This is a genomic window from Nitrospira sp. CR1.1, from assembly GCA_014055465.1.
Taxonomy (GTDB): Bacteria; Nitrospirota; Nitrospiria; order Nitrospirales; family Nitrospiraceae; genus Nitrospira_A.
Genome location: WIAF01000002.1, coordinates 114017 through 171104, shown reverse-complemented (window position 1 = coordinate 171104; position 57088 = coordinate 114017). Strand labels below are relative to the sequence as shown.

Here is a 57088-nt window from a genome sequence, read left to right as displayed (position 1 = left end):
GGGCCCGATCCGGATGCAGTCGAACAGCTTGACCGGGAACTGGCGGCGTTGCACCATCGCCAGATCGACGTATTGACGTATCTCGATCCGCAGTATCCTGCGCTTCTCCGGACGATTCCGGACCCTCCTCCGCTGCTGTATCTCCAGGGAACATTACTGGAGAGCGATCGGCAGGCTGTGGCGATAGTCGGGACGAGGAAGGTGAGTGCCGCCGGCCGAGTGCTGGCCGAGGAATTAGCCTGTGAATTGGCCGGCATGGGGTTTACGATTGTCAGCGGTTTGGCACGCGGAGTGGATGCCGCCGCGCACCGCGGCGCTCTTGCCGGCAAGGGACGGACGCTCGCAGTCATGGGGTGCGGGTTGGATCGTACGTATCCCGCCGATCATGGGCAGCTCCGCGCGGCGATCGAGCGGCAAGGAGCGGTACTCTCAGAGCTTCCGCTCGGCTCCGCGCCGCATAGCTATCATTTTCCCCGGCGTAACCGCATCATCAGCGGGCTATCGCTAGGCGTCGTGGTGACAGAAGCCGCTGTGGAAAGCGGGTCCCTCATTACCGCGCGATTGGCCGGCGAGCAGGGCCGGGAAGTATTTGCAGTGCCTGGTTTTGTGAAGGCGGAGAACAGTCGCGGGCCCCATAGCTTGCTCAAAGACGGTGCGAGACTCGTCGAGTCGGCGCAGGATATTCTGGATGAATTGTTGCCCCAACTGGATGCTGCCTTTCGCGAACGGCTCGGTGCTCGCGCCGAGATCGAGCGACCGATGGCGCAACTCGGCGCCGAGGAGGCGGTGGTGTATGATGCCTTGTCGGTGTTGCCGCAGTCGATCGATGATGTCATTCGACGCAGCGGGCTTCCGGCTGCGCAAGTCACCGCATTGTTGCTTTCCTTGGAACTGAAACATTGTGTTCGTCAGTTGCCCGGCAATGAGTATGTGCGTCTCTCGACAGGCACTCATTGAGAGATTCAAGCTGACAGAGTCTCGATATTTGTTATAGTGGGTGTGGTAGTCTGGACCAAGACACTGAGGAACGTGGAGCCACATGGCGAAATCTTTGATCATTGTTGAGTCCCCAACGAAGGCGCGAACGATCACTAAGTATCTCGGTCGCGGCTATTCCGTTATGGCCTCCGTCGGACATGTGAAAGATTTGCCGACCAGCAAGCTGGGCGTCGATCTCGAACACGATTTTGAGCCTCAGTACGTCACGATCAAGGGCAAATCCAAAGTTCTTGCAGACATCAAGAAGAAAGCCCAGCAAGTTGATACGGTGTATTTAGCGCCGGACCCCGATCGTGAAGGCGAGGCGATTGCCTGGCATATCGCACAGGAACTGCACGGCAAGGGAAAGAAAAAGGACGGCAAGGTCTACCGCGTGCTCTTTAATGAAATTACGGAATCGGCCATCAAGCGCGCGTTGAAGGCTCCGGGCGAAATCGATATGAAGCTGGTCCAGGCTCAGCAGGCGCGCCGGGTGCTTGATCGGATCGTGGGGTATCAGGGCAGTCAGTTGCTGTGGAAAAAGGTGCGGCGTGGTCTCAGTATGGGGCGAGTCCAATCCGTCGCGGTGCGACTTATTTGCGACCGGGAACAGGAACGCGAAAAGTTCAGAGCGGAAGAATATTGGTCCATTGTCGCACTCCTGCGCGGAGACAACCCGCCGGCCTTCGAGGCGAAATTGCATTCCATCAACGGACAGGATGCCGACATCGGCACGAGTGCGCAGGCCGAAGAAATTCTCAACGCCGTGCAGGGAAAATCGTTCGTCGTTCAATCGATCGAGCGGAAAGAAAAAAAACGAAACCCCGTTGCGCCCTTTATCACCAGCCGACTTCAGCAGGAAGCCGCCAGGAAATTACATTTCACGCCCAAAAAGACCATGACCCTGGCGCAGCAGTTGTATGAAGGCGTGGAAATCGGGGCGGAAGGTCAGACGGGCCTCATTACGTATATGCGAACCGATTCGCCGAGAATCTCGCAGGAGGCGACCGAGGATGCAAGGCTGGTGATCCGGGAGCGATTTGGGGAGGAGTATTTGCCGGCGACCCCGAATGTGTACAAGACGCAAAAGGCGGCGCAAGAAGCTCACGAAGCCATTCGGCCGACGGTGGCGGCTCGTGATCCTGAATCCATTAGGCAATTTTTGGAACAGGATCAATATAACTTGTATAAGCTGATCTGGAATCGATTCATTGCCTCGCAGATGGTTCCGGCTATCCTGGATGTGACGCGTGTCGATTCGAGTCCGGTAGGAGTATCGGTGCCTTATGTGTTTCGCACGACCGGCACCGTCGTCAAATTCCCCGGCCATACGGCCGTCTATCTGGAGGGGATCGACAAAGAATCGCCGTCACAGAAGCCGAAAAGTGAACAGGAACCCGAGGACGAGTCGGATCGGCAGCTTCCTGTGCTTCGGGAGGGCGAGTCTCTGCAGTTGGTGGCGCAGGAGGAGCAGACCCTGCCGGGCCTTATCTCGAAGCAGCATTTCACCCAACCGCCGCCCCGCTACAACGAGGCGTTGCTGATCCGTGAACTGGAAGAAAAGGGCATCGGTCGTCCTTCCACCTATGCGGCCATCATTTCGACGATTCAGGATCGGAAATATGTCGAGAAGATCGAGGGCCGTTTTCTGCCTACCGAAACGGGCCGGACGGTCAACGACTTTTTGTTGAAGGGGTTTCCGGACCTGCTGGATACGGAATTCACCTCTCACATGGAAGAGCAACTCGACGAAGTTGAAGAGGGGACGAAGCCGTGGGTCTCAGCGGTCAGAGAGTTTTATGCCCCTTTTGTCAAAGAAATGGAACTGGCGCAAAGCATTCCGGGGCCGAAAGACATCGTTGAGCCGCCGACCAACCTGCCTTGTGAGAAGTGTGGTCGCATGTTGGAGATCAAGTGGGGGCGAAACGGGAAGTTTCTGGCCTGTCCCGGGTACAAGGAAGATCCTCCCTGCAAGAATACACAGAACTTCGAAAAACTCCCCGACGGGACGATCAAGATTGTTCCGAAGCTGGAGGAGACGACGGACGAAAAGTGTGAGAAGTGTTCAAGCCCCATGGTGGTCAAATCCGGCCGCTTCGGAAAGTTCCTGGCCTGTTCCGCCTATCCAGAATGCAAAACGACCAAGGCAATTGCCTTGGGGGTGAAATGTCCGCAACCTGGCTGCGGGGGAGACCTGGTTCAGAAGCGTACGAAAAAAGGCCGGAATTTTTATTCGTGCAGCCGGTACCCTGAGTGTGAATATGCGCTCTGGGATCGCCCGATCAATAAGCCGTGCCCCAAGTGTCAGGCACCGTTTCTCATTGAGAAGGTCAGTAAGCAGGCCGGCCGCTCCATACAGTGCCGCAACGAAGAAGAGTGCGGCTATCGCGAAGCCGGATAACCGCAGCGCAGCTCCCGCCCGTCAGAATTCCCCACTCGTTGTCGTCGCATTTCGGTTGCCGATTCGCTCCGATCCAGTCGGAGTTCACCGCTCTGCTCGCGTCATTCTGCATATTCTGATGAGGACAATGAGAAGCGTTCTCGGCGATGTTGATAACCGCCCTCATAAATACGTATCTCAATGGTTGACAAGGCTTTCGAGAATCTCTAAGTAAGGAGTACAATTTCCAAGTAAACAGCGAGCGTTCAGCGTTCGAACCAATGATTGGTCCACAGGCCATGAGATACGCTAGGGCCAGAGGAGGGGGATATGAAAGCAAAACAAGGCGTCATAGAATTGCTAAATAAGGTGTTGACGGCGGACCTTACCGCCATCAATCAGTATTTTGTCCATGCCAAGATGTGTGCGAATTGGGGCTATGACCGGCTCCATCACACAGTCAGGGAGCGCAGTATCGATGAGATGAAAGACGCGGACGAACTGATCAGCCATATACTCTATTTGGAAGGTGTGCCCAATGTTCAGCGGATGAACACGGTGCATATCGGTGAAACCGTTCCCGAGCAGTTGAAACTTGATCTGAAGGCCGAGCAGGAAATGCTTGCCCTACTGAGCGAAGGGGTCGTGCATTGCGCGAAGGTCGCGGATTTTACGACGCGACACATGCTCGAGGATATGGCGAAGGACGTGGATGAGCATATCGATTGGATCGAGACTCAGATGGAAACAATCAAGCAGGTGGGGCTCGAGAATTACCTGGCTGAGCAAATCAAGAAAGATAGTTAGGCCCGCGCCGGGACGGCGCAGGGAGGGGAATGGGCATGAAAGCGAAAGAGGGCGTCCTCGATATTTTGAATAAGGTGTTGGTCAGCGAACTGACCGCGGTGCATCAGTATCTACTGCACGCGGCGCTCTGCAAACATTGGGGGTATGGTCGACTCCACGAGCATTTTAGTCATCTGGCTCACGAGGAAGTCAGCCATTCCTCTGGTTTGATCGATCATATCCTGTACCTCGGCGGTGCTCCAACGATGGATCACTTGGATGCCGTGGCGTCGGGGAAGAAAGTGTCGGAACTCTTAGAGGCAGATGTGGCGTTTGAGCGTGAGGACGCAGATGCGCTTCGTCAAGGCATCGCACACTGCGCGAAAGTCGGTGATTTTACCACCCGGCATCGACTGGAGGATATGATCATCGACACGGAAGAACATATCGATTGGTTTGAAATTCAGCTTCGCACCATCAAGCAAGTTGGAGAAGAGCGGTATCTGGCGGAGCAATTCACCTCCGACAAGTCTTAGCCAATAGTAATAAGATGAGGGCGGGTCTGCGAGTTCAGAGAGAACTGGCCGACCCGCCTTTCTTGTTCCCCATCCGCATTTTTCAGTCGGACACACACAGCGTTCATCAGTCTGTTCTCTTTCTCCCTGATTAATCAGGGAGATAAGGCTCAATTCCTTCCAGCGATAGCAGCGCTCTCCTCTCGGGCGGGACCGTAAGGACCCCGCTGAATGCCTTGATACGTTCACCTATGCTGCCGAGCCCTCATCGAGCGAATGTTCATGGGAGACTGTCCCGTAGCACGCTTGAAGAAATGGCTGAACGCGAATTGATCGCTGAATCCAAGTGCTGATGCAATTTCTGCCAGCGTGTGTCCGGTAGTCGTCAGGAGTGCACTGGCGCGTTCAACGCGCTGCCGCCGAAGGTACCTGGAAAACGGTTCACCCATGACGCGGTAAAACAGATCCGAACAATACTTTTCCGAGTAGCCCAGGAAGTTCGCCAAGACTTTCAGCGTCATGCCACGGTGGAGGTTCTCGTTGATAAAGGCTGTGATACGCGCGGGCAATATGCGAGGTGTAGGCGAGGCCTGCTTCTCCGGCGGAATGGCATGTGACAGGTTAAACAGATCGCATATGAGGTCGCCGAGATCCTGTTCCGTTCTGACCTGCTCTAATCGGTCGGCCCACTGCGGAGACTCTCCTCGAAGCTCGGAGGAGAAGGTGCGCAGACGATCAAACGACATAACCGAGGCAGATGATCTTCCTGACATAATGTCCTCCGTTGCGAGTTCACAGAACCCACAGTATGGTCGTGGTCCTGACAAGACAATCCGTTAGATGCCTGAGCCGGTCATATGCGTGTAGATGGAATTTTCTACCTCTGGTTCGGCGCGCATGGCGGCGGTGACTGGATTGGGAATATGGAGTGAGGGACAGTGATCGTGATTGCGTAGCAGGTCGCAGAACGTAGCGCAGAAAGTTGGATCAAATTGGGATCCGGCCGAGGCGCGAAGAGTTCGCAGAGCGCTGTCCCATGAATTGGTGCGGCTGGCGATGCTATCAAATACATCGGCGATGGCGAGAATTCTTGCCGAGCCGGGGATGTACTCACCGCGAAGTCCATAAGGATAACCGGCCCCGTCCCAGCGCTCATGATGATGGGCGATCAGCCGTGCCGGCTCCTGGAGGAATAAGTAGGAGCTTAGGAGGGTGGCCCCTTCCCTAGGATGGCTTTGGATCAGGGCATAGTCGTTCAGCGTATGAGGGGCTGCCCTGCCGAGCAGGTGCTCAGGCATCATCAGGAGTCCGATGTCATGCAGCAATGCCGCATAGTGCAAGTCGAGGCGCTGTTCTCTGGTGAGTCCGAGGCGTTGAGCCAGCAATAGGGCATAGTGCGCGGTGCGTTCGCCATGCCCGAAGTGTCCGGGGATGGTGCTTTCGATCTGTCGCGCCAGACGCCGAAGTTGAAGTACCCGGACGGCCTCGAGTGACTCATGGGGAAGCTGCAGGGCATTGAGGGCGAAGAGCTGGCGCCCGAGGTCCTGGATGAACTGAGTCGCGCTAGGTTTCGGTCGTGTCGAACGATGCATAGGAGTCCTCCAAAATGTCAGAGCCCAAGATCATGGGGAATGATCTTGGGCTCTGGGCTGAATACCTCTGGCCGCACATGAGGTGAGCATCAGGTGTGCAACGCTAGGTCATCCGTGCTCTCCGCGTTTGCCCGCCATCAACGGTTGTTTCAAAATCCACATTTCGTGGAGAGGGATGACCAGCATGACCAAAAATCCTGCCGTCATGAACGTATCGCCTGTCAGCATGGTTAATACAAAGACGGGGGAAACATAACTAATCAGCCAGGGCGAAAGGAGATCGAGAATGACTCCTCCGAAAGAAATCCAGGTCGTAACAATTTTTAGCCGGTTGCTGGCGTTCGTCAAATAGAGGACATGGACCAGAATCATGAACACGACGGGCATAGTGAAGAGGTGAAAGTGGGTAATTTCAGCGAGTTCACGAAACGACATCGGCTCGCCGAAGGTCGCATTGGAGCCGCGGTAATGATCTGCAATTCCTTGGGGGGACAATCCAGTCATATTGTGCGCCCAGAAGAATGAGAACGTGAAGCCGGCAAGCATCAATAAGAGAAAGAATGTGTAGACGAGCCTAATGTGGCGATCTGAGTCGCGGAGGCGAAAGCGGGTGTTGAAATTGCGCATGTCGGCTGAAAATCAGTTTCCGAAAATCGACTTGAAGAAGCCCTTCTCGGTCTTTTGAGCGGTCACAGTGTCGCTGCCGCGTCCTTGCGGTTTTAAGTAAAATTCGTCGACGAGGACAAGGACGCGTTTGATTCCTGCCGTCATAGACCGGACGGACATCGTGGCGCCGCTGATATTGATGATATCTCTGTTGATCCGGACAGGGTCGAGAACCGATTTCCCCTCATATTGAACGTTAAATCGTTTGGTCCGCACCTCGCTGCCTCGCGCTTCTCGAAAGACAAGTAATTCAACATTGGAAACAAGGCCGTGAGCATCCACGCCGACCATGTAGGTCATGGGCTTGTGTTTGCCGATGGTGTTCTGGACGAGGGCATACCCGTCAATGTGTGTGCCGGTTTCACCGATATACACTTCGAAGGATTCCTCGGGAAATTTCCATCCGATGCGAGTTTCGATAAGGGTTTTCTTGTCCTGGGGGAGAGTCACCAGCTCCTTCTTCACGCGTTCCGATTTTGGAAACATGAGTTTGACCGCTTCTTCCTCGGTGAGAAAGACTTCGGCCAGGGACATTTCCTGCTCTGTCAAATAGCGTTTAAGCTCACTGTCCCATACACGCTCGGCCTGGGCGTTCATTGGGGCGAGAGCGAAGGAACCAGTGAGGATGAGCAGCAGCAATAAAAGCATCATAGCGGCGAACACCCCTGTTCTTGTAATTTTTCGTTTAGTCGAGTGGTGACCTCCGTTGTCGCCTCTTCGGATGGTTCAACAGGCCACCATTTAGTGGCTTGAGAGGTGACCCCTCCGCGAGAATGCCAGCGCTGGCGTGTTTCCAGCACACTGACGGAGACAGCGCCATTCGATGTCTTTACGACGAGACTCATACGCGCGCGCTCCCTATTCCCGAATCCCGTGCGTCCGAAGATGCCATAACTCCGTTCTTTTCCATCCATCTCTAGCCACCCGGTTTCGATGACGCCTTTGGTTTTGTCCTGGGATGTGATCGAATAGCTTTTCATAGTGTCCATCGCTGCATCCCAGACGACGTCCTGTGAGCAGGAATAAGTCTGCTCGTGACTGCCGCTCAGCGAAGCGCAACCCATGGTGAGGAAGGCTGTTGTCGCGATAAATACGTGTGCCCTTTGCACTGAAATCCTGCCCCTTGTAAATCCGGCGGCCCTCCCTATAGAGAGAGCGCCGCCGGGTGGTGAATTTAGAAATACGTTGCTGCGGAAATCACGAATGCGCTGTCATGAATGCGCTGACCAGTATTGGGATTAAACGATTTCGGCATGTACTGGTAACTGGCCTTGAACACGGCGTCTTCGATAGGCCGATAATTGAGACCGAACGAAAATTGCTCTAATTCACCTGAGTTCTCTCCACGATTATCCATGTTGAGATTGACCCGGTCATAACGGAACACGGCGGTGAACGTTGAGCCCTCACCAAATCGTTTAGGCGATAAGGCAGTTAGGAACGCGGGCATGAAATGATAATTAGCCTGGACATAGAACCCCTGCATACGCTGCGGAGGGGCGGCAAATGAGTTCAAGGTATTGAGCCCGCTGAGCAGCGAGCCAGGCGTGGCGAAGGTTGCCCCCTGAACTGCGCGGGAATTGCCGCGTGCGTAGGCCCAGGCCGCTTCTCCCAAGAGCTCGAAGGGGCCACGTTGAAAGGTCCAGTCGATAGCGGTAATGCTCAGAGGGTTGTAGCTGACCGGAGAAGCATTCCCGAAGTAGCTGGAGCCAGCCACTTCAACGCCCAACATCGGGCTAAAGGCTACGCGTCCCGAGACGGCTTTTCCGTTATTGATGTCCAATCCGTCATCGGAGGGGCATTTCCGCTGGCGGGAGCGGCGGGTACCGTCTTCCTCACGAATGCGGGGGCTTCCGTCTCCGTTGTATCCGCAGGGGCCGGTGGTGACGTAGAACTCATAATCGAGTTTGCTGGTTCGGCCTGGGTACAAAGTGCCGTAGAAGCCAGCACCGGTCTCGGCCATCGTGGAGGGAATCACGAGGCGACTGACGAGCGGTCGGTCGGTGAGGTCGTTGAGCGGCGAATCGTGCAGCAAGTTGAACTTGCCGATCGGAACCAAGAGAATTCCCGCACGAAGATTGAACGGCTCTTTGACCAAATAGTCGATGTGGGCAAACTCCAGACCGATTTCTGCCCCCTGCGTCGCATCCTCACGTATCCCATGCTCGATTTCGATTTCCGCCGCGAACTTCACATGTTCGGTGATGTCAGCATAGATGAATGGAACAAACCGTTGTTGATCAAATCCGTTGGTGGTGCCACTCCCCATGCCCGATTCAAGAACGGCATTTCGGTGTGAACGGTACTGTATGTCCATGTACCCGCCGACGATCGCTTTCGGTGAGGCGACAAAGGGCTTGGCATAGACCAATCGGCCAGACCCCGTCGACCCGAACGACAATGCCGCTTGGGTTTTGGTTCGCCGTTCTTTTCCGACTTCTGGAAGGGAGCCTATGCCTGGTTCATCACCGGGGTCGCCCACTGTTTCCCTGTGGGAACCGGCGCCTTCTCGGCGTTCATGATCCTGCAATCGTTTTTCAACCGCTTCGTCAACTAGCTTCTTGATCTCCTCCGGGGTCAAGTTTTCTGCCAACGCCGGCATCACCGGTAGACTGGCCAGGACTAGAGCCCCGAGGATTGCCCGGATTTTCATGGGTATCCTCCATCCGCGAGTAAAGTTATGGTATGACTCGGGACTCGATGGTCTCTGGTCTGTGATGAAAGCATGTGGATGCGACTGAAGCCCTGGATGTTTTCCGGTAACGAGGCCTCCTTTCGTGAATCGAATCATGCTGGCACCGTGCCCCACCCTTCAATCGAGGTGAAAGGGATGACGACAATGCGTTTGCAGCGCTTGCACTTAAGCTCTAGCCCCTGTCCTCCAACTTTGGCGATCAGCTGGCCGCATTCGCAGCGTGTTTCGCTGTCCTGGCATAAGGAGTGTGTTGCGTTCTTAGTTGGTGTCATAGCCTAGCGTTGCGCCTACTGAATTGAGAACGATTATTAATATCTCGATCAGTAGAAAAATGTCAAGTCGAATTAGACGGCTTCGCTGTGGCGATCAGAGTGTCAGCAGGAAGTGGCTAGAATGCCACGGATCGAGGATTGGGTAAGAGTGTGAGCGCCTGGCCTGGCTAAAACTGGGCCCCGCAGGGGCTAGCATTATTTGCAATTTTATTTTATGCCGGACAATATGCCGCGTTGCAGGTTCCCCTTGAGAAAGGATCATGCCGATGAAGTTGTCCGTTATTTCTGACGCCCTGAGAGCATTTGGATTCATTTTCGTAACGGACGCTGTCCTACGGCGCAGATATGCAGTCGCGACGAATGCGGGCATCTGTTTTCTATTATCGCTAGGGCTGGGATGTGCTGCTGGAAACTCTGGAGCCACTCCTATTCTCGTAAAGCGCACACAGATGCATATGGGCACGTGGGTGAGCATTACGGCAGTCGCTTCGGATCGGCAGACGGCTCAGGATGCCACATCCGCGGGATTCCAGGAAATTCATCGCGTGGAAGAATTATTGAGCACCTGGATTGAGGGCAGCGAGCTGTCACGGGTAAATGGAGCTGCAGGAAAGGGAGCCGTCTCGGTCAGTCCCGATACGATGAAAGTTCTTCAAGCCTCAGTTGGGATGGCTCGGCTTACGAAAGGGGGCTTCAATATTCTTGTCGGTCCCGCGGTCGAGGCCTGGAGCGTTTTGGATCGCCAGCAGATTCCGTCGGAGGATGATCTGGAGAAAATCCGTCCACTCACGAATCTGAATGCGTTGCAATTGAACCAGGCACAGGGAACGGTCTATCTCGCCAAGCCAGGAATGCGAGTGGATGTCGGAGGCATCGGTAAGGGCTTTGCGGCCGATCTGGCGGTTGAGGCGATGCAAAAGGCTGGCGCAACCGCAGGAGTCGTGGCGTTATCCGGGGATATTCGAACGTTTGGCCAATTGCCCGACGGTACGACATTTCCATTCGGTATCCGGCATCCACGGCACGAAGGAGCGGTGCTGGCAGTTATTGATCTTCAGAACGAGGCGATTTCAACGGCGGGCGATTATGAACGTTATTTCGAGCGGGATGGAGTCCGGTATCATCATGTCCTTGACCCAGTGACGTTGCAGCCGGCACGTGACTGTCAAAGTGTCACGGTAGTAGCCAAAGACGGCCTGACGGCGGATGGACTGGATACAGGCATTTTTGTGATGGGGCGAGAACGGGGGCTCGCGCTAGTGGAAACGCTGCCGGGTGTCGGCGCAGTGATCGTCGATCGTGACGGAAAGGTCTGGGTGTCCTCCTCCCTCAAAGGGCGAGTCCGAATCAAAGACGGTGTCGACTAGTGTTGTCATAGCTTCAGCGTGAGTCCCAGTCGGAGGCGCGAGCGTGAAGCATGCTGAGCGAAGGGCCGGCATCAACCAGGCTATGGTCCTAGCTGGTAGCGGATAGGGATATGGAGGGTGACTGGTGATTGTTCGAGAGGCTGCGTCAGCGCGATTGGTGAAATCTTTCGAACCGTTTCAAGTGCGGCTTGATCGAGAGTGTCATGCCCGGAACTTTTTGCGACCGCGGCGGACACGATTTGGCCATCTTCCTGAATCACAATCCGGACGACCACTCTCCCTTCCACGTGCTTGAGCCGTGCATCCATGGGGTACTCTTTCTGCGCTTCAATGCGTGGCAAGAGAATGCCTGCAAGCCAGCCATAATCGACCTTTTTTGGTGCCGGAACGTCGCTCGCTGATGGGGCGAGCGCGGCGGTTGAGGTAGGGGCTGGGGTCTGTTCAGTGGATTGCTGTGCAGCTGGAAGAGGCGACGTTAGTTGAGCTGGGGTTTCATGATCTTTGGCTGGGGAAGTGACTGATGCTTGCTGTTGATGAACTTCCGCCAGGGAAGGGACCGGCGGCGTGGGGGAAGGCTCCGTTGCCGGCTGCGGTCGAGCGGCTTCCACTGCCTCAGGAAGAGGGGGTGCGAGAGAGTGTTGAGGTGTTGGCTCGATAGCCTGTGGCGGCGGTGGAGGAACGGGGATGGATGTCTGCGGTTCATGGACACCAGTGTTAGAGACCGGGGCCGATTTCGTGGAATGTTGTACATCAGAGGACGCCGGGCGCGGAGAGGGTATTGGCGTGCTACGCGCTGTCATGCGCGCAGGAGTTGAGCCAACTTGCGGTTTGTCGAGCGTGGGAGTTGACGCAGACGGCATTACTGATGGGGTGACGATAGTTACGTCCCACTGGAACGACGAGGAGGGCGGGGCTAGCCCGACTTTGGCGGCGAGCAGTGCGGCTAAGAAGACGGCTGCACTATGCAGGCAGAGCGAAATGATCCACCCGCTCGCACGCAAGCGGACGAAGGCGTCCGGCGTGCCGGCATGGGAAGCGGTCACAGGCGCACGACCTCCAGGCTGACAGATTGGAATCCCAGGCCACGAATCTCATCCACAACCGAGACAAAGCGCTCAAGCAACGTGACTTTGTCCGCCCGCACGACAACCAGGGATTCTCGGGGGTGGGCCAGCAGCATGCTTTTGAGGCCATCCGCCGGGACGGGACGATCATTGAGAAACAGGTCTCCATTCGCGGTCAAGGTCACCACCACGGGAACATCTTTATGATCCCCGGCCTCCTTAGCCTTCGCGAGGTTGACGGGGATTTGCCCTGTGCTGATGAAGGTTGCGGTAGTCAGGACGATGACGAGCAGCACCAACATCACATCAACCAGCGGAATGACGTTGATCTGATTAACCTCGCGTTCCATGGTGCACCTTATACGTTGTCAGTAGTTCAGCGACGCGTCGGCGAAGAATATTGTTCATGACGACGCAGGGAATTGCCACGAGGAGACCCACGGCCGTCGCCTTCAGGGCCAGGCTCAGGCCGATCATGATGGTGTTCACGGCCATCGTTCCAGAGGTGCCCATCGTATGAAAGGTCATCATAATCCCGAGGACCGTGCCCAGCAATCCGATGTATGGCGCATTTGCCGCGACGGTGCCGATGATGACGAGCCGCTTGGTCAGTGCCATTTCAAAGGTTTGAACGTCTGTAAACTGCGCCAGGTCTACGCGTCGGTAGTACAGCCATCGCTCGACCGCGACAGCTACCGACCACACGCTCAGAGCGATCAACAGGCCAATGATCCCGTACTCAACCGCATTCTTCAGCACGTCCATTCGTCGATCCTCCACCTCTCACTGTTGTTGCTCCCTGGGGACGTCCGTATGACATCGACCCTGATCCTTCGTGCGTCTCGTTCGGTCTGGCGTCAGGATATTGGTCCCGATGTTACGACCCCACCTGCGGCGAGTCAGGTGGCTTCGGGAACAAGACCGTGTGGGTCGCCACTACGCGCAGGGCAATGGCAGTCCCAACCTGATAGATGCTCAGCGATGATTCGCTACTATGCACGATTTGGCCTGACGGCAGTTGGATTGTGTAGACATTTTCCGACCCCTTGAATTGTCGTGCAAGGATCCGCGCATCGGCCCCCTTGGTCGGGACGATGTGAATGTCGTCTGGGCGAATCATCACGACGACGGGCGTGGCCGTCGCGAGGTTCTGAGTATTTGGAAAGTCTCCGATTTCGGTCGTCACCAGGTGGTGTGTGACGACTCCGGGGATAAAGTCCGCCTGTCCGACAAAGTCGGCCACGAAGGGGGTCGTAGGGAGGTGGTAGATAGCTTCGGGTGTATCGAATTGTTCCAGGCGCCCTTTATTTAAGACTGCCACACGGTCAGCCATGGAGAATGCCTCATCATGATCATGGGTGACAAGAATGGCTGTGGTTTTGGTTTGTCTCAACAGAGTGTGAAGATCCTGGCGCATACGACTGGCCATATCGGGGTCGAGATTGCTGAAGGGTTCGTCGAGGAGCAGGAGCACCGGGCGAAGGGCAAGCGCGCGGGCGAGGGCGACGCGTTGCTGTTGACCGCCGGAGAGTTCGTGCGGATAGCGGTGCTCTAATCCACGCAGTCCGGTTAAGGTGAGGAGGTCGTCGACGATCGTACGCTGCTGGGCTCGTGAAAAGTGGCGCAGGCCAAAGGCAATGTTCTTCTCGACCCGTAAATGGGGGAACAGCGCGTACTCCTGGAAGACCATGCCGATGTGCCGCTGTTCGGTCGGAATCATGGTGTCCCGCGAGGAGACCAGTTGGCCGGATAGCGCAATACTGCCCGCGATAACCCGCTCAAATCCTGCAATTGCGCGAAGGATGGTCGTCTTGCCGCAACCAGAAGGTCCCAGAAGGCAGAGGATTTCTCCTTGGTGGACGGTAAACGTGATGCCCTCGACGGCCGGTCTGCTGGGCTCATACGCGCAAGACACGTCCCGCAATTCAAGAACGGCCGAGCGTTCGGCTGTCGTGTCCAGCGCGTTCGGAATCATCCCTCCGGACTTGGTGTGTTGTTCACGGGTGACGGATTCGTTCACGGGGCTCACTTAGCGTCCTCTTGCGCCTGTCCGCGCCAGTCTTTGGAAACCAGCAACATCAGCGCTGGAAGGCTCAAAAGGACGATGAGCAGCGCGGCAGGCGCCGCCAGTTGATAATACTCTTCGCTGGCTTCCAACCATACGCGAATGGCCAGTGTATCAAATCCTACCGGCCGCAGCAGCAATGTGGCCGGAAGTTCCTTCATGGTTTGAAGGAACATTAGCACCCATGCGGCAATAAACCCGTTGCGGACGAGCGGCAGCGTCACGCGCCGAAGGCTTTGGTGCGTCGTATATCCGAGGGTCCGCGCGACTTCCTCGACATTGGGAGTGACTTGCTGCAGAGCCGGCTCCATGGATTGAAGGCCAACCGGGAGAAAATGGAGAATATAGGCGATGATCAACACGACCACTGTCCCATAGAATGCCGGCGCGAAGTGGGTGAAAAGGACGAGAACTGCCAGTGCGGCTACCGGTCCCGGCAGGGCATAGCCGGCATACGCGGCTTGGAGGCAGGCAATGTTCAGTCGTGAGGGGCGGCGGCTGGCGAGGTAGGCCAGCGGGAGTCCGATGATCACGGCGCCGGAGGCTGCCAGTGCTGCGAGAAAACTGCTATTCCAGATGAATCCCAGGAACCGTGCATCCAACGCGCCTTGCGAAATGGCCTCTGCACTCCATTGGACCAACATTGCCGCCGGAACACCAAACGCGGCTCCGAAGACGAGGACGACGTAGCCGGTGATCAGTGCTGTTCCGAGGGGGCCTGCATGCTGGCGGGTTGACCGTCGGTACCGGCCTGATGTCTGATAGAAGCGACTGCGTTGGCGAAACCACCGTTCGGTCACAAGGAAGATGATGGCCATCACGACGAGCAGTAGGCTAAGAATACTGGCGGCACTGTGGTCGTATCGGCTGGTCATCTGTTGGTAGACCGCATAGGTCAGTGTCTGATACCGGAGCAAGGAGACTGCGCCGAAATCCGAAATCACGTACAAAATGACCAGTGCCAGACCTGCCGCAATGGCAGGGCGGATGAGGGGGAGCGTGACCCGGCGGAGTGTCGCCCAGGGAGAGATGCCGCAGGCGCGCGCCACTTCTTCAAACGAGATATTGAGATTCTGAAGGGCTCCGCGTACGAGCAGATAGACGAAGGGAAAGGTATCGAGGGCCATGATCATGGTAACGCCGACAAAGCTTTGGGGCGATGGCAGTCGAGCATCGGGCCCGAAGAACAGTTGCCACCACTGTTCAGCCGGGCCGCCCATTCCCAGTAAGTGGGCATAGACGTAGGCCAGCACGTAGGTTGGCATGGCAAGAGGCAGTGCGAGCGCCCATTCCCACATGCGCCGGCCTGGAAAATCGTACCGGACGGTAATCCAGGCCAGTGATACACCCAGCACCAAAGTGGCCAGCGCGACACCGACGGCCAGCGAGAGCGTGTTTCCCAGCAGTTCCGGAATGCGCGTGGACCAGAGCCGAGTCCATACGGCTGGCGTAGCGGTCACCGCCACATAGACGATGTACCCGGTAGGGAGAACCAGAAATGCGGCGGTGAGCAGGCTTATCCACTGGAGTGAAGACGGCCCCGAGGCTCTGGTTGCGGTAAGCATGCTCGGCCACACCGATCAGCGAAGGCCGACCTGCTCAATCAACGTCAGCGTGGGCTCCCGCAATTCAGCGAGCCTGGCCAGAGGAACGAGTGCCGCGCGGAAGCTGTGCCGGTCGACGAGCGCCGGGTCGGCTTTCACGTCCGGATGCAGCGGATATTCCTTGTCCAGGTCTGCAAATAGTTTTTGTCCGGCCTGGGCAACCAGAAACTCGATCAACAGTTTGGCGCTGTCGACATGTTTCGAGGCACGGGTGACTCCAATGCCGGTCACGTTCATGATGGCTCCCATGCCGCCTTCCTGCTGATCGGGCATAATGGCAGCGATAGGCGCCGTCGGTTGCGCTGCCAGATGACGATAAATATAGTAATGGTTGACGATCCCCGCCGCGACCTGGCCTTTGGCGACTGCCTCCACAATTTGCGAGCTTTTCTGGTAGACCTGCGACCCGGCATTGGTCTTCAGCCCTTGGAGGAATTGTTTGGTGCGTTCGTCGCCGACGGTGGTCTTAATGACCGAAACGCCGGCCTGAAGGTACTCGCTCCCTGAATTTGGGATGGCGATTTTGTCTTTCCATTGGGGCTGGCCCAGGTCGAGCAGCGACTTGATTTGCTCGGGTTTCACCATGGTTGTATTGTAGACAACGATCCAGAATCGGCCGGAAAGCCCGATCCAGCTGTTGTCCGACGCGCGGAATTGGGAGGGAATGGCCCGCTCGACCTCACGCATATTCATGGGACGGAGTAGTTTGAGCTCTCGCGCATGCTCGAGGCTGCCGGCATCGTTGGTCAGAAAGACATCCGCAGGGGTATGGTCCCCCTCGGCCTGCAACCGGTTGACCAGCTCGGTGGTCCCAGATGACAGGAGTTCGATCTGAATACCGCTCTTGGATTGGAATTCGTCAAGAACCGGCTTGATCAACCGCTCCGCGCGACCTGAATAGACGACGAGTTTGTCGGCCGCTTCCGCGATCCGTGCGGGCCACTGCGACAGGACCAACGCTGAGACGGTCAGCATCAGGGCGAACAGGATGCGAGAGAATACAGCCATGCAGCGTGCCTCCACGTATGAGGACATCCCGTGGGCGTCCGAGTTGAAATTGATAAGCCGTCTCAAGATGATACCGGATGTGACGGGAATCCGTCAATGGCGGCAGCGCGCGCAGAGGCCGTACAATTCCAATCGATGGGTCTGGATGACAAACCCATTCTTCGTTGCGACTTCCTCTTGCAGCCGTTCGATCTCGCAATTCTCGAACTCCACAATGGTACCGCACCCCGTGCAGATGAGATGATCGTGATGACCTTTGTGGGAGATGTTGTCGTACTGCGTCTGGGTGCCGAAGTGTCTGGCTTGGGCAATGCCGGCTTCGCAAAACAAGTTCAGCGTGCGGTAGATGGTGGCGAGGCCGAGATGAGGATCCTTCTTCGCGAGTTGATGGTACATGGTTTCGGCCGTGACGTGTTCCTGCCGGAGGAATGCCGTCAGGATCAACTCGCGTTGGCGGGTCAGCTTTAACTGATGCTTGGCCAGATGCTGGCGAAGCACGTCCATCTCTTTGAGGATTTTACTCATGGCGTGTGACCCGGCGTGAAAAAAGAGGCTCATTAAAGACGAAACTGCCTCGATGGGTCAAGAGGGTTCGCAGGGGAGACGTTCGTCGATTGACGAATCGGAAGTAGCCTGTTTATAGTCCTCCCCGTTGCTGCCGATGCTGAGGAGATTTGATCGTTGCGAAAGTCTCATGAAATGACGGTTGACCGGGCCCTGCTCCTGTATGTGCTCTCGCTAGCTGAGCCGTACGGACTGTTGAGCGACGTGAAGTTGCAACAGCTCTGTTTTCTCTGCGAGCTTCAGATGTTCGGTAAGGGGCTGAAGGGGTTTCATTTTGAATTTGTCCGGTTTGCGTACGGAGCCTTCAGCCGGGACCTGGACAATGACCTGACCTCTCTCCGGCGCAAGGAACGGGTTGAAAACTTCAGCCCGTCAGATCAGGTTCGTGATGAGGCTCTTCCGCTCCTGATGAAAGGGATTGACGGAAATGAGACAAATGAAAAGGTTCGTGACCTCATGCAAGCCGTCATCGCCACCTATGGACCGCAGGATGTCACGGCCATCATGCAATCCGTCGAATCTGTGGAATTGAGTACCCCACAGCAGCCCGACTTCAAGATTCCCATCCGCGATATCGTGTTTCACACCACGCTCCTGGTGCCTTCGCGAATCGAAACTTCAGCCGAGTTTCTCCTGCCCGCCAATCATCTGGCGAAGCTGAATTCAGCAATGGGTTACTGACATAGACGTTCCTCGCCTGATCAGTGGGACTTCTCGGGTGAGAGGTGTACAGGTTCCGCTCTGAAGTTGCCAGACTCCCCTTCACCTCCCCATGGTGAGGGATTCGGGAGACGGTCCGTTTTAGTGGCGTCGGGGAAGCGCCAGCGCCGACTGGATCGTGTGTAACATAGACCCTGTTTCGACCGGCTCCAGCAGACAATACTCGATTTGCAGCTCGCGGACCACACGCTGAAACTTCTCTCCTTCCAGGGCGGGTTCGTGCAGGGCCGCTGTAGCGATTATGCGGGCGGTAGGAAAGGCGTTTCGTAGATCGGCCAGATGTTCCGGCCCCTGATCATCGTCGGCAACGAGGCGGGCAATCACCAGATCCAGCTGGGATGCGGGAGGTTGAGCGGGGGCATTCTGGAAAGTGGCACTATACTGAACGAAGTGTTCCATTCCGGGCAGCGCCAGCTTGATGAGCCGTTTGAGATTCGAGTCCGCGTTGATAATCAGGATATTGGCCATAGTCCCCCCACGCGAAGTGATAATGGACAGCGATTGATCATCGTGCGACTGTCCAACAGGACTTCAGGGATGTCTGCCCGTTTTGGTGGAGGTGGTGTCGTGAAGGCGTGCCTCCTCTCGATAGCGCACTGGGTGTCAAACCAACTGCTGATCCAGGGCATACCGAATCAATTCTGCGGTCGTTTTCATTCCAAGCTTGATAAGCAGACGGGCACGATAGGTGCTCACGGTTTTAATGCTCAGGTGGAGGTGCTCGGCGATTTCAGTCAGGCGCCGGCCTTGGGCAATCCACTGGAGGACCTCGATCTCCCGGTCTGATAACACGGCAGGGAGGTCGTCGGCGCGCGATCCATTGCGGGTCATTATCGCGTCTGAGACCTGTTCCGACTGGGGCGGCGGGAAATAATTGCCGCCTTGCAGAATTCGAGACACTGCTGCGCGAAGTTCTTGCGGGCCGGCCTCCTTGGTCAAATATCCGAGGGCGCCTGCTCGAATGGCACGAGCGGCATAATGTTGTTCTGCGTAAATGCTGACGACCAAAACAGGTAAGCCCGGTTGAAGGGATTTCAAAATGCGCAGAACTTCCAATCCAGGCATGTCAGGCAAATTCAAGTCCAGGATCACAAGATCCCAAGCCGCAGTTCGCAGGTGGTCAATAGCACTGTGAGCCGAGGCTGTTTCAGTGATGTGAGGCGTTAATCCGTCTTCAATGAGAAAGTCCTGTAAGAATTCTTTCAGACCGCGCCGGAGGAGGGCATGGTCGTCAGCAAGCAGGATGTTGAGCGCGGTTTTGACGGCGGGCAGCGTGTCATATGCCTTCACGGTAGCGCGTTCCCTCATGGTGTAGTGGCGAGGCTGGGTGGGTCGCTGTGTGGTGACGGAGGCAGATTGTGGCCCGCCTGCGTTCCGCGGTCTGGCATGGATTTGCCTGTGTCCACGTGGCATGGGGGAACATCACCGTGCAGGTGCTCCTTCATGACGGCTAGTCGTGGACGTGTTCCTGCGGCCCTCGACAGCCCTGACTAGGGTCAGAGCAAATCCCCTTCTAGCCAAGTCGTAAGGCTGACGCCTTTCCTTCGAGTCCAACGTGCTCACCCGAGTCATTTCCATTGCCAGGAACAGGGCAAAAAATATGAAAATGTTCCTATTATTTTAGGCAGTTAAGGAATACCACGTCGGCGAAATAGTGCGCCAGGGCTGAAGGGCCCTGTTATGGCCCTAGATAAATCTCGTGACGTGATAATACGTGTAAATGCCGGAGTTTCTGTGGTTGCTGGGTGTTCGGTGTGAGGGGTGTCGTGAGACGACGCTTACACAAGGTCGAGCCGGTAGAGAGTCCCGTATTTGGCCTCGAGATAGCGCAAGAACGGTTCCGGGCTCACGCCGTTGCCGGTGACCCGTCGAGCCAGATGGTCCGGGGTAAACATGCGGCCCCACCGGTGAATTTTTTGTTCCAGCCAGTGCCGAAGGGGAATCAATTGCCCGGTTGCGATATGCTCTTCTAATTGCGGAACCTCCTGCGTCGCCTGTTCGAAGAATTGCACAGCATACAGATTGCCCAAGGTATACGTGGGAAAGTACCCGAAGGCGCCCATCGACCAATGGACGTCCTGCAGAACGCCGTCCGCATCCTGTTCCGGGGTGATGCCCAGGTAAGCCTGCATTCTGTCATTCCACAGGCCGGGTAATTCTTCCGGGCGCGCCCGACCCTCGATGAGGGCCTGTTCAATTTCCACGCGCAGCATGATGTGCAGGTTGTAGGTCAGCTCATCGGCTTCTACGCGGATGAGCGAGGGGGCGACGCGGTTGATCGCGGCATAAAATTGATCGAGGGGTACGCTCGACAATTGCTGCGGAAACGTGTGCTGCAGGATCGGATAAAAGCATTGCCAGAATGCCCGCGACCGGCCCACACAGTTCTCCCACAGCCGCGATTGGCTTTCATGAAAGCCGAGCGATACAGACTCGCCGAGGGGCGATCCATAATATCGCGGGTCCAGTCCCTGATCGTATAAGCCGTGCCCGCCTTCATGAATGCAGCTGAAGAGACACGAGGGCAAATCCTTCTCGAAGACTCGCGTCGTCACCCGGACATCCGTCGGGTGAAACGAGGTGGTAAATGGATGAGCGGAGAGATCGAGTCGGCCGCGCTCGAAGTCGTATCCCATCGCAACAAGGACGAGACGTCCGAACTCCAGCTGCTTCGCCTGATCAAAGGTGTGGTGAAGGCAGCTATCGTCGATGATGACCTCGCTAGCCTGAACGCGTTGCAAGAGGGGAACCAGCCGCGCACGAAGTTGTGCGAAAAGCGGCGTGAGTTGACCTGCCGTGGCTCCGGGCTCATGGGCATCCAGTAGCGCGTCATAGGGTGAATCCCGGTATCCCAAGTACTGGGCTTCTTCACATTTGAGGCTGAGGACCGTTTTCAGCGAAGGAAGGAACTTCGAGAACCGGCTTTCTGCGCGTGCCGTCACCCAGGCTTGTTGAGCCAATGAGCATTCGCGGCTGAGGCGGATGACAAAATCAGAAGGAAGTTTTTTCGCGCGACTGAAGTCGCGCCACGTTTCTCGCAAGAGCGACCGCGACGGTTCATCCCAGGGGTCTGTCGCTTCCCCGGACGTGGGGTCGATCCATTCCTTCAGCAAGGATTCAATCTGCGGCGACACAAGTTTCTCATGGGCCAGACCTTCCAGTGTTGCGATTTGGTCAGCGCGGGCCGCTCCGCCGCCTGCGGGCATGTAGGTTTCCTGATCCCACGAAAGGACGGAGGCCGCGCTCTGAATGCGCCGGATTTCCAGGAGTCGACTGGTTAACGGTTCCAAAGTCTGCAATGTCTTCACCTTTGCGCTCATTCTCTAGAAGGTCCGTGGTATGATTCGCGGCTGCTGCGAATTGTCGCACAACTGTCTCCCGGAGTGAAACCGATGGCTGATCTCGTGTTGCCGGATATCGATGCCTATGCTGCGGCCAGTTCTTTGCCGGAAACGCCGGTTCGCCGGGCTCTCCGCGAGGAAACCGAACGCACGATGACATCTGCGCGGATGTTGGTGGGTCCGCTGGAAGGGGCATTCCTGCATGTGATGACCCGTCTGGTGCGGGCCGAGCGAGTCCTGGAAATCGGCATGTTCACAGGCTATAGCGCCCTCTGCTTTGCTGAAGCATTGCCTGCGCAGGGCCGGGTGGTCACGTGCGAGGTGGATGAAGAGTCTGCCGCGGTGGCGCGCCGATTTTTTGCGCAGTCGCCGCACGGCCATCAAATTGAGATCCGTATGGGGCCGGCCTTGGAAACGATGGCGGCATTGACCGGACCGTTTGATCTGATTTTTATCGATGCCGACAAGCTGAACTATGTGAATTATTACCGGCGCGCAATGGAGTTGCTGTCGCCGCGCGGAGTCATTCTGGTCGACAACGTCTTGTGGGGCGGGGATGTCCTCACCGATCCGCCGTCGGATGAACGGACGGCGGCCATTCAGGACCTCAATCGGATCGTGGCGGCTGATGCGCGTGTGACGGCCGTGTTAGCAACCATTCGGGATGGCATCTGGGTGATCACCCCCAACGCGTTGCGCTAGCGGTCGCTGGTTCTCGACCGCGCCGTCTGTGTACGGCCTAGGAAGACTGACCGAATGGAAAAACCCTCCCTCCCTGCCGCCTATGCGGCGCTCACGATTTCGGCCTTGGTCTGGGGCGGGTCGATCGTCGGGCAAAAGCTGGCGCTGGGGGCGTTTTCGGCCGTTGAGACCTCACTGATACGCGGCATCGGTGCGCTGGGTATTTTGGTTCCCTTGTGGTGGTGGACCGAAGGCGGCCGCACGACCTTGACGCCGCGCGATCTCAAGTCGCTCTCCTTGTTGGGGCTGGGGGTGCTCGGCAACCATTTGCTCACGTTGTTTGGTCTCCGCTACGTCGGCGCCTCAACCGCCGGTGTCCTGATCGGCGCTAGCCCGGTGGTTACCGCGCTCTTGTCCTCCCTCCTGGTACGCGATATTTCCTTCAAGAAGGTCGCGGGCGGGTGTGCGGTCTCGTTTGCGGGAGTAGCGCTCGTCTCGGGGGCGGGAGGAGATGCTCCCATTGGGGATCATCCCTGGCTAGGCGGGACGCTTGTATTATTGGGGCTGGTGAGCTGGGCGTTGTACTCAATCGGCGGCCGTCAGGTGATGGAGCGACTGTCACCGCTGACCGTCAATTGGACCACGCTCTTGCTCTCGCTGCTGCTGCAAATTCCTCTCCTCTGGACCGATCAGAAAATGCTGCTCACCGGGGCGAGCGCCGTGCCGGTTTCCGGCTGGCTGGCAGTAGGGTATCTCATTGTATTCGCCACGGCGCTCGGCCAACAGGCCTGGTTGTATGGCGTACAAGGAGTGGGGCCCTCGCGGGCGGGGGTGTTCGTTAATCTCATTCCTGTGTCGGCACTGTTGCTCTCCGCCCTGATCTTGGGTGAAGCGATTGGGGTACGGGAAATTGCAGGCATTCTCCTCATTCTCACGGGCGTGTGGTTAGTCGGCCGACAAACCGAGTCTTAGCCCGCCGCATGCATGAGCACTGCTGCTGCACTTGCCGATCCACTGCGGCGATGGGCCTTCGGCCGGCGGGCTCGCCCTGTGGGCCTCTCACCGGCCTGCACGAAGAGACCGCGGGTCCTGCCGGCTCCGCGCACCGGTCTTGCGACGTGACTCGGCGACTGCACGACGACGCGTCATGAATACGGCGGGGTAACGGCGTCGTGACGGATCTATGACCTGCTCGTCGGGTTCCTCCCTCCGTTCCCCGTACATATGTGATGCGTTCTTTCCGGCTGTCGCTTGAATTTTGGCTCTGTAGTATGATGGCCGGCAGGCTGGCGTCTTCGCAAGCGCGTGGACCTGAGCCACTGAGTAGACCAATCTGTTTTCTCAGGCTGTGTTGGGGAGCGGCACGCGCGGAAAGCACCATGGTTGAACATCAAGACAGCGGTTTGAGCAGAGTGCTCGTCATCTCGACCAGGCCGGACGGCATCATCACCAGCTTCAATAACGCAGCCGAGCGATTACTTGGCGTAGGCGCCGATACGGTCGTCGGTAAAGTTACCCCAGCCGTCTTTCATGATCCGGCTGAGCTACGCCGCCGCCGGGAGACCCTTGCGGCCGAGTCGGGAAGCCTTATCCCGGATTCGTTCGGCGTCATAGTTGCGCGAGCCGGTATTGGCCGGGTGGCCGAGGACGAGTGGACGTATCTTGATCGCAGCGGCTATCGATTTCCGGTCTTTCTCTCCGTGAGTGCCATTCCTGACGAGGTCGGAAGGATTCTTGGATATTGCTTTGTCGCCAAGGATCGGCGCGGACAGTTACAGGCCGAGGCGCTACTTCGCCGGCAAGCGAAGTTGCTCGACCTGGCCAACGATGCCATTCTGGTTCGCGATCTCATGGACGATACGATTACGTATTGGAATGAAGGCGCCGTGCGTTTGTACGGGTGGTCGGCGGAGGAAGCGCTGGGGGCGTATATTCATGACTTTTTAAACACCCGTTTTCCCCTTCCGTTGGAGGATATTAGGCAGAAATTCTTGGAGCAAGGGTTGTGGCGAGGTGAGCTCGTGCACAAAACTCGCGCCGGGAGAGAAATCACCGTATCCAGTCGATGGACGCTGTTGCGGGATGCCGCAGGCATGCCGAGCGGCAGTCTCGAGTTGAACACCGACATTACCGAGCAAAAACGGGCGCAGAAAGCTCTGAAAGATGCGCATGAGGAGTTGGAGTTGCGGGTCATGGAGCGCACGTCAGATCTGCGTGATGCCAATGAGCGGCTACGGGTCCTTTCGCGTCGCTTGATGGAGATTCAGGAACTGGAGCGTCGCGCGATTGCCCGTGATTTGCATGATGAGATCGGACAGGCATTGACCGCCATTAAATTGAATTTGCGGGAGCTGCGGACGCATCCTAATTGCGAGCCTGTCGAAGACCAGATTGCGGATAGTCTGGAAATCTTGGCGCAGGTCCTCCAACGCGTTCGCAGTCTGGCGCTGGATTTGCGGCCATCTTTGCTCGATGAATTGGGCCTGGTTCCCGCGCTCAGATGGTACGTTGGTAGGCAAGCAGAACGCGCCGGGTGGCAATTGACGTTTTCCGCGGACGGCCTGACCAGCAGGCCGTCTCCGGAGATTGAAATTGCCTGTTTCCGGCTTGCCCAAGAGGCATTGACCAATGTCGTGCGCCATTCTCAGGCGAAGAAGGTGGAGGTATTGTTGGAGCGATCTCCCCAAGAGTTGACCCTGGTGATTCGCGACAATGGAATCGGGTTTGATCGGGACGCGGTCCGATCCGGGGCCAGAGTCGGTACCAGCGTTGGACTGTCCGGGATGGAAGAGCGGGTTCAACTTGTCGGAGGGACGTTCAGCATCGATTCAACTCCTGCAGTAGGCACGGAAATTCGTGCCTCCTTTCCGCATGTAGCCGCGCCCGCAAGCGCCAAGGCTCATTGAGATGAAAAAAATCAGAGTATTGCTGGCAGAGGATCATACATTGGTGCGGGCGGGCTTCCGGGCTCTACTCGAGAAGTTGGAAGGGATTCAGGTCATCGGGGAAGTGAGTGATGGTCGCGATGCGCTGCGGGTATCGAAAGAGCTGGAGCCTGAAGTCGTGTTGATGGACATCGCCATGTCTGGCATGAATGGTCTGGAGGCGACGAGCCGGATGCGACAGGAGTGCCCGGGGACCAAGGTGCTCATGCTGACCATGTACACGAATGAGGAATATCTCAAGGAAGCCCTGCGAGCAGGCGCCTCCGGGTATTTGCTCAAGGATGCGGATCGTCCGGAACTGGAACTGGCCATTAAAGCCGTCTGTCGTGGAGAAACCTATTTGACTCCAGCTATGGCCAAGTTCACGTTGGATGCCTATCGTCGCCAGGATGATGCACCGACCGGCCCACTGGGAAAACTCACTGGACGTCAACGCGAAATTCTTCAATTAATCGCTGAGGGCTGTTCGACAAAGCAAATCGCCCACCGCCTTGATCTGAGCGTGAAAACCGTGGAAACCCATCGTGCTCAGCTGATGGAGCGTCTGGAAATCCACGATGTGCCCGGCCTTGTGCGGCTGGCAATCAGGACAGGATTGGTCCGGTCAGATACATGAATTATTGCAACGCATGAAGGCCGTATACGGTTGGAAGTTTTCTCCGCCCTCTGATTCTGAACAGGAATATTCAATCCGGGTATCAGGAAATCCTTTGTTCCGCCCGAGAGGTTTGGTATGCTGTAAGAGTCCTGTTTAACTTGGGATACGTTCCGTGGTTATCTCGGCTGTCCGTTCGTCATACTAAACCCGAGTGCCGGTCCTTCCTCATCAGGTTATTCTATGAAAAAGTTGCGGGTCGGTGTTTTCGGGACGGGGGCATTTGCGGAAGTGTGTCACGTGCCAGGATTGCAATCGCATCCTGATGCGGAAGTGGTTGTGCTGTGCGGCAGAAACGCGGCGCGTGCTCGAGCGATGGCCGATCGGCTCGGCGTACCGGAAGTTTCACTCGACTACAAGCAGGTCTGCGCAAGGAAAGATATTGACGCGGTTACCATCGCGACTCAGAACGACGCCCATGCTCGCCAGGCCAAGGCCGCGTTCGCCGCAGGTAAACACGTTTTTTGCGAAAAGCCACTCGGCATGAATGTGCAGGAAGTGATCGAAATGGTGCGTGAGGCGGAACGGAGTCGCACCATTCACCAGGTTGCATTCACGTACCGGTATTTATACGGCGTTCAGGAGCTGAAACGACGGCTGCTGAAGGGTGACATCGGAGAACCGTACTATGTGCGAGTCCAGTACGCGTTCTGGGAAGCCGTGAAGCCAAATTCAACAATGGGTGTTCGCGAGCAGCGTGATTACCCGGCCGTCGGAGTTTTGAGCGATGTGGGACCTCACCTGTTCGATCTCGTAGGGTTTCTTATCGGGCCGATCGAGGCGGTGGCGGGTAGAACCATGTGGGTTCCGCGCGAGGCGACCAATCACCGGACCGATGCGTCGTCTCAGGTGGAGCCCGATGATATCGCTTCCGCGTGGTTTGTATGCCGGGATGGGACTCAGGGCCATCTGTTCGCAAGTCGCGCCACGCCGAATTCGGGAGATCGAGCATACATTGAGGTGGTGGGACGGGAAGGTGCCCTGCGGGCCTCCTTGAGCCGTGGATCGATAGATAAGTTGCGGGTATCTCGTCCCACGCATCCGGCGTGGGAAAGTGTGCCATTACCGGCAGCAGCCTCCGATGGCACTTCCCATTGTCTTGGGGCGATGATGCGGAGTTTTGTGGATGCCTGTCTTCGAAAAAGAATGAACACGGATGTCGATGCGTCTTTTTACGACGGCCTCGCTGTGCAACGGGCCATGGAGGCAGTACAAGAATCTGCTTGCCGGCCGCACTGGATTCCCCTGGAAGCCGGCGTCCACTGCGACGTATCGGGCGAATAGGCAACCGAAACGCTTGACCCCTCAGAATCCTTCAGGCTACCACCTCGTGACGACTTATATAATTCATCAGCCAGGGAGAAATGCGAGTTGTGATTTCCCTTGGCAACGGGGCCCTGCGGTTGTCACCCGGACGTTCAACATTGCCTTCAGGGTGCCGAGATTGTGGAGGTGAACGCCCTGATGAATTACGATTCACTTTCAGTCAAGCAAGAACAGGTGTGAATATGACGGCAAGTCCTTCTTTGGCGCGTCCGCTCGTGAGCGTGGTGATCCCCACCTACAAGCGTGCGCATCTTCTCAGAAAAGCGATTCTGTCCGCTCTGGCCCAAGAGCAGGCCGGGGAACTTTTCGACATGGAGATTATCGTGGTGGACGATTGCTCTCCTGACGATACGGCCAAGGTCGTGGCCGAATTTCCTGGGGTGCAATATCTGAGGCTGCCTGAGAACCGGGGTGCATCCGGTGCACGAAATGCCGGAATTAAGCGCGCGAAAGGGAAGTATGTTGCCCTGTTGGATGATGATGACGAGTTTCTCACCCATAAATTGATGGTGCAGGTTCCGCTTTTGGAAGCGCATCCGGAAATCGGTGTGCTGTATGGGCAGAGCGTGGTGACCGGAGGAGAAACACCGCTCTTGCTCTGGCCTCAGTCAGGGCCTTCGGGCAATGTGTTAGAGGAGTTTCTTACGAGAACCGACGATTTTCTGCATCCCCCGACCTGGCTGGTGCGGCGTGAGTTGTTTGAGCAAGCCGGTTTTTTCGACCTGAGCAAGGCCGGAATGGAACACTATGACATGGCGCTTCGTATCGCCGCGCTCACGCCATGGATGTTTCTCCCCGGCGGACCTGTTGCGCGCGGACGGTACTCCCAGCAAGGGCTCTGGTATAGCACCATTGCCAATGGGACCAACGAACAGCAATTGCCGATGATTGTGGAAGCCGCCTTGTCACGCCTGCCTGCAACCGCCGACGCCGATCGCGTTCGCCGGAAGGCCAGAGCAGCCGTCTGCGCCAGTATTGCCCACCAGCGTTGGTGGGCCGGCGGCGGCCTGGAACCGACCAAGGCTCATTTACTGAAAGCCCTGCGCGCAGCCCCTTGGTTATTGCAGGAAGCGGCGGTGGTTGAATGGTTGAAACGTATCGCCAGCACCCTTGCGATGGCTTCAGCCCATCCTGTCTCTGCTGTGAAGACATTCTGGAAAGAGATCATGCAAGCGGTTGAAGGGGCGGAGACGGTTCGCGCCGGTTCATTCCGTCGACTGTTCGGAGAATTACTTGAGGCGGCTGCGATTAGTATGAAGCATGGTTCTCCAAGAAGGGCCCCCCTGGTGGCCGTCAGCGCTCTGCTGAATGATCCCAGCTACTGGGTGCAGCCCGCACGTCTCCGCTCGCTCTACCGCGCGTGGACTCAAGCGCCTGCTGCGACGGGAGAGCCAACGAGAGTCTCACACTAGCCGTGTTCGCCGAGGCTCTTGAAGTCCGGGGGACCATGACACTCAGCGTCATCATTCCGTGTCGCAATGCCGGCCGCACAATCGACGAAACGCTGGACGCGCTTGCTGCCCAGGATTGGCCAGGGGCGTGGGAAGTCATTGTCGCGGATAATGGATCGACCGACGACCTGGCGAGGGTAGTCGCCAGGCGTATGCCGCAGATGCCGTGTCTTCGCCTGATTGATGCCTCCGGACGACGAGGCGCGTCCTACGCAAGAAATGCAGGGGTCAAAGCCGCAACTGGTGAGGGGATTTTATTTTGTGATGCGGATGATGTTCCAGCGCCTGGCTGGGCCATCTCCATGGAACAGGCACTACGTGCGCACGGATTCGTCGCCTGTCGCTTGGAGTTCGAACAACTCAATAGTCCGGCGGTTCGATCGGCGCGCGGTTGCACGCAGGTCGCAGGTCTCCAACAGTTCCGGTTTTTGCCGTTCCCTCATGCAGGGTCAGGAACCCTTGGTATCACGCGGGCATTGCATGATGCAGTGGCTGGATTTGATGAAACCATTCCGATTTGTGAAGACATCGATTATTGTATGCGGGTGCAACAAAACGGGGTAAAACTGGAATTTGTCCCGGACGCGGTACTTCACTGCCGCCTCCGCGCAAGCAAGAAGGGCGTCTATACCCAAGCTTCGCAGTATGCGGAGTATGAGGTGTATCTGTATAAAAAGTATGGGGCCGGCTATCTGTGGGAATGGTGGCGCTGGCGTAAGTACTTGCAGGCTTGGCGGAACCTGCTGGGACGCATGTTGGAATTGCTTCGTACGCCCGAAGGGAAGACCATGTTCGCCTGGCGTCTCGGCCGTTTGATGGGCCTGCTGAAGGGAAGTCTCCGTTTTGGGGCCGCTCCGGTGATGGTGGAATAACATGGGCATCAGTTCCATGAATCCTCAATCCTTTGTATCGGCCTCAGTGAGGAAAGTGTTGGGCAGCCTCACCCATGTGGTCACCGCTCAAGCGGTCCTGTCTCTGACGTTTGACGATGGGCCGGATCCTGAAAACACTCCTAAAGTCTTGGATCTCCTTGAAAAATATCGGGCACACGGCACGTTTTTTGTGGTGGGGCAAGCCGCGGCCACCCACCCAGATATAGTACGGCGGATTGCGGCGGGAGGGCACGCCATCGGCATCCATTCCTGGGATCACCGCGCATTTCCCGGACTGTCGAGCCGGCAGCGCCGTCGGCAGATCCGGGAATGCGAACGTGCGTTACAGCCATATGTCAGCCCATTGTTTCGTCCGCCATATGGTGAGCAAACCGTCATGTCGCGTCTGGAAGCATTCGTGATGGGCTACGAAGTTGTGGGATGGAATCTGAACAGCGGAGATTGGTACGAATCCCAGGCCTCGGTCATGGGAAAATACCTGTTGGAAATGGTGACGCCGGGCGGGATCGTGTTGTTCCACGACACCTTGTACGATAAGGGGGCGCCCGCTCACGGAGTCGATCCGGAACATACGTCGTGGCCAGACCGTCAAGCCATGCTCGGCGCATTGGAGACGGTCCTCGATCAGTTGTGCGGGAGCTATCGGTTTGTAACCGTGCCGGAATTGCTCCAGGCCGGACGGCCCAGGCGCTCGTTTTGGTTCAAGCCGTCGCTGGCGACCGCCTGAACCCTCATCCAAGAACAGTATCACAAGAAAGAGATCTGGCTATGAGTCGTGTGGCAGTGGTGGTGCCGGGATACAACAGAGCCGAATTTACCGAAGATGAGGAGACGTCCTTCCGACATGCGGAGCATTACCTCGGCCGGTATGACAAATTTCTTGTCGTCCCGCAAAGTCTGGCCATTGAGCGGCCCGGCTTTCAGATTCAACGATTTTCTGATTCCTATTTTGGAAGCGCCATTGCGAATGCGAGATTGATGTTGTCGCCCGCGTTTTATGATGCATTCCAAGCCTATCAGTATGTGTTGATTTATCAGCTCGATGCGTTGGTCTTTTCCGATCGGTTGATGGAGTGGTGCGCAATGGATTGGGATTATGTGGGCGCTCCGTGGTTGCAGTGTGCCGACAGTCCGTGGGTTGGCGCTTCACGTGTAGGCAACGGCGGATTCTCTCTCCGGAAGGTCTCCAGCTTTCGACGCGTCCTGGCGTCCGATGCCTATTGGGTCGATCCCGAAGTGTATTGGCAGCGAATCGCGTCCGGCCGGTCCTGGTATGTGCGATCTGTCCAGTTGCCGAGAAAATGGTATAAGCAAATCAAGCGGTTTAATAATGTGAAGCGGGAATTGGAACGTTGGCATCTGCGCCCTGACGGAACCAGAAACGAAGATCATTTTTGGGCCGACGAGGCAGTGCGCTATGATTCCCAATTCAAAGTGGCGCCCTTTCATGTCGGATTAGATTTTGCTTTTGAAGTGGTCCCACGGCACTGTTTTGAACTCAATCAACATCGCTTGCCCTTCGGCTGTCACGCATGGCCGCGATATGACCGCTCCTTTTGGGAGCCGTATCTCCTCAAACCGTGATTGGATCGTGATGACTATGAATGAGTTGGAAGCGCAGCGTCCTTCGCGGTTGTCGGCGGGCGCTATCGCGCCGGTTGTTCGAACGCCGACGGTCAAAATTCGCCCCAGTCGAGGATTGTTTCATCTGGATCTGGAGTCTGTCTGGCTGTATCGGGAATTGCTGCTCTTTCTGGTCTGGCGGGATACAAAAGTCCGCTACAAACAGGCGGTTATCGGCGCAGGATGGGCGGTGTTCCAGCCGCTGATTTCAATGCTGTTATTCACTGCGGTGTTCAGCAACCTGGCCAAACTCCCGTCCGATGGGGTGCCCTATCCATTGTTCGCCTATGCGGGACTGCTTCCGTGGAATTTCATCGCGCAAGCGACTAGCCGAAGCGGCACCAGCTTGGTGGGAGAGTCGCATCTCATCAGCAAGGTCTATTTTCCTCGCTTGATCATTCCGCTGGCCGCGGCATCGGCGCCGGCGGTTGATCTCCTGTGCGCCTTGGTGATGATGATTCCGCTCATGCTATGGTTCGGGGTCACGCCAGGCTGGCAGTTGTTGTTTTTTCCTATTTTCGTCCTGATGGCGTTGCTCGCTGCCCTGGCCGTCAGTCTCTGGTTTTCGGCGCTACATGTGAAGTTTCGCGATGTCGGGCATGTCATCCCCTTTTTCGTACAGTTTTGGATGTTTGCGTCGCCCGTGGTGTATCCCGCGAGTCTCATCCCGGAACGATGGCGGACCCTCTACAGTCTGAATCCGGCGGTTGGAGTGGTAGAGGGATTTCGATGGAGCCTGCTGGGCCAACGCGCCCCCTCGTTCGAAACGATTCTCCCGAGCCTCGGCATCGTTCTGATTCTGTTCGTGAGCGGGCTTGTGTATTTTAAGCGTATGGAACGCACCTTTGCGGACGTGATCTGATGACTGATATTGCAATTTCCGCGCGGCATGTGAGCAAGGAATATGTTATCGCAGGGATTCATCATGACACCCTGCGGGATCGAATCGCCCATGCCTGTCGATCTCTTCTAGGACGACGGGCCGGGAAGGTTGTGGCCCCACGAGCCTTTCAGGCTTTGAACGATGTCTCGTTCGATGTCATGGAAGGCGAGGTGTTGGGAGTGATCGGGCATAATGGGGCCGGGAAAAGCACCCTCTTGAAGGTGCTGTCCCGCATCACGGAACCAACAGGCGGAGAAGTGGATTTGTACGGGCGCGTGACATCGCTGTTGGAGGTGGGGACGGGATTTCATGCGGAACTCACGGGGCGCGAAAACGTCTACCTCAATGCCGCGATGTTGGGCATGCGCAAGGTGGACATCGACCATCGATTCGACGCCATCGTGGAGTTCTCCGGGACCCAGCAATTTATCGACACCCCCGTCAAACGATATTCAAGCGGCATGTACGTGCGGCTGGCTTTTTCTGTGGCGGCGCATCTTGATCCCGAAATTCTGATCGTTGATGAAGTGTTGTCGGTCGGCGACGGAGCCTTTCAGAAGAAGTGTATGGGGAAAATGGATGAGGTGCGGCGGGACGGACGGACGGTCATTCTTGTCAGTCACGATTTGCCGGTGGTGGCCAGTCTGTGCCAGCGGGCAATTCTTCTGCGCCAGGGACGGGTCGTGGGCGACGGCCAACCGCAACAGATTATCGAGCAATATATGAGCGAGGCGTTTACAGACAGCGGTACCTCCCTGGCTGATCGCACCGACCGGTACACCAAGGGCGAACTTACGGTGCAGGCGATCGCATTCCTGGACGAGAAGCTCAACCCCGTGCAGCCGGTTGTGTCCGGGCAACATCTTGTCATTCGCGTGCAGTACCGGTGCCATGTCAGAAAAGTGTTTAAGGATATGCGTGTCATGATCGTGGTCAATCGTGATGAGCGCGCGACCTGTATTTTTTCGACGGATCTTGTGAGCCGCACGCCGTTGGATCTGGAAGGCAGCGGCTACGTGGACTTTCATGTTCCACATCTGCCGTTGTGCGGCGGGCGATACTTCCTCCATGCCGCGATTGAAAACAATACCGTGACGCAAGACTGGGTTCAGTATGCGGCTGAGCTCCAAGTATTGGATGGAGACTATTATGGGACCGGCCGAATGTATCCGCATGATGGCTGGCGAGGAAAGGGTATGTTCGTCGACCACAGCTGGCGGTTCGAAAGAACCTCCTGACAACGATCTGATCATCCACCCTCTCTGCGTCATCCTGCCGAATTGGTAATGCCATCCGGGCGAGATGCTCATTCCCTCATAAGTTCGAGCCTGTTCTGTCAATCAGGCATTCCTGCACGGGCATAATCTTTCGGCAGGCACTTCCTGCGCCTGCATCATTCCAGTAGGGCCATAATAGGGCCGATTGTCAGGGGTTTACCTGATGTGTTCGAGGGGGTATCTTACGCCTGTTTCCAGCCTGCCCAATCGCGAATCGATCTTCGATGTGAGCAGTGAGGGGGCGATTCGACCATGCTAGTCACTATAGGCCTGCTGACCGCCGGAATTTTTGCCCTGGATGTGGCGATTCCGCTGGGGCATGTCATGTGGCTTCTGTATATGCTTCCACTGTGGTTGACTGCGCGGTTCGCTTCGCCTCTGGCCTCACTGCGCTATGCATCGTTGTGTACGATCTTGCTGGGCGCCGGGCTTTGGTTTGCACCTCCCGGTGTTGAAGTCGCAACGGCGATCGTTAATCGTACAATGGGAGTCGGGTTGCTTTGGGGCATGGCCTATCTACTCTCCCAGCGGCGCGAAGTGGAGAGTGCGCTTCGTTCAGCCAATAGCCGGTTGGAACAGCGCGTGGCGGAGCAGACGCAGGATCTGATCGCTGCCGATGATCGTCTATCGATGCAATTGACCGAACAGCGGCAGGTTGAGGCGGCATTACATGAGAGTCGCCAACGGTTTGAATTGGCGGCGGAATGCGCGGATGTGGGCGTGTGGGAATGGGATCTGGCAACCGGGTCAGCCTACTACTCTCTTCGATGGAAAAGTCAGCTTGGCTGCACGGAGTCGGACATCGGTCCTACGGTCGCCGATTGGGAATCGCGTCTCCATCCGGATGAACAGGCGCAAGTCCTGGCAACGGTCGCGCTGTTTCAGCAGGGATATACCAAGCAGTATCGCTTGGATCATCGCCTCCGGCATCAGGACGGTTCATACCGATGGATGGCCGCGTTGGGCTCGGGGGTATGCGACGAGCAGGGCCGGATGACTCGGATGACCGGCATTCATCTGGATATTACGGCGAGGAAAGAGGCCGATGATGCTAGGAGGGAGAGCGAGAAGCGCTACCGCGATTTAGTCGAGCACGCCGGGGATATCATTTTTCGAACCGATGCCGCCGGGCGGTTCACGTACTGCAATCCTACTTCATTGCGAATTCTCGGTTATCTGCCGGAGGAACTTCTCGGCCGCCATTATCTGGAGATTGTTCAGCCGCAAAGTCGTGCTCAGGCCGAGCGGTTTTACGGCCGACAGTTTATCCGTAAAACGTCTCGGACGGTGTACGAGTTGCCGGTCGCGACCAAAGATGGCCGGGAAGTATGGCTGGGGCAGCATACGCAACTGTTGATGGACGGGAACGCCGTCAACGGTTTTCAGGTGGTGGCGCGCGAAATTACCGAACGGAAGCAGGTGGAGCAGGCGTTGCGGGAGAGTGAGGAGCGATTTTCAAAGGCTTTTCATAGCAGTCCGGCAGGAATGGCCATCAGCCGCCTTGAGGATGGGCGGGTGCTCGATGTCAATGAGGCGTTCGTGCGGGTCTCCGGATTTTCTCGGGACGAGCTGGTCGGCATGTCCTCGCTCGATATCGGTATGTGGGTCAATCCGGACGACCGTCGACAATTAGCCGAGACGTTACGGCGGGACGGTTTTCTCCGGCAGCTGGAGAAAGAGTTTCGTACAAAGTCCGGCGAACTTCGGCACGGCCTCTTCAATGTAGAACCGGTCTGTATCGGACAAGAGAACTGCGTGCTGACGCTGGTGCTGGATATCACCAGGCGCACCGAGGCGGAAGCGGCGCTGCGTCGCAGCCAATCGGTGCTCCACGCGCATCAGCAGGCACTCATGCGTTTAATCAAAAGCCGGCATATCGGTTCGGGGAACTGGCCGTCCGCGCTGAAAGAGCTCATGTACAACTCCGCGGAGACCATGGCTGTGGACCGCGCCAGTGTTTGGTTGCTGGACCGTAGCGGAGCGGTGCTGGAATGCGCAGAACTCTATGAACGAGCCCAGGCTCGGCATTCGCGCGGGGCGCGTCTCGATGTCGCGCAGTACCCCCGATACTTTAACGAGTTGCTGGAGGAGCAAGTGGTCGATGCGGATGATGTCGCCAGTGATCCGCGCACCGCTGAATTACTGCAGCCCTATCTTCAAACATTGGGGATTGTTTCGTTGTTGGACGTGCCGATTTTCTTCGGCGGTCGCCTGGCCGGAGTCGTCTGCCACGAACGAATCGGATGGGCGCGTAAGTGGAGCAACGAAGAAACACAGTTCGCCATGTCTATCGGGAATTTGGTCACCTTGGCCTATGAGGCGAAGCAACGGCAGGAAGCGGAACAGGCCTTGGTCACCGCGAAGGAGGCCGCCGAATTCGCCAATCGGGCAAAGAGCGATTTCCTGGCCACCATGAGCCATGAGATCCGCACGCCCATGAATGCGATCATCGGCATGGCCGATCTGCTGTCGGAGACGCCGCTGAATGAGGATCAACAAGAGTACGTCCAGATTTTTCGAGATGCCGGAAGTAACTTGCTGAGTTTGATCAACGATGTGCTCGACTTGTCGAAGATCGAAGCCGGCTATTTGGATTTGGATCTGACAGACTTCGACCTCAGTGACGTGGTGCAGCGCGCGGCAGAGTTGGTGGCAGTTCGCGCCAGCGAAAAAAATCTGGAGTTGGCCTATCAGATCCAGCCTGATGTTCCAACCTCACTCGTCGGTGATCCGAACCGCCTTCGGCAGGTGCTCCTGAACCTGTTAGGCAATGCCATCAAGTTTACGGAACAGGGAGAGGTCGTCTTGCGCGTGGAGTGTGACCCGCTGGCAGACGGCCCTGGCAATCTGCTGTTCACGGTGCGTGATACCGGCATTGGAATTCCTCACGACAAGCTAGCCGTCATCTTTGAACGCTTCACTCAAGTGGACTCTTCGATGACGCGGCCCTATAGCGGCACGGGGCTTGGCCTGACGATCTCCCGGCGTCTGGTCGAGCGGATGGGTGGCAGAATGTGGGTGGAGAGCGAGCCGGGGCATGGCAGCATGTTCAGTTTCACCGCCAAGTTTGCCGCGCATGCTCAGCCGGCTTCCGCGATTCCTCCGGCGCAATGGGAACAACTCGCAGGGTTGCACACCTTGATCATCGACGACAATGCGACCAATCGTCTGATTGTTCGGGAAACCCTGACGGGCTGGGGTATTCCTTCGGCGGAGGCGGCTGGAGGGAACGAGGCGGTGATGGAGTTGCATCGTGCGCTCAAGGCCGGCGTGCCCTATCGTCTGGTGATTTTGGATGTGCGCATGCCGAAACTCAGCGGCTGGCAGGTGGCCGAGATCATCGCACGATCGCCGGGTCTGGCCGGACTGTCGATTATCATGCTGACATCGGAACGGCGCGCCGGTGACCAGGGTCGGGCCCGCGAATATGGGGTCGTACGGTTTCTCACGAAGCCCTTTCGACGCTCCGATCTGTTCAACGCCATGATGGCCGTGATGGGCAGGACGGCATCAACCGGGAACCCTGGGCCAGTGACTCAACCTCGATCAGGGACTCACGTAGTTGAACCGTCCGGTCTGAAGATTCTTCTGGCTGAAGATTTTGTCGACAACCGCCGCATGATGGAGTTTTATTTCAAGACGACGCCGCACCGGGTGGAGACGGCGGCGAATGGTCAGGTTGCGCTCGAGATGTTCATGCACGGATCCTATGATCTGGTCCTGATGGATGTTCAGATGCCCGTGATGGACGGGTATGCCGCAACGAGAGCGATCCGCGCATGGGAAAAAGACCAGGGCCGCCGTCCCACCGCCATCCTGGCGCTGACGGCCAATGCGTTGCCGAGCGAAGTGCAGCGCAGTCTTGATGCGGGATGCACCGCGCACCTCACGAAACCCATCCGCAAGGCCCGGCTGCTGGAGGCAATTGAATTATATCTCCAAACCGTCGATTCATCCGCGCCACCTACGCCGTCTGTTGATGAAGAAGTCGTCGTGCTCCATGTCAACGGGGAGCTTGAACCGCTCATGCCTGGGTTTCTGGAGCATCGGCGCCACGACGTGATCCAGATAACGGAGGCGTTGAGCCGTGAAGATTTTGAGATGATGCGGGAGATCGGCCACGGTCTCAAGGGCGCCGGCGGAACGTACGGGGTTGAAGCGATTACAGCATACGGGCGGTCATTGGAGACGGCGGCCGTGCGCAAAGATGCCGCCGATGCGCGTGAGATTCTGGAACGGCTCAGCCGGTTTCTGACTCGGCTGCACGTGATCTATGAGTAAAGGATAGAACGGCATGCGCGTATTGCTGGTGGAGGATCATCCCGATGTCCGGTGCCTGTTCGAGCAGGTGATCAGAGCGCGCGGGCATGAGGTGATGGCCTGCGCCGATGGTGAATCAGCAGCGGAGGCCTATGGCCAGCGGCCATATGATCTGGTGCTGCTCGATTGGGAATTGCGCGGGGGTGGAATGGATGGACTGCAGCTGTGCCGGAGTATTCGATCCGGTCCCGGCGGAGATCGCTGCGTCATCGTCATGATCACCGCACACGACTCTCCGGAATCATTGCGGGCGGCGCTTCAGGCCGGGGTCAACGACTATCTGGCCAAGCCCGTTGGCGTCGAGTTCTTACGATTACGTTTGACGATTGCCGAACAGTGGGTGGAGAGTGTGCGGCGCCGCTTCGCGGCTGAAGATGAGGCTCAAGCGCTGCAGTCGCAGCTGGCCGACCACGGCAAGTTTCATGACCTGATCGGCCGAAGTCCGTCTATGGTGGTGTTGTACGAAGAGATTCAACAGATTGCGGCGGTGGATGCGACGGTGTTGATCGAGGGGGAAACCGGCACGGGCAAGGAATTGGTGGCCCGTGCGATCCATCTTTCCAGCCGCCGCGCGCCGCACACATTTCTTGCCGTCAATTGCGCGGGATTCACCGATTCGATTCTAGGTAGCCAACTATTCGGTCACAAAAAGGGGGCCTTTACCGGGGCTATCGACAGCCAGGAGGGAGTCTTTGAGGCCGCGCGGGGAGGGACCATTTTTCTGGACGAGATCGGCGATATTTCCCCTGCCGTACAGACGAGCCTCCTGCGTGTCCTGCAGGAGCGGGAAGTGACGAGATTGGGAGAATCCAAGCCTCGGAAGGTCGACGTCCGGGTCGTGGTCGCGACCCATCACAATCTTGCGGCGGACGTGGAGAAAGGGACCTTCCGGAGGGATTTGCTATATCGGATCAAGGTGGCGCGCCTCCGGCTCGCCCCGCTCCGCGAACGGCCGTCGGATATCCCGCTCCTGGTCCATGCGTTTCTCGGACAATTTCGTTCCGTGATGGAAAAGCCAGTGCTCCGAGTGAGTCCCGAGGCGCTCCAGGTGTTGACCAGCTATTCCTGGCCAGGGAATGTTCGTGAGTTGAAAAGTGCCGTGGAGTCAGCGTTGATTCACTGCAAAGGGACCGTGATGCGGACGGAGGATCTCCCGCCTGAAGTCCGCAGTCCGGAGCCACAGGCGACCTATGTTCCGCTTCAGCGTCAGGACGAGCGAACCCGCATGCTGGCGGCGTTGCAGCGGACCGGCGGCAACCGTTCGGAGGCCGCGCGCTTGCTGGGAATGAGCCGGAGAACGTTCTACCGTCGTCTGGCTGAATACGATGTAGCCGCCTCGGCCGAGATCGGTACGGATTCCTTGCAGTGAACCGGCGCGTGAGCGGGATGACCCGCAGGCGCTCTCCTCTCTCATTGGACGTAGGTCTTGATGCTGTTGCGTTCGTTTCCAGACGCCTTTCATCCTTTTCTGATATCCCCGTTTGATGCCATTGTCATCCCACCCCTGCGCATGTTGTCACATGGCACACGTCTGACACAGCGCCGTGTGCCATCTCATTGACGCATCACATGCTCGCGGAAGGGGTCCTCGGCCTAAGCCCCTAGTATTTTATAGGGCTTTCTCTCCCGTCAGTGATGGCACGATCCTTGATATATGCCTACTGTGAAGACAGTGTCTAGGAAACACTGATGAAACAGCGACGGGCAGGCGACGCAAAGGGCAACTTGGATCTGGAAGGATGGTTAATCTTGAATGGCGTGGATCACGACGTCGTGGTGATCAGTCCGCCCCGACTCCCGGGACCATTCGAGCAACCGGACGTGAGAGACTACATGATGGATAGTGGGTTGAGATGTCGCGAGTGCCGCACAAGAAATGGTCGGACCGGACGCCTGCGGTCGCGGCCGTGCTGACGGCCCTGCAGGGATGGTCGGCAATTTCGGCATGGTTTTCTGCCCAGGCGGGTTGACGATGAAGAGCCGAAACTAGAACCAAAGGAGAGCATGCCATGTGGAATGATCAACAGAATATGTTGGGGAGTGCACGGGAAGATCAGGCGCGGGACGGATCATCCGGATTGAGTCTTGTATCGGGTGTGACTATGGGGGTGAAACGTCGCCCCGAGGATTTGACTCCGCGCGAACAGGAAATTTTGCAGCTGGTCTGGGCGGGATTGACGAACCGCACGATTGCGGAGCAATTGCATATCAGCATCAAGACTGCGGAGGCGCACCGGGCCAATATGATGAAAAAGCTCCGGGTCTCCAATATTGCCCAGCTCTTAAAAACGGCGCTGGAAGAGGGGCTGCTCGCCACCCACGCGGGCTGAAGGGATTCGCGGCGGCCCGCACTCTCGGGGGAAGTCCCACTTCCGGCAGTGCGGCGGCCCCCCGCGAGTCCGTCCCCTCGCAGCACAAATGAGGCTCGCACCGGCGACGGCGTTTGCAGTAAAATGCCGCACCGTCGCAGGAGCGAGCCGTGGTCGAACAACGTATCGAAGAAATCACCCGCGCGAATCTAGCGTTTTACGCCGCCTTTGAAAGCCTGGATATGCTCCAGATGGACAAAGTGTGGGCGCATCTCGAGTACGTTACCTGCATTCACCCAGGCTGGACCCTCCGAAGCGACTGGCCCGCAGTGCGCGATTCCTGGGTGCTCATCTTCAATAACACCTTCTCCATGAAATTCGAACTGTCCGACGTGCAGGTCCAGGTTGCAGGCGACCTGGGCTGGGTGATCTGTACCGAGCACCTCACCAGCCGGCAGGACGACCAGCCGGTTGAAACCCGCGTGCTCGCGACCAATCTTTTTGAACGGATCGGTGATGAGTGGTTGATGATTCATCACCACGGCAGCCCTGTAATGGGGTGAAGCTCCCGGCGTGGAGGGGCGGCGGCCTCGTCATTCTCGACGAAGCGCATCTGCTCAGGCGATGATGTCCCGCTGAGATGTTCCCAGCCGGTCGCGCCACTGCTGTGAATGCCTATGCCCGTCCGCGTGATTTCAATGGAAACGTGTTCGGCATGACAGGTCTGTCTTTCGCCGTAGGGTGGGTCGGGTTGTGGGCCGTCCTATTGTCGGGCTGTGCCACGGTGGCTCACATTACGACCTTATCAGATGAATCCTGCCGCCAGACGGCGCGCGGCCAGCTTGAATCCATCCTGGTAGAAGAGGGTGAACAACCAGAGATGGCGAATCGCCTCGCCGGTACCACAACCGCCGTACTGGCAACCGGGTCACTGGGGCCTCGTCCCTTCAGAGTGTCTTCGCCGTCCGGCGCAGACTACAGTTTCTTTGTCCAACTCACAGGCGACCGCTGCCTCCTGCGACTCTATGGCCGCCAAAAGGGGTTTATGCGGTACACCAACAATCTCACCTATATTTCAACTCGTGCACTCGACGGGTGCGCCTGCGCCGAATGATTGGCGCCTCGTGGGCGTGATTCCCCCCTTGCCTTCTTCTCTCCGCTTCTGAAATCGATCGAGTCGACCGGGTCTTTGAGATGTCTGACGCTTCCGACGAGCGCCAGCGTACTGCCTATGCAGTTGTGCAACCTGTCTCATGATGATGACTTGGCACAGGTCTGTTGATCGTGACACAGCAGCGAGCCGTCTGTGTTTCCCAAGATGAATGGCGCAAGTTGTTGTTTCTTCTGCGAGGGGACACATGATGGGCTCATGGCACGGGCTTTGAAAGAGTGCTCGGCAGATGACGTAAGGCGAACCCCCTGCGGAGTATAAAGGATGGAGGTGTGAAGATGGGAGTGAAGGAGCGTCCACGAGTGAGCCCCTATGGCAGGAGTACCAAGGAGGAACGGACCATGACGGTGAAAGGGTTTTTGCTGAAAGATCGGGAAGAGCAGGAGTATCTATTGGCCATTCAGCCGGCGATGCATGGCATGTTTGAACGATTGATTGTGCGTCAAAAGGTCGATGGCTGTTGGGTTGAACTGAACGGGAATGCGCTGGGAACGTGGCAACCGCGCACCCAAGCCATTACGGCCGTGTTGGGTTATCTCCAACGCCTGTGGGATACCTCGAAACCTGTCGCCGCGCGGGAGAATTAACCGAAGGCATCTCGTGGGGCCGTGGGCGCCGGTGGGGCAGGCTATATGAAGGAGGTGTGTAATGTTGGCCGAACAACAAGCCGGGATCGGGGAGAAAGAAGACCCGGCTGTCAGCAGATCGTCTGCGAAGAGCCGTGAGGTGTCTACCGGTTCTGAAGCGGTCGTCCTGAATCGAAAGCCGGAGGATCTCACGTCGCGCGAGATGGAAATTCTGCGCCTGATCTGGGATGGTCACACCAATCGCAGCATTGCGAAACTTCTGCACATCAGCGTGAAGACTGCCGATACTCATCGGGCCAACATGATGAAGAAACTGCGGGTCTCAAACACCGCCCAGTTGTTGAAGGCGGCCCTAGAAGGGAAACTGCTGCATACTCGCGATGAAATTCTGCGCTCCGACGGAGGCAGGTAACGGCTGAAGCCTATTTGGAAGACCCGGTGCCTTCGGCTGGTGCGCAGGCTGTGCGGACGGGATCCTCGAGTCAAGCCGAAGCGGTCACAACCCGGGGATAGGGTGGGGGAGGTCTTTCGTGCCGAGCGTCTGAAGCCATTCGGCTGCGACCACATCACGCTCTTCCATCGTCAGCCCTGCGTATTTGCGGAACATCTGCGGCCCTCGCCGCCGTCGCCAGGTCAGAAATCCCAGGAAATGGTCCTTGCAGATGGAACGGGTGCCCGCCGGCGCATACACTCTCGCCTGACAACCATCGATCAAACAGCTCTGTCCGCTCATCTGTGCCTCCCCGTCATTCCCACAAAGTATGCCGGAGATGACCGTGCAAATGCAATGCGGCATCCCGCAGTCGAGGAGGTGCTGTCAGGGGAGGACAATATGCCGCCGCCGTCGCGTCTTCGACGTCTCGCGCCCCGCAGGGAATTTCGCTTGCAATCCTGTCTGGCCGCCAGGTACCGTACCCCGTTCTCCAGTCAGCTTCGGGCCGGGTGCGCGAGCCTATTCATGGTCATGCAGGTTATATCGGTGGTTGGAGCCCTCATGGTGCTCATCGCCTATGGCCTCATTCAGGCCGGTGCCTGGCGCGAGCTGGATGCAGGGTATTTGGCCTTGAACATCATCGGGTCGTTGTTGCTGGGGATTGTGGCGATTGAAGATCGGCGAGTGGGGTTCGTCCTGCTGGAATTTGCGTGGGCGGGAATTGCGTTGGTCGGGGTGGCCCGGTCGATACGAGCCAGGCGCGCCGCACGCAGCCTCTGATCGTAAACGACATCATACACATCAGGCAGTCTTGTAACGAAGGAGTACAGCGCTATGGCAGGGTTGTTGTCGGCGGATGACGTGTTTGAACAGGCGAAGGATGCGGCGGTCGGGGCGACCAATGCGGACGAGAAGGCGCTCCAGATCGATTATGAGGCCCTGCAGTTGAAGTTTAGGGCTGCCCTGGGCGATCGCAAAGTGGCCCGATGCCACATCAATAAATTCTTACCCGAAGGGTACGAAGATCAAGGGCGGTTCAACCTTCTTCTTCTGACGGCGGGCAATGTCATTTTTGATATCGTGATCGGAGATTCGTATTTCCGTTACGACGTGGTGTCGGTCGGGCAGTTGGACAAAGTGCAGGTCATCGACGCGATGTGGGACAATCGGGAGAAGCGCCGTGAGGAGCCGTTCTTGAGCCTCCGGTTGATGCATGCCGAAGAAACCCATCTGTTGTTGGCATTGGACGATGAGGAGCGGAAGAGCTTGCTCGGATTCGCGTCAGCCGTGTCGGCCGTGCGCAATCCTGAAAAGTAAGGAACTTGCTTCACGAGTGGGATTGAGAGGAAGCGTACGTCGAAATGGTGAGGAGCACGATGCGCTGAATGCAGCGCATTACGTGAACGCCGCGGCGAACGTTTTTACCATCCTGCTATGGACGAACGTAGAACGGAAGGGCATGGACGGTGGCTTGATGGCGCCTCCCTGCCGCTTCCACCGTGAGGTCGGTGTCCGGCGCAGAAAAATCGCGTAGCGGAAACCCGAATGCCAGTACGGCATTTCGCTGCGGCGAAAAGACGGCGCTGCTGACCCATCCCACCTCCCGCTCTCCGCTGAACAACTTGGAGCCCCTCGCCGGAACCGATTGATCCTGAATCACTAACCCGACCAGGTGCCGCCGAACGTTCCCATAGGTATCCATCCGCGCCACCACTTCCTGCCCCGGGTAACAACCCTTCGAGAGGCTGAAGGCTTTGCCTTCCAAGTTCGCTTCAGGCGGCACGATTTCTTCATTGAGATCGGGTCCGGCCTTGGGGAGACCCGCCTCGATCCGCAACAGTTCGCGCGCCTGCGCGCCGACGGGTTTGATAGCGAAAGGCGCTCCGGCAGTCATGAGTTGACTCCATGCGGTGGCGAGCCCATCGACGGGCAGTAAAATTTCCAGATCCTGTTCGCCGGTTTCTTCCGTGCGCATGATCAGCGCCGGCTGGCCGCTGACCGTGGCGGGAATGGTCTGCAGGAGTTCCAATGCATGGACCTCGACGCCGAAGGCGGCTGACACCACTTCCGCTGATTTCGGCCCGCTCACTAGCAGCAGTCCCCAGCTCTCGGAACCGTTCTCCATCTTCGCCTTGGTGCCGTAAAGCAGGAACTTGCGCAGGGCTTGAAACGTAGCATCCCCGACCTCGCCCACATCTTCGATCCACACGGCGTCGCTCTGGATGTACACCCGGAAATAGCCCAGCATTTTGCCCTTGTGAGTAAGGAAGCTGGAGTAGCGGCCCTGTCCAGGAGGAAGGGGAAGAATGTCGTTGCTGATAATGCTCTGGAGCCACTTGATGCGGTCATCGCCGGTTACCCGGAATTTCCCGCGGTGGGACAGGTCCGAAATCCCGACGCTGTTGCGCACGGCGGCATGTTCCGCCGCGACGTCGCCATAGTGCGCCGGCACAGACCATCCCGTGATGTCTTCGAACGTGGCGCCGAGCTGCTGGTGTTGATCATGGAGCCGTGATGATTTCATACAAAGACCGCTGATCCTTTAGCTGGCTTCGCCCTCACAATTGCGCGGAAGGCTGAGGATGAATGAGTTCTTCCACGAGATCTTTCGTGCGAGCTGAAAATTCGTTTCGTGAGACGATTTTGGTCACGCCGAGCTCCTTCGCGCGGCGCCAGGTGTCCACTTCCTCGTGATTGGCAAAGGCGAGAATAGGCAGCGAACGCAATGCGGGATTGCTCTGAATGGTTTCAAGCGCCTTGAAGGCATCGACCGCTAGGTCGTTCATGTTCAGAATCAACGCGAGCGGGCTTGCCGAAGCCGCCTTTTCTGCCACTTCATCCTGATGGCGAATCCGCTCCAGGGTATATCCCTGCGGACGCAAGGCATCGCGTACCTTCGTGTAGAAAAAAATGTCGGTGACGGCGACGAAGATCGTGTTGTTCATGACGTGAAACTAATTCAGGGAGCTGATGAGGCGTCCCAACGCCTTCTTAGCCAGAGCATAGTCCGGATTGAGTGCCAGGGCTTGCTTGTAGCAGTCGATGGCGTCGCTCCACTTGCCCTGACGTTCATAAACGCGGCCCAGGTTGAGGTGCGGGAACGCCGGGCTTTCATACCGTGGGGCCTGCATCGCTTTTTGAAACCATGGAATCGCCTCGTCCAAGTCGCCCTTTTCGATCAAATAGGCGCCGATGTCGTTGTAGGGGTTGCCGAAGTGCGGATCGCAGGCGATGGCCTTATGGCATTCCTCGATGGCTTCATCCAGCTTGCCCATGAAGCTGTAGGTCCAGCCGAGAAAGGTGTAGGCTTCAGCCGTCTGATGCGTCGCCAGCGACAATTTGTACAGACTGACCGCTTCTTCCAGCTGCCCCTTCATCTGCTGTTCGTAGGCTTGCTGAAACAGCTGCCAGGCTTCGCGCTTGTCTTCCTCGCTGCCGTCGCCCTGTATGAGAAAATCTTGTACATCCATATGCGGCTTCTGAAACAGGTTTCCGGCTGCGTTCTCGGGCGCTCACTCAACTCGACGTACGAACACAGTACGCCTCGTCGATTTCGCTTCCTGCGGCCTTGCTGGAAACCCGTTTGAGAAGCCGCAGGGGGTAGTATGAACTAATGCTTCTTCAGCTTGTCTCGGATTAACTCGGCGCCGTACCGGCCTGAAAGTAACATCGATCCGAAGGCCGGGCCCATGCGCGGCGTACCGAATACTGCCGCAACCGCGAGGCCGATCACGAAGCAATTGGGGGAGACTTCTCCGGTCCGGTCCATCACTTCTTCTTCCGAGCGCGACACCCACATGGCGCCATTGCCGGGCACCTGTTGATAGAGCCCGCGCTTATGCAGGAGGTTCACCACCACCGCGTCATGTCCAGTAGCGTCGACCACGATTTTACTCTCCAAGGCGATCGGATCGACATGGATAATATCGTGACCGGCCATTTCGGCGGTGGTGCTGTTGACCACGACCCCTTCGAGTACGCCGTCCCGGCGCAGAATTAGATCGACGACCCTCGTCAGGTTCATGATCTTCGCACCGGCGTTATAGGCGGCGGCGATCAACGCGCCCGTGGCATGCGGGGGATCCACCATGTACATGCCGGGGCATTCCTTGATCTGCTTGCAGGGCACGCCGATTTCTTTGAGGATCTTGTGGGCCGGAGCACAGATGGTGGCCTTGTTCATCAGGTAGCCGCCGGACCAAAATCCTCCGCCCAAGGCAAGGCTTTGTTCGACAATGAGAGTCTTCACCCCCATCCTGGCGAGATCGTGTGCGCAGATCAAGCCCGAAGGGCCGGCCCCGACGATGATCACGTCGCTTTCGATCAGTTGATCGAACTCTGTATAGTATTCCCGCGCAATCTGGCGGGTGATGTCGCGCTCGCGTAATGGCGCAGGTTTCGGCTTCCCCATGCGGTTTTTCCCTTCAGCGGCTGTTGAACATGACTTCCAGCTTCGTTCTCAGCTCGCCCAAATCCTCAACGTGCCCCTGAGGGTACGCCTCCGGTTTGGACTCGTCTGCGGCCTCGCTGGGTAGCCATTTTGACGAGCCTCATAGATAGATCTCGGAGCCGGCTTTCTTAAATTCTTCCGACTTTTCTTTCATGCCAATCTGAATGGCCTGCTGTTCTTCCAGCTCCTTCTTGGCCGCATAGTCACGGACGTCTTGCGTAATTTTCATCGAGCAGAAATGCGGGCCGCACATGCTGCAGAAATGAGCGACCTTCGCCGCATTGTCCGGCAGCGTGGCATCATGATATGCGCGGGCCGTCTCCGGATCGAGCGCGAGGTTGAACTGGTCTTCCCAGCGGAACTCGAATCGGGCTTTGGACATGGCATTGTCGCGCACTTGCGCGCCGGGGTGTCCCTTCGCCAGGTCCGCCGCATGCGCGGCAATCTTGTAGGTCACGACCCCGACTTTCACATCTTCCTTGGTCGGCAATCCCAGGTGTTCTTTCGGCGTCACGTAGCAGAGCATCGCGCAGCCGTACCAGCCGATCATCGCGGCGCCGATGCCAGAGGTGATGTGGTCGTATCCGGGGGCGATATCGGTGGTCAACGGCCCCAGGGTATAGAAGGGCGCTTCCTGACATTCCTTGAGCTGCTTCTCCATGTTCTCTTGGATCATATGCATCGGCACATGGCCGGGCCCTTCGATCATGACCTGCACATCGTGATTCCAGGCGATCTTGGTCAGTTCGCCCAGGGTTTCCAATTCGGCGAATTGTGCGTCGTCGTTGGCGTCGGCGATCGAGCCGGGCCGCAGGCCGTCGCCGAGACTGAAGGCCACGTCGTAGGCTTTCATGATGTCGCAAATCTCTTCGAAGTGCATGTAGGCAAAGTTCTCTTGATGGTGCGCGAGGCACCATTTGGCGTGAATGGAGCCGCCGCGCGAGACGATGCCGGTCATGCGCTTCGCCGTCATCGGCACGTAGCGCAGCAGCACCCCAGCATGAATGGTGAAATAGTCCACCCCTTGCTCGGCCTGTTCGATCAGGGTATCGCGGAAAATCTCCCAGGTCAGGTCTTCGGCCTTGCCGTTGACTTTTTCGAGTGCCTGATAGATCGGCACGGTGCCGATCGGCACGGGCGAATTGCGAATGATCCATTCCCGCGTCTCGTGAATGTTTTTGCCGGTGGAGAGGTCCATCACCGTGTCGGCGCCCCAGCGGATCGACCAGATCATCTTCTCGACTTCTTCCTCGATCGAGGAAGCGACGGCCGAGTTGCCGATGTTGGAATTGATCTTCACCAGGAAGTTCCGGCCGATAATCATGGGCTCGGATTCCGGATGGTTGATGTTGTTGGGAATAATGGCGCGGCCGCGGGCGACTTCATCGCGCACGAATTCGGGCGTGATGAGGCTGGGGATGCGTGCCCCCCAGGCCTGGCCGGGATGCTGTGCAATGCCTCCGCCATGCCCGTTGCCCGCCGCCATCAAGTCCTTCGCGCGTGCCCGTGATTGATTCTCCCGGATAGCGATGAATTCCATTTCCGGCGTGATGATGCCCTGTTTGGCATAGTGCATTTGGCTGACGTTCCGTCCGGGCTTGGCGCGGAGCGGTTTGCGGATATGGGTAAACCGGAGGTCCGCCAGTTTCGGATCAGCCGCTCGTTGACGGCCGTATTGTGACGTCACTTGCGGGAGTTCTTCGGTATCCTGCCTTGCTTCGATCCATGCTCGGCGCAAGGGCTGCAAGCCGGCGCGGACGTCGATCGTGATATTTGGATCGGTGTAGGGGCCGGAGGTATCGTAGACGGTAATCGGTTGATTGGGCTGGCCGCCTTTGCCGTTGGTCGAGTGCGTCGGGGTCAGGCTGATTTCACGCATCGGCACCCGGACACCGGGCTGAGCCCCTTCGACATGCACCTTGCGCGAGGCGGCAAAGGGAGCGGTGGTCAAGCGCGCGGTGGAAGGCGTGGAGCCGTGACCATTCTGTGAACCGTTCTGTGTATGGGCCTCGCTCATGGCAGCAATCCTTTCGTCGGAAGTGAGCGTCTGACGACCAAATAAAAAAGCCGCATCCAGCTTGGGTGCGGCTTGAAGCGATCACGAAGCCAGTGAACCGGTCGCTTCCCTACGCTGGTATTACCCAGGTCAGGTTGTGAGGGTCGTCCGATCGCTCGGACTCTCAGCCGGATGGCACCCCTAGCTGTCGTTGGTGATCGTACCGAGCTACCAGGGCGAAGTCAATCTTCTGGAAGGCCTAGTAACTGAGGGGCCTCATGGGGCATGTGGCCCGATGCCTCAATCGGCTATGCCGCTACAACTTGTTCCGATCCAGCGGCCTTTCATGTCGAGATGGACTTTTCCGGCGCGTGGGCGGTCGGTATCCATGCTGCCCATGAGCGTCTCCGGGGTCTGCGCTTCCACGCTTATCCGCGAGGTGGAAGCGTGTGGTGGAGGACAGGTGCGTTCAAGGACCAGTTTGCCGGCCGACTTCGACAAGACGGTGGTGTGACAGCCTGGCTCGTCGTCATCGCTTTCCTTGATGATGCGATGTTGATCCAGGTCCTCCTTCGTGATGCACGTCTTGACGGAATGGATGGTTGGCTTGCCGGCGCGCGCCTGCATCGACTGTTCGACCTTGGCCCGTTGTTCTGGCGGCATGGCGGCCAAGACGTCCGGCGGCACCAGCATCCCGCTTGATTGGGTTGTAAAGGTCATTTCCCAGGCGCCGGGTTTCGCCTTCAGCGAGTCGGCGCGGGCGGCGGGAGGCGCGCCGATGAGGATGGGATTCGGGATGAGTCCGAGAGTTAGCAGAAAAGCGAATCCGCCAAGAGTGGTCGTGAGATGCGTCATCGTTCCGTCTCCTCTCTGTCTCTGAGGACTATCCCCAGTTCATCGGAGCTATCTTACTCGCTTCCGAGTCGCAAGGCACGCCATTCCATATGCCGGTGAGCACGCTCAGCGCTCGCTTTGCTGATTCTACAGGCGTAAGATTTTCTCCAAGGGTGCATGATGGACTGCGCTTACAGAAATGGAGGCACATCATGAACGGGAGAGGTTTTTGGCTGGGCCTGGTTCTGGGCGCGGGGGTGATGGGCCTGATGGGGCAGGGGGGCTTTGCCACCGCCGGCAAGGAGGGCGGGCGGCCCACCTGCATCGAGGCAGGGGCGGTGGCCGAGTATCTGCATAGCGTCATCCAGGCGGATCGCACATTTTACACGACGGATGTCGTTGAGCGGATGCAGATGCGCGGGATTGCTTTTGCCGCGGAAAACTGGCGGGAGACGTCCCGGCTTCCCCTTCCGGCTCAATATTTGTTGGAAACCGGGCGGCTTGTGGCGGCAGGGCGAAACGGGCTGCAATACCGGTTGATCAGCAATTGGGCGATCAATACCAAGAACCGGCCGATGACCGACTTTGAGCGGGCCGGCCTGACGGAAATTCTCGTGAATCCCGATCAACCCTATACCGCTGTGACTGCCGAGGGCGGCACTCCTGTGTTTCAAGCCATTTATGCAGACAAAGCGGTATCCCAGTCTTGTATCGGCTGCCACAATGCCCATCCCAATAGTCCGAAAAAGGATTTCAAGCCGCAGGACGTGATGGGAGGGATTCTGCTCACGATTCCGCTGTCTCACTAGGCGGCGAGGATCGGACAACGAGAGCGGGTTAACCGAGCATGGTCGGCCTGTGTCTCGATCCAACATCCGGCAATTCCGCCCATGGACCACCCTACCCCGACCGCTTGGTCACCGAGACTGATTCAGCGGACCGGTAACGACTCACCTTCTTGAAGCGCAACGGACAGCCGGGAACAGACTCCCGGTCCCTATGGCTGCGATTTCACCATCCAGACGATTCTGAACGATGCGGCGGAAGATGCGTCACGGCATGTTGTCGGTGCGACGAGTCGGGAGCACGGGATGGCAGGAGACCGGACGCACCCGGGGCGAGAAGGTTTTCCTTCGCACATCATTTCACGGTATGCATCGCGAAGCACCGTGAGCATGTGCTGTATGTCCTGCGCGCGTGTATCGCATCAGATACCGCCCTCGTATCGTATCGGATACGGGAACGGATGCCGTGACCTGAGTGCCGGCCCGCGGGCGGCGGGTCGGATACGCAATATTTCACAGACTTCCAAATACCTGTTTTTTGTTCCATGCGTGGAGTGCGCCGGCGTCGAATGCGGTACACGGTTTGCTCTCAATAGACTGTCGTAGCGCCCCCGTACAACTGCCACAACTCTACGCTTCAAACGAGGTGTCCCGTGCTGCTGCACATCGCTCTACAGGAGGGCTTTCATCACGACGACGTGCGTGTGACGGTGGATGCCCGGGAGGCCTTGGCGAATGCGGACCTTACGACACGGCGACAAACCGGATACGCCGGTTCTGTGGACGTCGATGTGACGCGCAGTCCGGTCGTGGTGGAGGTGGTGCTGGGCAAGCGGGGGGTGACTCAACGCCAATCGGTGTCGGTGGATCGTCCGACCTATGTCGGCCTGTCCCTCACACCCGAAGGAAAGTTGGTCTGGAGAACGTCCCACGAACCGTTCGGGTACCTGTGACGAGACGTGCCGGGTCGGCAGTGACGCATGAGGGTTGCGACTCATCAGAACAGGAGGCAGAGTATGAAAGAGCAAGACCACATCGATCAGGAGTATCTTGTCGAAGCATCTGAAGTTGCTCGTTCCGGTGTTGAGCCTCTCATCCCCATTCTTCCCTGGCCGCCGCGTATCCGAGTGAGCGGGTTATATGTGGCATCCCGGATTGTGACGCCGCCCATTCCGGCGCCTGGCCCCTTGCCGATTCAGCCCATTCCGATCGCTCAGCCGCTGCCGGGCAGCGTGCCCACATCAGCCGCTCCCTGGCAAATTGAGGAACTCCTGCCCTGGGGTTTGCTTCGCGAGGAACTCCGTCTCGATGTCGATGGACGGTATCCGCAGATGATGGCCAGCGGAACGCTCTATGGCGTCTTGGCCAAACGTGTCCACTGGATTGCCCGTCTCACCGCCTCCGGGCCGAACGCCTGGACCGGTTCGATCTGGTTCAAGGATGGCGATGTCGCCGGCTTCCCCTATACGACGGTCGAGATCACCACGACGGCAACCTTTCTGTCCAGCCAGCGTAAAGCCGTGGTCCGGCTTTCAGGAGGCGGCACGTCGGTTCGCACGAGAACGCTGGCGTTCAAATCACCGTACTTCCGGCAGGTTGAATTCGAGTTCGATTGCGCCACCGGTGTCACCGCAACCACACACATCGGCACCCACGACCATCCGAATCGCCCGGCCACCTTGCCGAGTGAAACGCTCAGCATCGAGGAGGTCTATCGAAGAGTCGGGTTCGAGGTGCGAAAGTCGGGCAGCGACAGCATCGTTCCCATCGGCGATGCGGGCGCGAACGCGCGTTGGAGCGACAACGAAATGCATGATGCCATGCAGGTCTATTGGTCGCGATTTGCGGGTAAGGCCCAGTGGTCGCTGTGGGTGTTCTTCGCCAAGCTGCATGAACAAGGCACGAGCCTGGGCGGTATCATGTTCGACGACATCGGCCCGAATCATCGTCAGGGGACAGCGATGTTTAACGAATCCTTCATCTCCACGGCGCCGACCGGCGATGCCAACCCGGCGGCGTGGGTCGCGCGGATGCGGTTCTGGACGGCGTGCCACGAAATGGGACATGCTTTTAACCTGGCGCATTCGTGGCAGAAACAACATCCGCCGGACTGGGGCACCCCGTGGATTCCCTTGGCGAACGAGCCGGAAGCCCGCAGCTTCATGAATTACCCGTATAACGTGTCGGGCGGGCAGACGGCGTTTTTCTCCGATTTCGTTTATCGATTCAGCGACAACGAATTGGTGTTCATGCGCCATGCGCCGGAGCGGTTTGTGCAGATGGGAAACGCCGATTGGTTCGACCACCACGGATTCGAGCAGGCAAGCGCTTCCCCGGAGCCTGCGCTGAAGCTCAATCTTCGCGTCGATCGAGCGCATGCCACCTACCAATTCCTTGAACCGGTTGTGCTCGAGCTCAAGCTGACCAATATCGGGTCGCGTCCACTGGTGCTGGAGAAGGAGTTGTTGTCCATGACGGATCATATGACCGTCATCGTCAAGAAGCGGGACAAGCCGGCGCGGCAGTACCTGCCCTTTGCGCGGTATTGCCACGACCAGCAGGCTCAGGTCGTGATGCCCGGCGAGTTTGTCACCGATTCGTTGTTCATCTCTGTGGGGCGAAACGGGTGGGATATTGCCGAACCGGGCTATTACACCATCCAGATCGCCCTGCATATGGAGAAGGAGGACATTGTCTCTGACACCCTGATTATCCGTGTCGCTCCTCCCCGGGGTTACGACGAAGAGTTCCTCGCACAGGACTTTTTCTCTGATGACGTCGGCCGCATCCTCAATTTCGACGGGAGCGCCGTACTCCGTCGGGGGAACGACACGCTCAGAGAGGTGAACGACCGGCTCGGCGATCATGCCGTGGCCTACCATGCGCGGGTGGCTCTGGCCGGGCCGCTGGCCAAAGACTACAAGGTGCTCGACATGGGAGATCGAATGGGGGAGATGGCGTCCGCCAGGGAGGCCGGAGGCCGTCTCCGTCGATCTGCTCCTCGAATTGAGGAGGCACGGCAGCTCTATACGAGCGCATTGCTCGAGAAAAAAGAGCAGGCGATCGCGACCTTGGGACGGACCGACTATGAATACTATCTGGGCCGGTTCAGAGCGGCACTGGTGGAGCATGGGGCGGTGCTGAAGAAGGAGCCGCGCGATGTTAAACGCGATGCCAAACGTGAGAAAAATGGTGATATCGAGCACACCATGAGGGTGATCAAAGAGGCCTTGTCGAGCCTCAAGGAGCAGGAGCCGGTCTCTCGCTAGGCCGGCCGGAGCGGTAGAGAAGCGGGCCGATGCCGTGAGGCACCGGCCCGCTGACTGTGAGCGGTTTGTCGGACTGCCCGATTGAACCCTAAAGTGTCAGCAGCATCCCGGTCTTGTATCGGCTGCCATAATTTCCATCACAATAGCCGGAAGAAAGATTTCAAGCCGGAGGATGTTATGGGAGGGGTTCGGCTGACGATTCCGCTGCCGCAGTAGTTCGGGAGAATGATCTTTGGGAACGGCTGGGACCACCCGCTCGATCGCATAAGGTGTCAGTCTATGACACAGCGACTATTCATTATAGGTGTTCTCTCGGGTCCGACTGAAGCGACGAGGAGAAGGTTTTGGGCGCTTCAAGATAATGAAATCTGAGGTTTCAGTTTTTCCCCTTCCTCGAGTTGCATTCCCGACACATCAGTGCGGCGTTTGATAAATGCGATTTTCCACCAAGCGCATGAGGTTTAATATGGTCAATAGTAAAATTATTCCAATTGAGCGGCACTTTGCACTTCGGACATCGCTTCCGTTCCTCCGAGTGCCACAGTAGTCTACGCTGCTCAATTGTGAAGCCACGCTGCATGAGTGCGCGACTTGCCGCAGCAAGTGCCATTACGTTTGGAAGCCAATGGCGATACCTGTTCTATTTGAGGCGGTTGCCAGCGAGTTGACGGGCCTTGAGCAGGCAAGGCTTAGTCTTGAGATCAGGCAGGCATCGTGCCGAGCAATCACCTGCACCGATTTCTTTTCTTCTCATGTAGTCGTGACCATGAGAGCACATGATGCTTCGTGGCCGGCCTGAACCATCGGTGCACAAGGCAGGCTTTCCGGCTTTCACTCCTTCTGCTAACATTCAACCATGGGATCTAAAGCAACCGGACTGTTAGAGGCGACCCTGAAGCTTCCGCCAGAAGTCCGCGCGGCGATGGCCGGGTCCTTGTTGGACAGCCTGGATATGTGTGTTGATGCCGATGCTGAAATGGAGTGGGAGCAGGAAATCGCCCGCCGCCTTGAGGGCCTCGATTCGTCACATCCTCATCTCGTTCCCTGGAGCGATGCCCGTCGAAAGATACTCGGCCTCTGATACCGGGGCTATCTGTCGTTTTTCATCCTGCCGCTGTTGAGGAAGCTCAAGCTGCTCTGCAATAGTATGTCGCGCAAAGTCAGTCCGCTGCGGATTGGTTTTTGGCTGAACCTGACCGCGGCATCGAAGCCGTCTCTCTTGCTCCGGAACGCTGGACCCTGTTTGTGCATGGAACTCGCCGGTATCTCTTTCGCAGGTTTCCCTTCCAGTTGGTCTACCGAGTCGTGAAGGACTCCGTTCAGGTGGTGGCTATTGCGCACGGCCGCCGTCGGCCAAGATATTGGAAGCTTCGCTAGGGAAGAGGCCATCTGCTCCGACTCATTTCATTGCGTAGCCGCGAGAGGGTGTCGTAGAATTAGCAAGGCCGTGTCTTTTCGTGACACAGGGGATGGACTCAACCGAAAGGCTGCAGGTGAAAACGGTCGCCACGCTTCCGCGTCCTATTACCGATTACCAGTCTCTGTCTGCCGAAGCACTCTTCGAACGGACCCGTGCGGCCAAACGGGCGCTGGGTGACCGGGTGATGATCCTCGGCCATAATTATCAACGCGATGAAGTGATTCAGCACGCCGATTTTCGCGGCGACTCCCTGATATTGGCGCAAGTCGCCGAGCAGCGTTCCGATCGTCCCTATGTGGTGTTCTGCGGCGTGCACTTCATGGCGGAAACGGCTGATGTGTTGAGCCGCTCCAACCAAACCGTCATTCTCCCTGACATGGCGGCGGGCTGCTCTATGGCCGATATGGCGGCGATTGAACAGGTCGAACAGTGCTGGGATGCACTCGGTCGGGTGGTGCCGGTGGAAGAGACGGTTATGCCGGCGGTCTACGTGAACTCTGCGGCGATCTTGAAGGCCTTCTGCGGCGAGCATGGCGGGCTGACCTGCACCTCGTCGAACGCACGCAAGGTGATCGAATGGAGCTGGGCGCGGCGCGAGAAGATTCTGTTTTTCCCCGACGAGCATCTGGGCCGGAATACGGCGAATAAAATGGGCATCCCGCGCGAGCAGATGATTGTCTGGGATCCCTACATGCCGCGCGGCGGCAACTCGGTGGAAGCCATTCTGCGTGCCAAGTTGATCCTCTGGAAGGGGCATTGCAGCGTGCACCAGATGTTTCAGCCCTCGCATGTGGACTATTTTCGCAGGCAATACCAGGACGTGAAGGTGATCGTGCATCCCGAATGCCATGAAGATGTGGTCAACAAGGCCGACCTTGTGGGTTCGACGGAATATATCATTCGCACGATCACGGCAGCGCCTGCGGGCACGACTTGGGCGGTCGGGACTGAGCTGAATTTGGTCAATCGGTTGAAACACGAGCAGACTGACAAGAAAGTGTTTTTCCTCTCCTCGACGGTTTGTCAATGCGCCACCATGTATCGCATCGACGCTCCGCACCTCTGTTGGGCGCTGGAAAACCTTGCCGATGGGCATGTGGTCAACCACATTGTCGTGCCGGATGATGAGAAGCGGTGGGCGAAGGTGGCTTTGGACCGCATGATGGCTCTCAGCTAGCAAGCTGTTGAGAAAGGCCGCCGCCGGCGTTCTCGCGTCGCTCGCACGTTCAACGGACCGCTAAGGGTAAAAGCGCCTGTCTAGGCAGGCGCAGGGCGGGCGGGTAAGAACGTGACGCCTCGCATTCTCGCTCGCTGCGGTCTTGCCGGAAGACGCTTTTGACGATCCTGTAAAAGTTGGCCGCAGTTATTCAGCTGTTCTACGTGGGGCTTGCTGTGAAAGGGCTGGTGCGTTCCCCCTTCCTTCCGGTATATTCCATCCGATCACCTGAGACGAAGCCGGTAACCTCTTGATATGCTGATCGCTGAAGGCTGTCAGCCGACAGCGTGAGTACCTATGGACTATAAATCGACCCTCAATTTGCCGAAGACCGACTTCCCCATGAAGGCGAACCTGCCGCAACGGGAGCCGGAGATGCTGGCCCGATGGGCGCAGGAACGGCTGTACGAACGGATCCAGGAATCTCGTCAGGGGCGTGAACGATACATCCTCCACGATGGCCCGCCCTATGCCAACGGGCGGATCCACATCGGTCACGCACTGAACAAAATTCTGAAAGACATTATCGTCAAATCGAAGACGATGTCCGGCTACCAGGTGCCGTATGTGCCGGGCTGGGATTGCCATGGCCTGCCGATCGAACATCAAGTCCTGAAGGAACTGGGGGATAAGAAGCGGGACTTGGATGCGCTCGCGATCCGCAAACTCTGTAAGGAATATGCGGAAAAGTATGTGGCGATCCAGCGCGAGGAGTTTCAGCGGCTGGGTGTGCTGGGCGAATGGCAACAACCCTATCTCACGTTGAATCCGGCGTATGAGGGCACCATCATCCGCGAGTTCGGCCGGTTTGTGGAGCGAGGCGGGGTCTACAAAGGGTTGAAGCCGGTCTTGTGGTGCACGCAAGATCAGACCGCGCTGGCCGAAGCGGAAGTCGAATACGACGATCACACGTCGCCCTCGGTCTATGTGAAGTTTCCGTTGGTGAA

The 57088-nt window shown here is 57.5% G+C and carries 58 protein-coding genes and 1 riboswitch (2 of these 59 cut by a window edge); of the genes, 33 read left to right on the top strand and 25 right to left on the bottom strand.

Annotation, left to right across the window (positions count from 1 at the left end; all coding sequences use genetic code 11):
• From dprA to bfr (GDA65_05400), 4 genes are all read left to right on the top strand, one after another.
• Positions 1-957, top strand: partial view of a DNA-protecting protein DprA gene (gene dprA / locus GDA65_05415; GenBank protein MBA5862131.1) — the 3' portion only. The gene continues 177 nt to the left of window position 1, outside the view; the window shows 957 of its 1134 coding nt (coding positions 178-1134); the start codon falls outside the window, past its left edge; the stop codon is at positions 955-957.
• An 82-nt stretch (positions 958-1039) separates the two neighbouring features.
• Positions 1040-3379, top strand: a complete 2340-nt coding sequence (gene topA, locus GDA65_05410; protein MBA5862130.1) for a type I DNA topoisomerase — start codon at positions 1040-1042, stop codon at positions 3377-3379.
• A 309-nt stretch (positions 3380-3688) separates the two neighbouring features.
• The gene (gene bfr / locus GDA65_05405) at positions 3689-4165 is read left to right on the top strand and encodes a bacterioferritin (GenBank protein MBA5862129.1); all 477 of its coding nucleotides are present in this window, start codon (positions 3689-3691) and stop codon (positions 4163-4165) included.
• A gap of 35 nt (positions 4166-4200) precedes the next feature.
• Positions 4201-4680 carry a bacterioferritin gene (gene bfr, locus GDA65_05400; protein MBA5862128.1) on the top strand — a complete coding sequence of 160 codons (480 nt, stop codon included), beginning with the start codon at positions 4201-4203 and terminating at the stop codon, positions 4678-4680.
• Between the two features lie 224 nt (positions 4681-4904).
• On the opposite strand, the gene GDA65_05395 is transcribed toward bfr (GDA65_05400), so the two are convergent.
• The 7 genes from GDA65_05395 to GDA65_05365 all read right to left on the bottom strand — a co-directional run bounded on the left by GDA65_05395 (position 4905) and on the right by GDA65_05365 (position 9884).
• The gene (locus GDA65_05395; GenBank protein ID MBA5862127.1) at positions 4905-5432 is read right to left on the bottom strand and encodes a helix-turn-helix domain-containing protein; all 528 of its coding nucleotides are present in this window, start codon (positions 5430-5432) and stop codon (positions 4905-4907) included.
• A 63-nt stretch (positions 5433-5495) separates the two neighbouring features.
• Positions 5496-6251: an HD domain-containing protein gene (locus GDA65_05390; GenBank protein ID MBA5862126.1), complete on the bottom strand. Its 756-nt coding sequence runs from the start codon at positions 6249-6251 to the stop codon at positions 5496-5498.
• 108 nt (positions 6252-6359) lie between these two features.
• Positions 6360-6878 carry a hypothetical protein gene (locus GDA65_05385; GenBank protein ID MBA5862125.1) on the bottom strand — a complete coding sequence of 173 codons (519 nt, stop codon included), beginning with the start codon at positions 6876-6878 and terminating at the stop codon, positions 6360-6362.
• A gap of 12 nt (positions 6879-6890) precedes the next feature.
• Positions 6891-7568: an FMN-binding protein gene (locus GDA65_05380; GenBank protein ID MBA5862124.1), complete on the bottom strand. Its 678-nt coding sequence runs from the start codon at positions 7566-7568 to the stop codon at positions 6891-6893.
• On the bottom strand, positions 7565-8026 hold the full coding sequence (locus tag GDA65_05375; GenBank protein ID MBA5862123.1) for a DUF3576 domain-containing protein: 462 nt from the start codon (positions 8024-8026) through the stop codon (positions 7565-7567). Before GDA65_05375 ends, GDA65_05380 begins: the two co-directional genes overlap by 4 nt.
• A 65-nt stretch (positions 8027-8091) precedes the next feature.
• Positions 8092-9570: a hypothetical protein gene (locus GDA65_05370; GenBank protein MBA5862122.1), complete on the bottom strand. Its 1479-nt coding sequence runs from the start codon at positions 9568-9570 to the stop codon at positions 8092-8094.
• A gap of 134 nt (positions 9571-9704) precedes the next feature.
• Positions 9705-9884: a hypothetical protein gene (locus GDA65_05365; GenBank protein ID MBA5862121.1), complete on the bottom strand. Its 180-nt coding sequence runs from the start codon at positions 9882-9884 to the stop codon at positions 9705-9707.
• A gap of 260 nt (positions 9885-10144) precedes the next feature.
• Between GDA65_05365 and GDA65_05360 the strand changes: the two genes are divergently transcribed.
• Positions 10145-11251, top strand: a complete 1107-nt coding sequence (locus GDA65_05360) for an FAD:protein FMN transferase (protein MBA5862120.1) — start codon at positions 10145-10147, stop codon at positions 11249-11251.
• Between the two features lie 80 nt (positions 11252-11331).
• Here the strand turns inward: GDA65_05360 and GDA65_05355 are convergent, their stop codons facing one another.
• The 7 genes from GDA65_05355 to GDA65_05325 form a co-directional block, all read right to left on the bottom strand.
• Positions 11332-12294: a TonB family protein gene (locus GDA65_05355; protein ID MBA5862119.1), complete on the bottom strand. Its 963-nt coding sequence runs from the start codon at positions 12292-12294 to the stop codon at positions 11332-11334.
• Complete coding sequence (locus GDA65_05350) at positions 12291-12665, bottom strand: biopolymer transporter ExbD (protein MBA5862118.1); 375 nt, start codon at positions 12663-12665, stop codon at positions 12291-12293. Before GDA65_05350 ends, GDA65_05355 begins: the two co-directional genes overlap by 4 nt.
• On the bottom strand, positions 12649-13080 hold the full coding sequence (gene exbB / locus GDA65_05345; protein MBA5862117.1) for a TonB-system energizer ExbB: 432 nt from the start codon (positions 13078-13080) through the stop codon (positions 12649-12651). The genes GDA65_05350 and exbB overlap by 17 nt, the downstream gene beginning before the upstream one ends.
• 112 nt (positions 13081-13192) lie before the next feature.
• Positions 13193-14290: an ATP-binding cassette domain-containing protein gene (locus GDA65_05340; protein MBA5862116.1), complete on the bottom strand. Its 1098-nt coding sequence runs from the start codon at positions 14288-14290 to the stop codon at positions 13193-13195.
• Positions 14291-14340: 50 nt separating this feature from the next.
• Positions 14341-15945 (bottom strand): ABC transporter permease subunit, encoded by a 1605-nt coding sequence (locus GDA65_05335; GenBank protein MBA5862115.1) that lies wholly within the window; start codon positions 15943-15945, stop codon positions 14341-14343.
• Positions 15946-15960: 15 nt separating this feature from the next.
• Positions 15961-16992 carry an extracellular solute-binding protein gene (locus tag GDA65_05330; GenBank protein MBA5862114.1) on the bottom strand — a complete coding sequence of 344 codons (1032 nt, stop codon included), beginning with the start codon at positions 16990-16992 and terminating at the stop codon, positions 15961-15963.
• A 93-nt stretch (positions 16993-17085) separates the two neighbouring features.
• On the bottom strand, positions 17086-17550 hold the full coding sequence (locus tag GDA65_05325) for a transcriptional repressor (GenBank protein ID MBA5862113.1): 465 nt from the start codon (positions 17548-17550) through the stop codon (positions 17086-17088).
• Between the two features lie 123 nt (positions 17551-17673).
• Between GDA65_05325 and GDA65_05320 the strand changes: the two genes are divergently transcribed.
• Positions 17674-18237, top strand: coding sequence for a hypothetical protein (locus tag GDA65_05320; GenBank protein MBA5862112.1), 564 nt, complete (start codon positions 17674-17676; stop codon positions 18235-18237).
• Between the two features lie 120 nt (positions 18238-18357).
• Here the strand turns inward: GDA65_05320 and GDA65_05315 are convergent, their stop codons facing one another.
• From GDA65_05315 to GDA65_05305, 3 genes are all read right to left on the bottom strand, one after another.
• Positions 18358-18744 carry a hypothetical protein gene (locus GDA65_05315; GenBank protein MBA5862111.1) on the bottom strand — a complete coding sequence of 129 codons (387 nt, stop codon included), beginning with the start codon at positions 18742-18744 and terminating at the stop codon, positions 18358-18360.
• Between the two features lie 135 nt (positions 18745-18879).
• On the bottom strand, positions 18880-19584 hold the full coding sequence (locus GDA65_05310; GenBank protein ID MBA5862110.1) for a response regulator: 705 nt from the start codon (positions 19582-19584) through the stop codon (positions 18880-18882).
• Between the two features lie 470 nt (positions 19585-20054).
• On the bottom strand, positions 20055-21596 hold the full coding sequence (locus tag GDA65_05305) for a carboxypeptidase M32 (protein ID MBA5862109.1): 1542 nt from the start codon (positions 21594-21596) through the stop codon (positions 20055-20057).
• Positions 21597-21668: 72 nt separating this feature from the next.
• Here GDA65_05305 and GDA65_05300 point away from each other — a divergent pair, with 72 nt between their 5' ends.
• The 18 genes from GDA65_05300 (at position 21669) to GDA65_05215 (ending at position 42150) form a co-directional block, all read left to right on the top strand.
• Complete coding sequence (locus GDA65_05300) at positions 21669-22319, top strand: methyltransferase (GenBank protein MBA5862108.1); 651 nt, start codon at positions 21669-21671, stop codon at positions 22317-22319.
• A gap of 54 nt (positions 22320-22373) precedes the next feature.
• The gene (locus GDA65_05295) at positions 22374-23270 is read left to right on the top strand and encodes an EamA family transporter (protein MBA5862107.1); all 897 of its coding nucleotides are present in this window, start codon (positions 22374-22376) and stop codon (positions 23268-23270) included.
• A gap of 254 nt (positions 23271-23524) precedes the next feature.
• Positions 23525-25204, top strand: coding sequence for a PAS domain S-box protein (locus GDA65_05290; GenBank protein MBA5862106.1), 1680 nt, complete (start codon positions 23525-23527; stop codon positions 25202-25204).
• A 1-nt stretch (position 25205) separates the two neighbouring features.
• Complete coding sequence (locus tag GDA65_05285; protein ID MBA5862105.1) at positions 25206-25859, top strand: response regulator; 654 nt, start codon at positions 25206-25208, stop codon at positions 25857-25859.
• Between the two features lie 222 nt (positions 25860-26081).
• On the top strand, positions 26082-27182 hold the full coding sequence (locus GDA65_05280; protein ID MBA5862104.1) for a hypothetical protein: 1101 nt from the start codon (positions 26082-26084) through the stop codon (positions 27180-27182).
• 80 nt (positions 27183-27262) lie between these two features.
• A complete protein-coding gene (locus GDA65_05275) occupies positions 27263-28636 on the top strand; it encodes a glycosyltransferase (protein MBA5862103.1) in 1374 nt (457 codons plus the stop codon).
• 35 nt (positions 28637-28671) lie between these two features.
• Positions 28672-29547, top strand: a complete 876-nt coding sequence (locus tag GDA65_05270) for a glycosyltransferase (GenBank protein MBA5862102.1) — start codon at positions 28672-28674, stop codon at positions 29545-29547.
• A gap of 1 nt (position 29548) precedes the next feature.
• Complete coding sequence (locus GDA65_05265; GenBank protein ID MBA5862101.1) at positions 29549-30295, top strand: polysaccharide deacetylase family protein; 747 nt, start codon at positions 29549-29551, stop codon at positions 30293-30295.
• A gap of 41 nt (positions 30296-30336) precedes the next feature.
• On the top strand, positions 30337-31152 hold the full coding sequence (locus GDA65_05260) for a hypothetical protein (GenBank protein MBA5862100.1): 816 nt from the start codon (positions 30337-30339) through the stop codon (positions 31150-31152).
• A gap of 16 nt (positions 31153-31168) precedes the next feature.
• Complete coding sequence (locus tag GDA65_05255; protein MBA5862099.1) at positions 31169-32053, top strand: ABC transporter permease; 885 nt, start codon at positions 31169-31171, stop codon at positions 32051-32053.
• Positions 32053-33312, top strand: coding sequence for an ATP-binding cassette domain-containing protein (locus GDA65_05250; GenBank protein MBA5862098.1), 1260 nt, complete (start codon positions 32053-32055; stop codon positions 33310-33312). Before GDA65_05255 ends, GDA65_05250 begins: the two co-directional genes overlap by 1 nt.
• A 291-nt stretch (positions 33313-33603) precedes the next feature.
• Complete coding sequence (locus GDA65_05245; GenBank protein ID MBA5862097.1) at positions 33604-37632, top strand: PAS domain S-box protein; 4029 nt, start codon at positions 33604-33606, stop codon at positions 37630-37632.
• 13 nt (positions 37633-37645) lie between these two features.
• The gene (locus GDA65_05240; GenBank protein MBA5862096.1) at positions 37646-39040 is read left to right on the top strand and encodes a response regulator; all 1395 of its coding nucleotides are present in this window, start codon (positions 37646-37648) and stop codon (positions 39038-39040) included.
• A 640-nt stretch (positions 39041-39680) separates the two neighbouring features.
• Positions 39681-40001 carry a hypothetical protein gene (locus tag GDA65_05235; GenBank protein MBA5862095.1) on the top strand — a complete coding sequence of 107 codons (321 nt, stop codon included), beginning with the start codon at positions 39681-39683 and terminating at the stop codon, positions 39999-40001.
• 149 nt (positions 40002-40150) lie between these two features.
• Positions 40151-40543 carry a DUF4440 domain-containing protein gene (locus GDA65_05230; protein MBA5862094.1) on the top strand — a complete coding sequence of 131 codons (393 nt, stop codon included), beginning with the start codon at positions 40151-40153 and terminating at the stop codon, positions 40541-40543.
• Between the two features lie 77 nt (positions 40544-40620).
• Entirely contained in the window at positions 40621-41094 is a 474-nt protein-coding gene (locus GDA65_05225) for a hypothetical protein (protein MBA5862093.1), read from the top strand.
• A gap of 329 nt (positions 41095-41423) precedes the next feature.
• The gene (locus tag GDA65_05220; protein ID MBA5862092.1) at positions 41424-41738 is read left to right on the top strand and encodes a hypothetical protein; all 315 of its coding nucleotides are present in this window, start codon (positions 41424-41426) and stop codon (positions 41736-41738) included.
• A gap of 61 nt (positions 41739-41799) precedes the next feature.
• Positions 41800-42150 carry a hypothetical protein gene (locus GDA65_05215; protein ID MBA5862091.1) on the top strand — a complete coding sequence of 117 codons (351 nt, stop codon included), beginning with the start codon at positions 41800-41802 and terminating at the stop codon, positions 42148-42150.
• Positions 42151-42234: 84 nt separating this feature from the next.
• Here the strand turns inward: GDA65_05215 and GDA65_05210 are convergent, their stop codons facing one another.
• Positions 42235-42471 carry a hypothetical protein gene (locus GDA65_05210; protein MBA5862090.1) on the bottom strand — a complete coding sequence of 79 codons (237 nt, stop codon included), beginning with the start codon at positions 42469-42471 and terminating at the stop codon, positions 42235-42237.
• Positions 42472-42696: 225 nt separating this feature from the next.
• On the opposite strand from GDA65_05210, the gene GDA65_05205 reads away from it, so the two are divergent.
• The gene (locus GDA65_05205) at positions 42697-42951 is read left to right on the top strand and encodes a hypothetical protein (GenBank protein MBA5862089.1); all 255 of its coding nucleotides are present in this window, start codon (positions 42697-42699) and stop codon (positions 42949-42951) included.
• Positions 42952-43005: 54 nt separating this feature from the next.
• Positions 43006-43488, top strand: coding sequence for a hypothetical protein (locus GDA65_05200; GenBank protein MBA5862088.1), 483 nt, complete (start codon positions 43006-43008; stop codon positions 43486-43488).
• Positions 43489-43603: 115 nt separating this feature from the next.
• Here the strand turns inward: GDA65_05200 and GDA65_05195 are convergent, their stop codons facing one another.
• The 6 genes from GDA65_05195 to GDA65_05170 all read right to left on the bottom strand — a co-directional run bounded on the left by GDA65_05195 (position 43604) and on the right by GDA65_05170 (position 49472).
• The gene (locus tag GDA65_05195; GenBank protein MBA5862087.1) at positions 43604-44695 is read right to left on the bottom strand and encodes an aminomethyl transferase family protein; all 1092 of its coding nucleotides are present in this window, start codon (positions 44693-44695) and stop codon (positions 43604-43606) included.
• Between the two features lie 34 nt (positions 44696-44729).
• On the bottom strand, positions 44730-45116 hold the full coding sequence (locus GDA65_05190; protein ID MBA5862086.1) for a histidine kinase: 387 nt from the start codon (positions 45114-45116) through the stop codon (positions 44730-44732).
• Between the two features lie 9 nt (positions 45117-45125).
• Positions 45126-45641, bottom strand: a complete 516-nt coding sequence (locus GDA65_05185; GenBank protein ID MBA5862085.1) for a tetratricopeptide repeat protein — start codon at positions 45639-45641, stop codon at positions 45126-45128.
• 140 nt (positions 45642-45781) lie between these two features.
• On the bottom strand, positions 45782-46582 hold the full coding sequence (locus GDA65_05180) for a thiazole biosynthesis protein (GenBank protein ID MBA5862084.1): 801 nt from the start codon (positions 46580-46582) through the stop codon (positions 45782-45784).
• A 139-nt stretch (positions 46583-46721) separates the two neighbouring features.
• Positions 46722-48572: a phosphomethylpyrimidine synthase ThiC gene (gene thiC / locus GDA65_05175; protein MBA5862083.1), complete on the bottom strand. Its 1851-nt coding sequence runs from the start codon at positions 48570-48572 to the stop codon at positions 46722-46724.
• 155 nt (positions 48573-48727) lie between these two features.
• Positions 48728-48830: riboswitch (TPP riboswitch) on the bottom strand.
• 87 nt (positions 48831-48917) lie between these two features.
• Positions 48918-49472 carry a DUF3617 family protein gene (locus GDA65_05170; GenBank protein MBA5862082.1) on the bottom strand — a complete coding sequence of 185 codons (555 nt, stop codon included), beginning with the start codon at positions 49470-49472 and terminating at the stop codon, positions 48918-48920.
• A 191-nt stretch (positions 49473-49663) separates the two neighbouring features.
• Between GDA65_05170 and GDA65_05165 the strand changes: the two genes are divergently transcribed.
• The 3 genes from GDA65_05165 (at position 49664) to GDA65_05155 (ending at position 53505) form a co-directional block, all read left to right on the top strand.
• Complete coding sequence (locus GDA65_05165; protein MBA5862081.1) at positions 49664-50260, top strand: DUF3365 domain-containing protein; 597 nt, start codon at positions 49664-49666, stop codon at positions 50258-50260.
• A gap of 629 nt (positions 50261-50889) precedes the next feature.
• Positions 50890-51189, top strand: a complete 300-nt coding sequence (locus tag GDA65_05160) for a hypothetical protein (GenBank protein ID MBA5862080.1) — start codon at positions 50890-50892, stop codon at positions 51187-51189.
• Between the two features lie 63 nt (positions 51190-51252).
• Positions 51253-53505 (top strand): hypothetical protein, encoded by a 2253-nt coding sequence (locus GDA65_05155; GenBank protein MBA5862079.1) that lies wholly within the window; start codon positions 51253-51255, stop codon positions 53503-53505.
• Between the two features lie 376 nt (positions 53506-53881).
• Here the strand turns inward: GDA65_05155 and GDA65_05150 are convergent, their stop codons facing one another.
• On the bottom strand, positions 53882-54085 hold the full coding sequence (locus tag GDA65_05150; GenBank protein MBA5862078.1) for a hypothetical protein: 204 nt from the start codon (positions 54083-54085) through the stop codon (positions 53882-53884).
• A 276-nt stretch (positions 54086-54361) separates the two neighbouring features.
• Between GDA65_05150 and GDA65_05145 the strand changes: the two genes are divergently transcribed.
• The 4 genes from GDA65_05145 to ileS all read left to right on the top strand — a co-directional run.
• Complete coding sequence (locus tag GDA65_05145; protein MBA5862077.1) at positions 54362-54586, top strand: addiction module component, family protein; 225 nt, start codon at positions 54362-54364, stop codon at positions 54584-54586.
• 101 nt (positions 54587-54687) lie between these two features.
• On the top strand, positions 54688-54882 hold the full coding sequence (locus GDA65_05140) for a hypothetical protein (protein ID MBA5862076.1): 195 nt from the start codon (positions 54688-54690) through the stop codon (positions 54880-54882).
• A 116-nt stretch (positions 54883-54998) separates the two neighbouring features.
• Positions 54999-56102, top strand: coding sequence for a quinolinate synthase NadA (gene nadA / locus GDA65_05135; GenBank protein MBA5862075.1), 1104 nt, complete (start codon positions 54999-55001; stop codon positions 56100-56102).
• A 336-nt stretch (positions 56103-56438) separates the two neighbouring features.
• On the top strand, positions 56439-57088 hold the beginning of the coding sequence (gene ileS, locus GDA65_05130; GenBank protein MBA5862074.1) for an isoleucine--tRNA ligase. Its footprint extends 2170 nt past the window's final position; only the first 650 of its 2820 coding nucleotides appear in the window; it begins with the start codon at positions 56439-56441; the stop codon falls past the right edge of the window.

Coding starts and splice junctions, on each gene's coding strand:
- exbB (MBA5862117.1), bottom strand. CDS start 13,080: ATGGACGTGCTGAAGAATGCGGTTGAGTACGGGATCATTGGCCTGTTG.
- GDA65_05185 (MBA5862085.1), bottom strand. CDS start 45,641: ATGGATGTACAAGATTTTCTCATACAGGGCGACGGCAGCGAGGAAGAC.
- GDA65_05270 (MBA5862102.1), top strand. CDS start 28,672: ATGACACTCAGCGTCATCATTCCGTGTCGCAATGCCGGCCGCACAATC.
- GDA65_05360 (MBA5862120.1), top strand. CDS start 10,145: ATGCCGATGAAGTTGTCCGTTATTTCTGACGCCCTGAGAGCATTTGGA.
- GDA65_05280 (MBA5862104.1), top strand. CDS start 26,082: ATGAAAAAGTTGCGGGTCGGTGTTTTCGGGACGGGGGCATTTGCGGAA.
- GDA65_05395 (MBA5862127.1), bottom strand. CDS start 5,432: ATGTCAGGAAGATCATCTGCCTCGGTTATGTCGTTTGATCGTCTGCGC.
- GDA65_05205 (MBA5862089.1), top strand. CDS start 42,697: ATGGTCATGCAGGTTATATCGGTGGTTGGAGCCCTCATGGTGCTCATC.
- GDA65_05365 (MBA5862121.1), bottom strand. CDS start 9,884: ATGACACCAACTAAGAACGCAACACACTCCTTATGCCAGGACAGCGAA.
- GDA65_05310 (MBA5862110.1), bottom strand. CDS start 19,584: ATGAGGGAACGCGCTACCGTGAAGGCATATGACACGCTGCCCGCCGTC.
- GDA65_05250 (MBA5862098.1), top strand. CDS start 32,053: ATGACTGATATTGCAATTTCCGCGCGGCATGTGAGCAAGGAATATGTT.
- GDA65_05390 (MBA5862126.1), bottom strand. CDS start 6,251: ATGCATCGTTCGACACGACCGAAACCTAGCGCGACTCAGTTCATCCAG.
- GDA65_05165 (MBA5862081.1), top strand. CDS start 49,664: ATGAACGGGAGAGGTTTTTGGCTGGGCCTGGTTCTGGGCGCGGGGGTG.
- GDA65_05260 (MBA5862100.1), top strand. CDS start 30,337: ATGAGTCGTGTGGCAGTGGTGGTGCCGGGATACAACAGAGCCGAATTT.
- GDA65_05335 (MBA5862115.1), bottom strand. CDS start 15,945: ATGCTTACCGCAACCAGAGCCTCGGGGCCGTCTTCACTCCAGTGGATA.
- GDA65_05210 (MBA5862090.1), bottom strand. CDS start 42,471: ATGAGCGGACAGAGCTGTTTGATCGATGGTTGTCAGGCGAGAGTGTAT.
- GDA65_05215 (MBA5862091.1), top strand. CDS start 41,800: ATGTTGGCCGAACAACAAGCCGGGATCGGGGAGAAAGAAGACCCGGCT.
- GDA65_05340 (MBA5862116.1), bottom strand. CDS start 14,290: ATGATTCCGAACGCGCTGGACACGACAGCCGAACGCTCGGCCGTTCTT.
- GDA65_05255 (MBA5862099.1), top strand. CDS start 31,169: ATGAATGAGTTGGAAGCGCAGCGTCCTTCGCGGTTGTCGGCGGGCGCT.
- GDA65_05240 (MBA5862096.1), top strand. CDS start 37,646: ATGCGCGTATTGCTGGTGGAGGATCATCCCGATGTCCGGTGCCTGTTC.
- GDA65_05200 (MBA5862088.1), top strand. CDS start 43,006: ATGGCAGGGTTGTTGTCGGCGGATGACGTGTTTGAACAGGCGAAGGAT.
- GDA65_05275 (MBA5862103.1), top strand. CDS start 27,263: ATGCGAGTTGTGATTTCCCTTGGCAACGGGGCCCTGCGGTTGTCACCC.
- GDA65_05265 (MBA5862101.1), top strand. CDS start 29,549: ATGGGCATCAGTTCCATGAATCCTCAATCCTTTGTATCGGCCTCAGTG.
- GDA65_05315 (MBA5862111.1), bottom strand. CDS start 18,744: ATGGCCAATATCCTGATTATCAACGCGGACTCGAATCTCAAACGGCTC.
- GDA65_05325 (MBA5862113.1), bottom strand. CDS start 17,550: ATGAGCCTCTTTTTTCACGCCGGGTCACACGCCATGAGTAAAATCCTC.
- GDA65_05180 (MBA5862084.1), bottom strand. CDS start 46,582: ATGGGGAAGCCGAAACCTGCGCCATTACGCGAGCGCGACATCACCCGC.
- GDA65_05150 (MBA5862078.1), bottom strand. CDS start 54,085: ATGCAGCGTGGCTTCACAATTGAGCAGCGTAGACTACTGTGGCACTCG.
- GDA65_05300 (MBA5862108.1), top strand. CDS start 21,669: ATGGCTGATCTCGTGTTGCCGGATATCGATGCCTATGCTGCGGCCAGT.
- GDA65_05225 (MBA5862093.1), top strand. CDS start 40,621: ATGTTCCCAGCCGGTCGCGCCACTGCTGTGAATGCCTATGCCCGTCCG.
- bfr (MBA5862128.1), top strand. CDS start 4,201: ATGAAAGCGAAAGAGGGCGTCCTCGATATTTTGAATAAGGTGTTGGTC.
- GDA65_05380 (MBA5862124.1), bottom strand. CDS start 7,568: ATGATGCTTTTATTGCTGCTGCTCATCCTCACTGGTTCCTTCGCTCTC.
- GDA65_05155 (MBA5862079.1), top strand. CDS start 51,253: ATGAAAGAGCAAGACCACATCGATCAGGAGTATCTTGTCGAAGCATCT.
- GDA65_05385 (MBA5862125.1), bottom strand. CDS start 6,878: ATGCGCAATTTCAACACCCGCTTTCGCCTCCGCGACTCAGATCGCCAC.
- GDA65_05295 (MBA5862107.1), top strand. CDS start 22,374: ATGGAAAAACCCTCCCTCCCTGCCGCCTATGCGGCGCTCACGATTTCG.
- topA (MBA5862130.1), top strand. CDS start 1,040: ATGGCGAAATCTTTGATCATTGTTGAGTCCCCAACGAAGGCGCGAACG.
- GDA65_05235 (MBA5862095.1), top strand. CDS start 39,681: ATGTGGAATGATCAACAGAATATGTTGGGGAGTGCACGGGAAGATCAG.
- GDA65_05305 (MBA5862109.1), bottom strand. CDS start 21,596: ATGAGCGCAAAGGTGAAGACATTGCAGACTTTGGAACCGTTAACCAGT.
- GDA65_05195 (MBA5862087.1), bottom strand. CDS start 44,695: ATGAAATCATCACGGCTCCATGATCAACACCAGCAGCTCGGCGCCACG.
- GDA65_05145 (MBA5862077.1), top strand. CDS start 54,362: ATGGGATCTAAAGCAACCGGACTGTTAGAGGCGACCCTGAAGCTTCCG.
- GDA65_05350 (MBA5862118.1), bottom strand. CDS start 12,665: ATGGAACGCGAGGTTAATCAGATCAACGTCATTCCGCTGGTTGATGTG.
- bfr (MBA5862129.1), top strand. CDS start 3,689: ATGAAAGCAAAACAAGGCGTCATAGAATTGCTAAATAAGGTGTTGACG.
- GDA65_05190 (MBA5862086.1), bottom strand. CDS start 45,116: ATGAACAACACGATCTTCGTCGCCGTCACCGACATTTTTTTCTACACG.
- GDA65_05285 (MBA5862105.1), top strand. CDS start 25,206: ATGAAAAAAATCAGAGTATTGCTGGCAGAGGATCATACATTGGTGCGG.
- GDA65_05330 (MBA5862114.1), bottom strand. CDS start 16,992: ATGGCTGTATTCTCTCGCATCCTGTTCGCCCTGATGCTGACCGTCTCA.
- GDA65_05370 (MBA5862122.1), bottom strand. CDS start 9,570: ATGAAAATCCGGGCAATCCTCGGGGCTCTAGTCCTGGCCAGTCTACCG.
- GDA65_05170 (MBA5862082.1), bottom strand. CDS start 49,472: ATGACGCATCTCACGACCACTCTTGGCGGATTCGCTTTTCTGCTAACT.
- GDA65_05245 (MBA5862097.1), top strand. CDS start 33,604: ATGCTAGTCACTATAGGCCTGCTGACCGCCGGAATTTTTGCCCTGGAT.